Source organism: Finegoldia sp. P3-F-LR, from assembly GCF_052932165.1.
The window spans coordinates 173,014-216,459 of sequence record NZ_JBRFJE010000001.1 but is presented as its reverse complement, the minus strand read 5'-3'; the positions used below and the strand labels follow the sequence as shown (position 1 = coordinate 216,459).

At 30.7% G+C, this 43,446-nt stretch carries 39 protein-coding genes, 1 riboswitch and 1 other annotated feature (1 of these 41 only partly in view); of the genes, 37 read left to right on the top strand and 2 right to left on the bottom strand.

The window, feature by feature from the left end:
* The coding region (locus ACU68U_RS01040) for an IS110 family transposase (RefSeq protein WP_446762546.1) at positions 1-244 on the bottom strand (244 nt) is incomplete at its 3' end.
* 280 nt (positions 245-524) lie between these two features.
* Between ACU68U_RS01040 and ACU68U_RS01035 the strand changes: the two genes are divergently transcribed.
* The 5 genes from ACU68U_RS01035 (at position 525) to ACU68U_RS01015 (ending at position 8,753) form a co-directional block, all read left to right on the top strand.
* On the top strand, positions 525-1,775 hold the full coding sequence (locus tag ACU68U_RS01035) for a dicarboxylate/amino acid:cation symporter (RefSeq protein WP_094207252.1): 1,251 nt from the start codon (positions 525-527) through the stop codon (positions 1,773-1,775).
* A gap of 150 nt (positions 1,776-1,925) precedes the next feature.
* Positions 1,926-3,896, top strand: a complete 1,971-nt coding sequence (uvrB, locus tag ACU68U_RS01030; RefSeq protein WP_102163929.1) for an excinuclease ABC subunit UvrB — start codon at positions 1,926-1,928, stop codon at positions 3,894-3,896.
* Positions 3,897-3,905: 9 nt separating this feature from the next.
* The gene (gene uvrA, locus ACU68U_RS01025) at positions 3,906-6,725 is read left to right on the top strand and encodes an excinuclease ABC subunit UvrA (protein ID WP_227905157.1); all 2,820 of its coding nucleotides are present in this window, start codon (positions 3,906-3,908) and stop codon (positions 6,723-6,725) included.
* A gap of 61 nt (positions 6,726-6,786) precedes the next feature.
* A complete protein-coding gene (locus ACU68U_RS01020; protein ID WP_002836609.1) occupies positions 6,787-7,476 on the top strand; it encodes a response regulator transcription factor in 690 nt (229 codons plus the stop codon).
* Positions 7,476-8,753 carry a sensor histidine kinase gene (locus ACU68U_RS01015; RefSeq protein ID WP_440275598.1) on the top strand — a complete coding sequence of 426 codons (1,278 nt, stop codon included), beginning with the start codon at positions 7,476-7,478 and terminating at the stop codon, positions 8,751-8,753. Before ACU68U_RS01020 ends, ACU68U_RS01015 begins: the two co-directional genes overlap by 1 nt.
* A gap of 41 nt (positions 8,754-8,794) precedes the next feature.
* On the opposite strand, the gene ACU68U_RS01010 is transcribed toward ACU68U_RS01015, so the two are convergent.
* Positions 8,795-11,731 carry a penicillin-binding protein 1A gene (locus tag ACU68U_RS01010; RefSeq protein ID WP_446762545.1) on the bottom strand — a complete coding sequence of 979 codons (2,937 nt, stop codon included), beginning with the start codon at positions 11,729-11,731 and terminating at the stop codon, positions 8,795-8,797.
* 127 nt (positions 11,732-11,858) lie between these two features.
* Between ACU68U_RS01010 and hflX the strand changes: the two genes are divergently transcribed.
* The 32 genes from hflX to ACU68U_RS00850 all read left to right on the top strand — a co-directional run.
* The gene (gene hflX / locus ACU68U_RS01005; protein WP_446762544.1) at positions 11,859-13,115 is read left to right on the top strand and encodes a GTPase HflX; all 1,257 of its coding nucleotides are present in this window, start codon (positions 11,859-11,861) and stop codon (positions 13,113-13,115) included.
* Positions 13,102-13,746: a YigZ family protein gene (locus ACU68U_RS01000; RefSeq protein WP_446762543.1), complete on the top strand. Its 645-nt coding sequence runs from the start codon at positions 13,102-13,104 to the stop codon at positions 13,744-13,746. The genes hflX and ACU68U_RS01000 overlap by 14 nt, the downstream gene beginning before the upstream one ends.
* A 39-nt stretch (positions 13,747-13,785) precedes the next feature.
* A complete protein-coding gene (locus ACU68U_RS00995) occupies positions 13,786-14,511 on the top strand; it encodes an NAD+ synthase (RefSeq protein WP_227905164.1) in 726 nt (241 codons plus the stop codon).
* A gap of 12 nt (positions 14,512-14,523) precedes the next feature.
* Positions 14,524-15,249 carry a YebC/PmpR family DNA-binding transcriptional regulator gene (locus tag ACU68U_RS00990; protein WP_440275595.1) on the top strand — a complete coding sequence of 242 codons (726 nt, stop codon included), beginning with the start codon at positions 14,524-14,526 and terminating at the stop codon, positions 15,247-15,249.
* Positions 15,250-15,251: 2 nt separating this feature from the next.
* Positions 15,252-15,998 (top strand): prolipoprotein diacylglyceryl transferase, encoded by a 747-nt coding sequence (lgt, locus tag ACU68U_RS00985; protein WP_446762542.1) that lies wholly within the window; start codon positions 15,252-15,254, stop codon positions 15,996-15,998.
* A 30-nt stretch (positions 15,999-16,028) separates the two neighbouring features.
* Positions 16,029-16,622 (top strand): SOS response-associated peptidase, encoded by a 594-nt coding sequence (locus ACU68U_RS00980; RefSeq protein ID WP_446762541.1) that lies wholly within the window; start codon positions 16,029-16,031, stop codon positions 16,620-16,622.
* Positions 16,623-16,850: 228 nt separating this feature from the next.
* The gene (locus tag ACU68U_RS00975) at positions 16,851-18,248 is read left to right on the top strand and encodes a glycine--tRNA ligase (RefSeq protein ID WP_446762540.1); all 1,398 of its coding nucleotides are present in this window, start codon (positions 16,851-16,853) and stop codon (positions 18,246-18,248) included.
* A gap of 4 nt (positions 18,249-18,252) precedes the next feature.
* Positions 18,253-19,518: a Glu/Leu/Phe/Val family dehydrogenase gene (locus ACU68U_RS00970; protein WP_446762539.1), complete on the top strand. Its 1,266-nt coding sequence runs from the start codon at positions 18,253-18,255 to the stop codon at positions 19,516-19,518.
* Positions 19,518-20,402 carry a DNA-3-methyladenine glycosylase family protein gene (locus ACU68U_RS00965; protein ID WP_446762538.1) on the top strand — a complete coding sequence of 295 codons (885 nt, stop codon included), beginning with the start codon at positions 19,518-19,520 and terminating at the stop codon, positions 20,400-20,402. The genes ACU68U_RS00970 and ACU68U_RS00965 overlap by 1 nt, the downstream gene beginning before the upstream one ends.
* 178 nt (positions 20,403-20,580) lie before the next feature.
* The gene (locus tag ACU68U_RS00960; RefSeq protein ID WP_002836581.1) at positions 20,581-20,865 is read left to right on the top strand and encodes a co-chaperone GroES; all 285 of its coding nucleotides are present in this window, start codon (positions 20,581-20,583) and stop codon (positions 20,863-20,865) included.
* 13 nt (positions 20,866-20,878) lie between these two features.
* Positions 20,879-22,498, top strand: coding sequence for a chaperonin GroEL (gene groL, locus ACU68U_RS00955; protein WP_154271081.1), 1,620 nt, complete (start codon positions 20,879-20,881; stop codon positions 22,496-22,498).
* A 105-nt stretch (positions 22,499-22,603) separates the two neighbouring features.
* Entirely contained in the window at positions 22,604-23,722 is a 1,119-nt protein-coding gene (locus ACU68U_RS00950) for a YcjF family protein (protein ID WP_316450234.1), read from the top strand.
* The gene (locus ACU68U_RS00945; protein ID WP_094205784.1) at positions 23,715-23,930 is read left to right on the top strand and encodes a hypothetical protein; all 216 of its coding nucleotides are present in this window, start codon (positions 23,715-23,717) and stop codon (positions 23,928-23,930) included. The genes ACU68U_RS00950 and ACU68U_RS00945 overlap by 8 nt, the downstream gene beginning before the upstream one ends.
* Positions 23,931-23,959: 29 nt before the next feature.
* A riboswitch (THF riboswitch) is annotated at positions 23,960-24,048 on the top strand.
* A 102-nt stretch (positions 24,049-24,150) separates the two neighbouring features.
* Positions 24,151-24,705, top strand: coding sequence for a GTP cyclohydrolase I FolE (gene folE / locus ACU68U_RS00940; RefSeq protein WP_094223527.1), 555 nt, complete (start codon positions 24,151-24,153; stop codon positions 24,703-24,705).
* Complete coding sequence (locus ACU68U_RS00935; RefSeq protein WP_281683076.1) at positions 24,705-25,184, top strand: HD domain-containing protein; 480 nt, start codon at positions 24,705-24,707, stop codon at positions 25,182-25,184. The genes folE and ACU68U_RS00935 overlap by 1 nt, the downstream gene beginning before the upstream one ends.
* Positions 25,185-25,195: 11 nt before the next feature.
* Positions 25,196-26,011: a dihydropteroate synthase gene (folP, locus tag ACU68U_RS00930; protein WP_154271085.1), complete on the top strand. Its 816-nt coding sequence runs from the start codon at positions 25,196-25,198 to the stop codon at positions 26,009-26,011.
* Positions 26,011-26,829 (top strand): 2-amino-4-hydroxy-6-hydroxymethyldihydropteridine diphosphokinase, encoded by an 819-nt coding sequence (gene folK / locus ACU68U_RS00925; protein ID WP_154271086.1) that lies wholly within the window; start codon positions 26,011-26,013, stop codon positions 26,827-26,829. The genes folP and folK overlap by 1 nt, the downstream gene beginning before the upstream one ends.
* Before the next feature lie 144 nt (positions 26,830-26,973).
* Positions 26,974-27,621 carry a redox-sensing transcriptional repressor Rex gene (locus ACU68U_RS00920; protein WP_002836571.1) on the top strand — a complete coding sequence of 216 codons (648 nt, stop codon included), beginning with the start codon at positions 26,974-26,976 and terminating at the stop codon, positions 27,619-27,621.
* Between the two features lie 99 nt (positions 27,622-27,720).
* Complete coding sequence (locus ACU68U_RS00915; protein WP_094207228.1) at positions 27,721-28,266, top strand: hemerythrin domain-containing protein; 546 nt, start codon at positions 27,721-27,723, stop codon at positions 28,264-28,266.
* A gap of 111 nt (positions 28,267-28,377) precedes the next feature.
* Entirely contained in the window at positions 28,378-29,532 is a 1,155-nt protein-coding gene (locus ACU68U_RS00910; RefSeq protein WP_094207227.1) for a glycosyltransferase family 4 protein, read from the top strand.
* An 82-nt stretch (positions 29,533-29,614) separates the two neighbouring features.
* A complete protein-coding gene (locus tag ACU68U_RS00905) occupies positions 29,615-30,136 on the top strand; it encodes a TVP38/TMEM64 family protein (RefSeq protein WP_392435776.1) in 522 nt (173 codons plus the stop codon).
* Between the two features lie 6 nt (positions 30,137-30,142).
* Entirely contained in the window at positions 30,143-31,141 is a 999-nt protein-coding gene (locus tag ACU68U_RS00900; protein WP_446762537.1) for a glycosyltransferase, read from the top strand.
* A 127-nt stretch (positions 31,142-31,268) separates the two neighbouring features.
* A complete protein-coding gene (gene spoVG / locus ACU68U_RS00895) occupies positions 31,269-31,589 on the top strand; it encodes a septation regulator SpoVG (protein ID WP_094207224.1) in 321 nt (106 codons plus the stop codon).
* A 124-nt stretch (positions 31,590-31,713) separates the two neighbouring features.
* Complete coding sequence (gene asnA, locus ACU68U_RS00890) at positions 31,714-32,724, top strand: aspartate--ammonia ligase (RefSeq protein ID WP_446762536.1); 1,011 nt, start codon at positions 31,714-31,716, stop codon at positions 32,722-32,724.
* 41 nt (positions 32,725-32,765) lie between these two features.
* The gene (locus ACU68U_RS00885; protein WP_094207222.1) at positions 32,766-34,100 is read left to right on the top strand and encodes a TrkH family potassium uptake protein; all 1,335 of its coding nucleotides are present in this window, start codon (positions 32,766-32,768) and stop codon (positions 34,098-34,100) included.
* Between the two features lie 9 nt (positions 34,101-34,109).
* Positions 34,110-34,787 (top strand): potassium channel family protein, encoded by a 678-nt coding sequence (locus tag ACU68U_RS00880; RefSeq protein ID WP_446762535.1) that lies wholly within the window; start codon positions 34,110-34,112, stop codon positions 34,785-34,787.
* Complete coding sequence (locus ACU68U_RS00875; RefSeq protein ID WP_156849981.1) at positions 34,765-35,496, top strand: TrmH family RNA methyltransferase; 732 nt, start codon at positions 34,765-34,767, stop codon at positions 35,494-35,496. The genes ACU68U_RS00880 and ACU68U_RS00875 overlap by 23 nt, the downstream gene beginning before the upstream one ends.
* Positions 35,497-35,515: 19 nt before the next feature.
* Positions 35,516-35,703 (top strand) — a binding site (T-box leader).
* Positions 35,704-35,740: 37 nt separating this feature from the next.
* Positions 35,741-36,763, top strand: coding sequence for a phenylalanine--tRNA ligase subunit alpha (gene pheS, locus ACU68U_RS00870; protein ID WP_094207219.1), 1,023 nt, complete (start codon positions 35,741-35,743; stop codon positions 36,761-36,763).
* 8 nt (positions 36,764-36,771) lie between these two features.
* Complete coding sequence (pheT, locus tag ACU68U_RS00865) at positions 36,772-39,144, top strand: phenylalanine--tRNA ligase subunit beta (protein WP_274983372.1); 2,373 nt, start codon at positions 36,772-36,774, stop codon at positions 39,142-39,144.
* An 8-nt stretch (positions 39,145-39,152) separates the two neighbouring features.
* On the top strand, positions 39,153-39,785 hold the full coding sequence (locus tag ACU68U_RS00860; protein WP_227905174.1) for a cell division protein ZapA: 633 nt from the start codon (positions 39,153-39,155) through the stop codon (positions 39,783-39,785).
* The gene (locus ACU68U_RS00855; RefSeq protein ID WP_446762534.1) at positions 39,769-41,910 is read left to right on the top strand and encodes a DUF3656 domain-containing U32 family peptidase; all 2,142 of its coding nucleotides are present in this window, start codon (positions 39,769-39,771) and stop codon (positions 41,908-41,910) included. Before ACU68U_RS00860 ends, ACU68U_RS00855 begins: the two co-directional genes overlap by 17 nt.
* On the top strand, positions 41,911-43,446 hold the 5' portion of the coding sequence (locus tag ACU68U_RS00850) for an endonuclease MutS2 (RefSeq protein WP_446762533.1). Its footprint extends 816 nt past the window's final position; the window shows 1,536 of its 2,352 coding nt (coding positions 1-1,536); the start codon lies at positions 41,911-41,913; the stop codon falls past the right edge of the window.

The following is a 43,446-nucleotide window of genomic DNA, read 5'->3' as shown; positions in this document are numbered from 1 at the left end:
CAATACAAGAAAATCCTAAATCAATCAAGAAAGAATAAAGAGACAGCCAATAATGACCTGTAGCTTCCATACCAATAATACAATTGTTAAAATCAATCGAAAAAGAGGAAATAAATTTCTGAAACTTCTCTAATCCTCTAATAGAATTAGAAAAAGAAAAAGACTCAGAAACAAGTTTACCATTAGAATCAATTATTGAGGCTTCGTGGTTATTCTTTGCAATATCAACACCAATGTAAAACATAAAATCACCTAGCTTTAATATAAATTTAGATAGAGAAAGAACCCTCAAGAACTTTACGACAATCAAACCTCGTTAGACATACAGCAACGAAATGTGCTATCCAGCTCATACTGATAAGGACGTAAAGTAGAGGCGTAACCCTTAAATAGGAAGACTAGCTTCAAGGAGGGAGACTACGACCTCTATCTATACAATTATTATCCCATAAGAAAGTGGGATTGAGAATAAAATGTAGTAGTTATTACTACAACTATATTATACGAGGAGTGATTTAAAGAAAATGAGTAAAACTGAAAAGAAAAAACTAGGATTAATACCAAAATTATTAATCGCGATTGGATTAGGTACTTTAGCTGGTTTGTATATGCCTCAATGGTTCGTGAAGACTGCTGTAACATTCTCATCAATGTTCGGCGCATTTCTAAACTTTGTTATTCCACTTATGATTATTGCTTTTGTAACAAAGGGAATTGCTGATCTTGGAGAGGGAGCTGGACAATTATTATTAGTAACTGTTGTAATTGCTTATGCATCTACTCTTATTGGTGGGTCATTATCATATGTTATGAGTTCAAATGTATTCCCAGCATTTATAAGTCCAGACCAAGTTTCTAAGATTCAAGCCTCAACTAAGATAGGCATGGATCCGTTTTTTGAAATTCCAATCAAACCATTTTTTGATGTAACTTCATCAATTATTTTCGCATTTATGATGGGAATTTCAATATCATGGTTAAGAAAACACGGTGAAGGAGAATATTGCTACAATTTAATCTCAGAATTTAATGACATAATCACAAAAGTATTGTCAACTGCAATTGTACCATTGTTACCTTTCTTTATTTTTGGTAATTTCTCAAAAATGGCATTCACTGGATCTGTATTTGCAGTTCTTTCAATTTTCTGGAAGATATTCTTATGTGTAATTGCACTTCACTTAATATATGTTTCTGTATTATTTATAATAAGTGGTACTTACACGAAGAAAAATCCTGTAAAGTTAATCAGAAATCAAGTAAAAGGATATTTAACAGCAATAGGAACTCAATCATCTGTTGCGACAATTCCAGTAAACTTGGAATGTGCTAAGCAAAATTCAGTAAGTAAAAGTATTAGAGATTTTGTAATTCCATTGGGAGCTACCGTTCATATGCCAGGTTCAATGATTACAATTACAGCTTGTACTTTTACAATTTTAACAATGTATGGAATGGGACATTCTTATTTACTAATGTTAAAATATATGGCAATTCTTGGGATAGCTATGGTTGCTGCTCCAGGAGCTCCAGGTGGAGCAATAATGAGTGCATTGCCATTTTTGCCAGTAGTTGGAATTCCATCTGAAGGTGAACTTGCATCATTGTTGATGACACTTTATTTGACACAGGATTCATTTGGAACTGCTGCAAATATTTCTGGAGATACTGCTATTTCAGTGGCTATCGATAAAATATTTAACAGACATATTGTAAAAAATGATGAGTATAAAGACGGTTTCAATGAAAAAGTAATAAATGAAGAAGATTTATAATAAAAAAATTTGGCTAGGCTCTGTGAGCCTAGTTTTTGTTTAGAAAATTTTTTTGATTTTTTTGATAATGAATACGAATTATTATTTATTGAATTAAATACACAGATGATATATAATGTTAAAGTAAAACATATGTTCAAGGGGTGAGTTATGGAATTTAAATTACATTCAAAATTCAAGCCAACAGGTGATCAACCACAAGCGATTGATAAACTTGCAAATGGTTTGGAAAATGGAAAAAATCATCAGATTTTAAAAGGTGTTACTGGTTCAGGTAAAACTTTTACGATGGCAAATATTATTCAAAAAGTTCAAAGACCAACTCTGGTTATAGCTCACAACAAAACTTTGGCATATCAATTGGCTAGTGAGTTTAGAGAATTTTTTCCAGAAAATGCGGTTGAATTTTTCGTTTCTTATTACGATTATTATCAGCCAGAAGCATACGTGGTTCAATCAGATACTTATATTGAAAAAGATTCAAGTATCAATGAAGAATTGGACAAGCTTCGCCACAGTGCTACGATGAGTTTATTCGAAAGAAGAGATGTAATTATAGTTTCTTCTGTATCTTGTATTTACGGTTTGGGAGATCCTATTGATTACGAAAATTTGGTTATATCTTTGCGTCCAGGAATGGAAAAAGATAGAACTGAAGTTATGAAAAAATTAATCGACATTCAATACGTTAGAAATGACATTAATTTTACCAGAGGAACTTTCAGAGTAAGAGGAGATAGCTTGGATATTTTCCCAGCATCGAGTGGAGAAAAAAGCGTTAGGATAGAATTTTTCGGTGACGAAATAGATAGAATTACTGAAATTGATGCTTTGACTGGAGAAATTGTAGGTGAAAGAAATCACGTTGCGATTTATCCTGCTAGTCACTATGCAACGACTCAGAAAAAAGTCGAAAAAGCTATCGTAACTATTGAAGAAGAATTAGAAGATAGATTAAAATATTTTAAAGACCACAATAAACTATTGGAAGCTCAAAGATTAGAGCAAAGAACTAGATACGATATAGAAATGTTAAAAGAAATGGGATTTTGTACAGGAATAGAAAACTATTCAAGACATATGTCTCAGAGAAAGCCTGGTAGCAGACCTTACACTCTTATCGACTATTTTCCAAAAGATTTCGTGACAATGATTGACGAATCACACGTTACTGTGCCACAAATCGGAGGAATGTACGAAGGAGATAGGTCCAGAAAAACTAGCTTGGTTGATTATGGGTTCAGATTGCCATCTGCATTGGACAATCGTCCTTTGAGATTCAACGAATTTGAATCGATGATGAATCAAGTAATATATGTGTCGGCAACTCCAGGAAAGTATGAAAAAGCAAAAACTAATGAGGTGGTTGAACAAATTATCAGACCAACGGGTCTATTAGATCCCAAAATTGAGGTTCGTCCCACAAAAGGACAAATCGACGATTTGGTTAGTGAAATCAATAAAACTATTGAAAAAGGTGAACGTGTTCTTATCACAACTCTTACTAAAAAGATGAGTGAAGATTTGACGCGTTATCTTGAAGATTTGGATATAAAAGTAACTTATTTGCATTCAGATATTGATACGATTGAAAGAATGGAAATCATAAGAGATTTGAGAGAAGGAAAATACGATGTACTTGTAGGAATTAACCTTCTGAGAGAGGGATTGGATTTACCAGAAGTTTCTCTGATTGCGATTTTGGATGCTGATAAGGAAGGTTTCCTACGTTCAGAGACTTCTCTTATACAAACTATAGGTAGAGCTGCTAGAAATTCAAATGGTCACGTTATAATGTACGGTGATACGATTACTAGGTCGATGGATGTGGCTATCACAGAAACTAATAGGCGTAGAGAAATACAAGAAGAATACAACGAAGAACACAACATTATTCCAACTACTATTAATAAATCTGTTAGAAAAAGAATCCAAAATACTTTCGTGGCAGAAGAAAATGAAAGTTATGATGTTAATAAAGTTACGGAATTTTCAAAGGACGAAATAGAAGTTATTATTGAAAATTTGAACACAGAAATGTTAAAAGCTGCAGAAGAATTGGATTTCGAGAGAGCTGCTACACTTAGAGATCAAATCAGGAATTTGAAAAACACTTACTAAAGGAGCAAAATGAGCAAAGATAAAATTGTTATAAAAGGTGCTAAGGAGAATAATCTAAAAAATGTTGACCTTACCATTCCTAGGAATAAAATGGTCGTGTTCACTGGATTGAGTGGGTCAGGTAAATCTTCTTTGGCATTTGACACTATATATGCGGAAGGGCAACGAAGATATGTCGAATCTTTGAGTTCTTACGCACGCCAATTTTTAGGGCAAATGGATAAACCAGATGTAGAATACATTGAAGGATTGTCGCCTTCGATTTCTATAGACCAAAAAACAACTAACAACAACCCACGTTCAACAGTGGGAACTGTTACAGAAATATACGATTATTTTAGACTACTTTTCGCAAGAGTTGGAACTGCTTATTGTCCTGTTTGCGGGAAAGAAATTGTTAGCCAAACTGTCGACCAAATTGTAGACAGTGTGAAAGAATTAGAGGAACGTTCGAGAATTCAAATTTTAAGCCCTGTTGTTAAGGGTAAAAAAGGTGAATTCAAAAAACTTTTGCAAAATTTGAGAAAAGATGGTTTCATAAGAGCTATTGTTGATGGTGAGCAAGTTGAATTAGCAGAAGATATCGAACTTGATAAAAACAAAAAACACGATATTGATGTAATTGTCGACAGAATTATAATTAAAGATGGAATTGATTCAAGGCTTACAGATTCCATAGAAACAGCTCTTAGATTGTCTGAAAATAATGTAAAAGTTGATGTTATTGGCAAAGATGTAATTTCTTATAGTACATCAATGAGCTGTCCAGACGGACATATTTCTTACCAAGAATTAGAGCCAAGAGATTTTTCGTTCAATAATCCGTTTGGAATGTGCCCTCATTGTAATGGACTTGGTTTTCATAAAAAAGTTGATGAAGATTTGGTAATTCCAAATAAAGAGTTGTCGATTTTACAAGGCGCAATAGATCCTTATCAATCTTCGAAACCAGGTGGATATTATTTCGAAATAATAAAAGCAATCGCAGATTCTTATGACTTTCCATTGGACAAACCAATTAAGGATGCTCCAAAGAAAATGATAAATGAAATCTTGAATGGATCAAAGAAAAATCTTTCATTTATTTTCGATAGTCATTTTTCTGGAAGAAAAAAATTCAACGGTAAATTTGAAGGAGTTTTGAAAAACTTAGAAGAAAGATACAACAGAAGCGCGACAGATTCTATGCATCAAAAAATTGGTGAGTATATGACTGACGTTGAATGCGATTATTGTCATGGAGCTAGATTAAAAGATGAGTATTTGTCAGTTCGCATAAATGAAAAAAATATTTATGAAATTTGTCAAATGCCTGTAAAAGATTCTCTTCAATGGTTCAAAGATTTGGAATTGGAAGAGTCCAAGAAATTTATTGGAGATGAAATATTGAAGGAAATTATCAGCAGACTTCAATTTTTGAACGATGTTGGGCTTGATTATTTAACTTTGGATAGATCTGCTTCTACTTTATCAGGTGGAGAATCTCAGAGAATTAGATTGGCAACACAAATTGGATCTGCATTGGTAGGCGTTGTGTATGTATTAGATGAACCTTCAATCGGACTTCACCAAAGAGATAATGACAAATTGATTAAAGCGCTTAGAAATTTGACGGATATTGGAAATACTTTGGTTGTAGTTGAACACGATGAAGATACGATGAAAGAATGCGATTATCTTGTTGACATCGGACCGGGAGCTGGTGTTCATGGAGGCGAAATCGTAGCTTGTGGAACTATTGATGATATTATCAAAGAAAAAAGATCCATTACAGGTAAGTATTTGTCAGGGGAACTATCAATTCCCGTTCCTGAACAAAGACGAAAACCAAATGGATATTTGGAATTTAAAGGTTGCAAAGAAAATAACCTTAAAAACATAAATGCGAAATTTGCACTTTCATGCTTCAACTGTGTTACAGGTGTTTCAGGATCTGGAAAGTCTTCATTGGTTAACGAAATTGTCTACAAGAAATTAGCCAGAGATTTGAATAATGCTAAGATGAAAAATGGTAAATTCAAATCGGCTACTGGAATTGAAAATTTGGATAAAGTTGTACAAATAGATCAATCTCCGATTGGTAGAACGCCTAGAAGTAATCCAGCGACTTATACAAAAGTATTTGATTTGATAAGAGATTTGTTTGCGTCAACACCTGAAGCAAATATGAGAGGATATCAAAAAGGAAGATTCTCATTTAACGTAAAGGGTGGAAGGTGTGAAGCTTGTAAAGGCGACGGAACTTTAAAAGTAGAAATGCACTTTTTACCAGATGTTTATGTTCCATGTGATGTTTGTAAAGGAAAAAGATACAACAGAGAAACTTTGCAAGTAAAATACAAAGGCAAAAATATCGCCGACGTGTTAGATATGACGATTGATGAAGCGTTAGAATTTTTCAGAAACTTCCCTCCTATAAAAAATAAATTGCAAACTTTACAAGATGTAGGTTTGGGCTATATTAAATTAGGACAATCTTCAACGGAATTATCCGGTGGAGAAGCTCAAAGAGTAAAACTAGCCAGTGAATTATCTAAAAAAAGTACAGGAAAAACTGTGTATATTTTAGATGAGCCAACCACGGGTCTTCATTCAGCAGATATTGACAAATTAGTTGAAGTATTGCAAAGACTTGTTGATCAAGGAAATACCGTTATTGTTATAGAACACAATCTTGATGTTATTAAGGTTTCTGATTATATTATAGATTTAGGACCTGAAGGAGGAAATGGTGGAGGACAAGTGATCTTCCAAGGAACTCCTGAAAAATTAATTAGTAAGAAAAATTCTTATACTGGTCAATATTTGGCTCCAAAATTGAATCGTTAAATTTTTGTAATAATCACCTTCTGATTTTTAGTGTATAATAAAAGTTGAGAAGGTGATTTTTATGTACAATATTATGGTTGTCGACGACGAAAAAGACATAGTAAAAGCCATAGAAATATATTTAAAAACAGATAATTACAATGTGTTGAAAGCCTATAATGGTTACGATGCGTTAGAATTAATGGAAAAGAATAAAATAGATTTATTTTTGGTAGATATAATGATGGAAGGAATGGACGGCTTAGAACTAACACAAAAAATAAGAGAAGTATCAAATGCACCAATCATAATTTTGTCTGCAAAAAGCGAATTGAATGATAAGGTTATGGGATTGAATTTGGGTGCCGATGATTATATTACTAAACCTTTCGATGCTGTAGAATTATTGGCTAGGATAAAATCATGTTTGAGAAGATTGGAACTTAGCAAGGACAATTCTCTAAATGGAAATGTATTCTCAGCTGGAAGATTGACAATCAACGACGACAAAAAAGAAGTATTGATTGATGGTGAAGAAATAAAGTTAACTCCTTATGAGTATGGAATAATTTTACTCTTATTGAAAAACAAGGGAATAGTATTCACATCAGAAGAAATATATGAAAATGTGTGGGAAGCTCCACCTTATGATGTAAAAAAAATAGTTTCAGTCCATATATCAAGACTCAGAGAAAAAGTTGAAATCAATCCTAGAAGACCTGATTTGATTAAATCTGTATATGGTATGGGATATAAGATAGAGGACATTTAATGATAAATTGGATTAAAAAAAGTTTTCGTTCTATCGATGGTTATGTTGAAAAACAACTGGTAGATCTACTACTATATTTTAGTTTTGGCTTCATTCTTGTATTCACTGTATCATTTTTTATTGAAAATATAATTAATGTATATAATTTTTCGGTTGCCATAACGTTGATATATACTATGTTTGCTTTCATTTATTCAATGTTTAAGGTTGTAAGAACTATCTACAAAAAGAGAAAAAATGCTTTTTTAATATATCAATTCATAAGTAATTTCAAAGGAAAATACTACAACATTTATGTTGAGTCATTATTAACTTTGATATTTTTGATGTATACGATGGCGACTATTATGGTTGCAAACAGGAATTTGTTTGGTATTGTATTCATCGGTGCAATTTTAGCGAAAATTTACATATCAATTTTGATTAATAATCTGGGCAAAATACTGCTTAACAAAAAAGTGGAGGCTATGTATTCTGGAAAAGATATTGATGTGTTCATAGATGATGAAATTTACAAAGATTCTGTGTATCTTATAAACCATTTGCATGATTCGGTTATCAACACGATGCAAGATAAAATTAATTCAGAAAAAATGAAAACGGAACTAATCACAAATATTTCACATGATATCAAAACGCCTTTAACTTCCATTATAAATTACGTAGATTTGCTGAATCACGAAACTGATGAATCAGAAAAGAAAAGATATATAGAAATTCTAGAATATAACGCTAAAAGATTGAAAACAATGGTAATAGATTTGATTTACGCTTCCAAAACTGGAACGGGAAATATTGATATCGAAATGGAAGTTGTGGAACTAAATGAATTAGTATTACAAGTTTACGGTCAATTTGATTCTGATTTCAATAAGATGGGATTAGAATTCGAATATAATGATAAAAGAAAAACTGTAATGATGATGACAGATGGTGCAAAGTTATCTCGTGTAATCGAAAATATTTTTAGCAATATTGTGAAGTATTCCAAACCTAACACAAAAGTTTACGGAGAATGTGATGTAGTCAATGACAATATTATCCTTAAATTCTCTAATGTATCCAAGAATAAAATTGAGGTTAGTGCAGAAGAATTGATGGGTCAATTTGTAAGAGGGGAAAGGTCTCGCCATTCTGAAGGTAGTGGACTTGGTTTATATATTGCGAAAAATTTGATAGAGTTGCTCGGGGGAACAAGTAAAATATCAATTGATGAAGATAGATTTGTTTATGAGATTAATTTTAAAGTTACTAGAAAGAAAAAGATAGATAAATAAGAAAAAGGTTAATTTTGGAATTTTCCAAAATTAACCTTTTTTTAATTATTTCTATCATTTGACGAATCACGGTCACGATTATGTTTACGATCACGGTCTCTATTATTTCTATTGTTTTCTTTGTCGCCGTCTTTCTTATCGTTATCTTTTTCGTCCTTGTCGTCTTTGTCCTCGTCATCTTTGTCTTCATCTTTTTTATCATGAGGTTTTAAAATATTAAAGATTGTTCTATCAGAATAACCAGGCATACTGTATTTCCAGTCTTTAGGAATAATGTTGTTATGTTCTGAAGGTTTATAAGGAGGATCTCTTTTTATGAAAACGCCCCATCCTAATTCCCAAGGTGGAGTATTATCTGTAGCTAATTTTCCATCTACAACGTCAATTCTTCTTGATTCATACAAATCAGAAACTTCTGTAGGTTCTGTACCTGCTTTGTAGATTTCTTCTTTTACAATTCCGCGAGGATCTCTCCAACTGTATTTGCTTGGCAATTTATTTGCTAAAGTATCGACTTTAACTCTTACGATACCGTCTGGTTCTTCAAATTTTATTGGAATTTTATCTTCCAAAGTATATCTGTTGACTGCACTCCAGATTTGTACAACTTTTTTCTGACTAATTTGAGTCATTTTTAATTGTTGATTGTCAAAACCTAACCATGTACTAATTGTATAGTATGGGCTCATTCCGACAAACCATACGTCTTGGTAGTCGTTTGTAGTACCAGTTTTTCCACCGATATCAAAGCCATCTAACCTAGCGTATTTTGAATAGTTGTAATCTGTAGAAGTTCTGAGTATATCTCTCATAATGTATGCGATTTGAGGGCTCACAACTTCATTTTGTTTTTGAGGATTTTCGATTATAACTTTTCCTAAACTGTCAGTAACTTTTGTAAAGGAAATAGGTTCTCTGTACTGTCCGCTATTATTGATAGCGTTGTAAGCACCTGCCATTTCTACAGGTGTAAATCCTTTAGTTAGTGAACCTAGTGCCATTGCAGATGTGTTTTCATCGTTTTCTGAAGTGTTTTCAGCTGCACTTATATAGTTATCGGCTTTAGGATTTTTTGCATTAATCAATCCAAATTTTTCTAAATAAGTTTTTGATTTTTCAATTCCAATATCTTCCAAAACTTTTACGGCAGTAACGTTGATTGAATTTTCAACAGCATGTCTAAGTGAAACTAAACCTTCATAACCTTCGTACCAGTTTTGTGGCCACAATTCATGCTTTTCATTGTAGTGAGGTAAATCATCTAAGCCTGATGCAGGGGAGTACCCATTATCCAATGCAGGAGTATATACACCTAATGGTTTCATGCTTGAACCAACTTGTCTAGGAATATCAGATGCTCTGTTAGTAGTATCTTTATTATCTGAATATCTTCCACCGACCAAAGCTTTGATTTGTCCAGTTGTTTTATCAACAACAACACTTGATGATTGTGGTTGTTTAATTCCGTCTTCATTTATAGTGTAGAAATCCTTAGCAAAAATCAAATTGTCATTGTTGTCGTATTTGATTAAATTTGGATTTTCTTTTATATATTGGCTTGAGATTGTGATGTTACCTTCACCATCTGTATTCAAATTTTTGCTACCAATATTGATTGAAGATATTTTATGAGTTACCAAATTATTATTGTCATTTACTGAGTAATAATCTTTCAAATCCAAATAGTTTCCGTATTGTTTTACTTTAATTGATTTTGAATAATTAAAAGTAACAGAACCATCTGGGTTTTTATCATATTGTTCTGGTGAAATAAAGAACTCATCGTTGTCATTGATTATATTTTTCTTTCTAAAATAAATGACTTCATTTAATGCGTTCGTAATATTTCTACCGTCATCGCTTGACCATTTTAACAAATTTGCTGATGAACCATCTGCGATAATATCATCGACTTTTTTATCGTATAATTTTTCCAAATTACTTTGCATATTCATATCAACACATGAATATATCTTTAATCCACCATTGATAAGTTTACTTTTTGCTTCTTGTTGAGAGTATCCTTTTTCTATAAGTTTTGCGATAACTTGTTCGTAGATAATATCTGAATAGTAGTTAGACAAGTTATCTACGTTTTTAATTCCTGGTTTTATATTAGCTGCGATATCTTCTTGAAGAGCTTTGTCGTATTCTTCTTTGGTGATTTTGTTGTTATCTAGCATTTTTTTAAGAACGTAATCTCTTCTGTCGATAGTTTGTTGATTGTAGACAGCTTTGTATGTTTCACCGTTTAAAGTAACTTCACCGACGATTTTTGATTGGTCTTTTACTTGACCTGGTTCAATCGCCTTGTATAATGCTAAGTTAGTAGGACTCTTCACAATTCCTGCTAATGTAGCACATTCTGATAAAGTTAGTTCATCGATGTTTTTCTTGAAGTAAATTTCAGAAGCGGCTTGAACTCCGTAGGCATTTTGTCCCAAGAAAACAGTATTCATATAAGTTTCCAAAAGTTTTTCTCTGCCTAGATAGTTTGTCAATTCCATTGCTAAATAAGCTTCTTTGAATTTTCTGTCAAATGATCTTTCATTAGTTAAGTACAAATTACGAGCCAATTGTTGCGCTAGAGTACTTGCTCCACGTTTCATAGAACCAGATTTTAAATTATCAAAAATAGCTGATGTGATACCGATAGGATCCACACCGTTGTGTTTGTAAAATCTTTCATCTTCCACAGATGTGAAAGCATCCATCATGTATTTTGGTATCTTATCTAATTTAACAACCTCTCTATATTCAGTGGTTTTGATTTTCTCGATTAAATTTCCATCCTGATCCAAAATTTCTGATGTTTGATTCATCATATTATTGATTTCTTCGGGATTAACCTTTGGAGCTAATTGCATAGCGCGTACTCCGGCTACTCCAATTAATCCACCTACAAATGCAAATATACAAATCAAACATAATATTAAAATTTTTATGGATTTCAATATTATATTTTTATCTTTATTCATAAATTCCTCCATAAAATGTATATACACTATTATACCACAAAGTGTAGATTCAACATATATTCCTAGAAATACGATGAACATTTTACTTAAGGAGAGATTATTATATAATATAAATAAAGGAGCAACAATGAAAGAAAAAACAATTTTAGTTTATTTTGAATTTAAAAACAAAAAAATAAACGATGAAGATATAAAAGAAATGGAAAGTTTGATTGAATCTTCTGGTGGTGAAGTCTGCGCAATTTCAGAAGTTCGCAAAAACTTTATTGATTCAAAATATTACATAGGCAAAGGAAAATGTCTGGAGATAAAGGATGCTGCAGAAAAATTGGACGTAACAACTTTGATATTTAATGTAGAATTATCTGGTTCAAATATTAAAAACTTGGAAGATATAACTGGGCTTAAAATAGTCGACAAAACAAATTTGATTCTTGATATATTTGCAAGCAGAGCGAAAACAAAACAAAGTGTGCTTCAAGTCGAACTTGCAGAATACAAATACAGACTTCCAAGATTGATTGGATTTAGAGACCACTTATCCAGAACTGGTGGTGGAATTGGGACTAGAGGACCTGGGGAAACAAAACTTGAAGTAGACAGAAGAACTATCCAAAAGAAAATTGACAATATCAAGCGCGGATTAAAAAGTATCGATAAAAGCCAAGAAAACATGAGAAAACAAAGACTAAAATCAGATATAAAAATGGTGAGTATGGTTGGATACACAAATGCTGGTAAGTCTACTTTGTCCAACAAATTGGTGAATTTCTACAAAGATAAGTACACGGAAGAGTTTGAAACAGAGGATTTACTATTTAAAACACTTGATACTACTTTGAGAAAATGTACATTACCAAATAAAAAACAATGCCTTGTAATAGATACCGTTGGATTTATTAAAGATATTCCAACAGATTTAATCGAAGCATTTAAGTCAACGTTATTGGATTTGAAACATTCTGACTTGATTTTATTTATATTAGATTCTTCAAGTTCGGATTTGGATAATCAAATCACTACAACGATGGATATATTAAAAGAATTAAAAGTATTGGATAAACCAATGATTACGGTATTCAATAAATCTGATAAAAATCCTAACATTATTTTTCCGTATAATTTAGAAAATAAAGTTAAGATATCAGCTTTTAACGATGAAGACATCAAAATGTTATTGTACAAAATTCAAGAAGAATTATATGGAAATTACAAATGTGTTAAAATGAGATTTGACTACGATCATCAGGACGTTCTGAACACAATTTTACAAAATTTTAAATGTGAAGATGTAACATATAATAATGAAGATGTACATCTTAAGGTTGAGATTTCTGAATCAGAGATAGAAAAATACGAGGAATTTATATATGAAAAATTATAGAAGTATTCACAAAAGCGTACCTTTTTCTTTTGTAATAAACAAATCAGAATTTATCGGAAATTGTAAGTTTGTGGAATCAGAAGAAGAAGCCTTGGATTTTGTGGATAGTATAAAAACAAAATACAGTGACGCAACTCACAATTGTTCTGCATATATCATTGGAGAGGACAAATTAATTCAGAGATTTGACGATGATGGTGAGCCTTCCCAAACAGCAGGTATTCCAATCCTTGAAGTAATTAAAAAAGAAGATTTGACTAATGTTTGTGTAGTTGTTACAAGATACTACGGCGGAATTAAACTTGGAGCTGGTGGTCTTATAAGAGCATACACAAAAGCTTCTAGTGAGTGTTTGAATGAGTCGGTTATTGTAGATAAGAAAATATTTAGAAATTTTCAGATGGAATTTGATTACACCAATGTTGGAAGTATTGAAAATTTTTTGATGAATAATGATATTTACGTAGCTGACAAGCAATATTTAGAAAAAGTGGTTTTTGATATTTTATTAGATGAAGATAAATACGAAGAAATAGAAAATAAGTTAATTGATTTAACAAGCGATAACATAAAGTTTACAATGATTGAATTTACTTACCAATCATCATTAAATGGTAAGTTAATATTTTAAAATGATGTAAATTGTGATAAAATTTGAGGGTGGATTAAAATGAATTACGCAAAATTATGTGAAGATATAACAAAATGGATAAAAGAAGAAGTCGAATCAGCTAATTTAAAAGGAGCGGTTTTTGGAATTAGCGGCGGAATCGACAGCGCTGTATTAGCGTGTTTGTGCAAAAAAGCTTTTGGAGATAATGCATTAGGTTTGATTATGCCGATAAAAAGCAATCCAAAAGATGAAGAAGATGCTAGAATTTTAGCTGAAGCCATTGATTTGAATTGTAAAAAAGTCGATTTGAATGATGGTTTTGATGCATTGATACAAACTTTTGAAAAAAGTTCTGTAGAAATGGCAGTATCAAACATTAAGCCAAGACTTAGAATGCTGACGTTGTACTATTATGCACAAAATAACGGATATATGGTATTATCCGGATCAAATCGTTCCGAATTTATGACTGGATATTTTACAAAATACGGCGACAGTGGAGCTGATCTTATGCCACTTTTGAATTTATACAAAACAGAAATTTTTGAGATGGCAAAAGTTTTGGGCGTTCCAGATGTAATTATTAATAAAAAACCTAGCGCTGGTTTGTGGGAAGGTCAAACAGATGAAGATGAGTTTGGATTTACTTACGAAGAGCTAGATAATTATTTGATGAATAATTCTGAAACTAAGTCTAAAAATTTGATTGATAAAAAAATTAAACAAAGCGAACATAAAAGAAAATTTGCGAAATCATTTGAGTTCGATAGAAATAAATATTAAGGATGTGATTTTATGTCAGGACATAATAAATGGAGCAAAATAAAAAATAAAAAAGGTAGTGAAGATGCTAGAAGAGGTAAAGTGTTCACAAAAATGGCAAGAGCGATAACTGTTGCTGTTAGAGAAGGTGGAGCTGATCCTGAATACAATCCTAGCTTAAAATCTGTTATAGAAAAAGCTCGTGCGGAAAATATGCCTAACGATAACATCGACAGAGCAATCAAAAAAGCGAGTGGCGACGGAGATTCTGCAAACTACGAAAACATAGTATATGAAGGATATGGTCCAGAAGGAGTTGCAGTTATAGTTGAATGTTTGACTGATAACAGAAATAGAACTGCTTCAGATGTAAGACATTATTTCGATAAATTCGGTGGAAATCTTGGACAAAATGGATCTGTATCATTTATGTTCCAAAGAAAAGGTCTGTTATTAATCGATGCAGATTCTTTGGATGAAGAAGAAGTAATGATGGACAGTTTAGATGCTGGTGCAGAAGATTTTGAAGCTGATGATGGAATTTTTGTAATTAACACAGCAATGGAAGATTTCGCACAAGTAAGAGACACTTTATTGGATAAAGGATACAAATTTATAAAATCTGATTTGGTTTATGAACCATCAAATTACGTTAAAATTAACGACGAATCCAATGTTGATAAAATGGAAAAATTAATAGATAATCTTGAAGATAGTGATGACGTTCAACAAGTAAGTCATAACTGGGATAACGAATAAAAATGGACAGGGTAGCTTTTTCTATTTTTGGAATAGATATAATGTGGTATGGAATATTGATTACTTTAGGGGTAATTTTGGGTTATGTAGTAGCTGTAAAGTTAGCCAAATTAGAAAATATTTCAGAAAATACCATATTGGACATTTTAGTGTGGGCACTTCCTCTTGCAATTGTAGGAGCGAGGGCATATTATGTGATATTCGAATGGGATTATTATTCCAAAAGTTTAGGAGAAATCATCGATATTCGCGGTGGTGGATTAGCGATTTATGGAGGAATAATTGCCGCAGTTATTACTTGTTATGTTATTTGTAAGAAGAAAAATCTTAAATTTTTGAAGATGCTGGATATTTTTATGCCGGCGATTGCACTGGGACAAGCAATAGGTAGATGGGGTAATTTTATAAATAAGGAAGCTTATGGTACTCCAACTAATCTTCCTTGGGCAATTACAATAGATGGTGTAAAAGTTCATCCTACATTCTTGTACGAATCTCTTGGAGATTTTATAATATTCTTAATATTGGTGTATATATTTAAAAACAAGAAGAAATTTGATGGACAAATAACAAGTTTATACATGATTTTATACGGAATATTGAGATTTTTTGTAGAAGGACTCAGAACTGATAGCCTGTACATTGGAGCATTAAGAGTGAGTCAATTAGTGAGTATTGCAATTGTAATTGCAGGAATAATTTTACAAATTAAATACAAAAAGCAAATTATTAAGTCAGATGAAAAGTAACTCATCTGGCTTTTTACAAATATAAAAGAGGTGATATATTTGTGTTCTAGATTTGAACTGAATATAAGTAAACTTGATTTATTGAAAAGATACAATAAAAAACAAATCACAAAATTTAATCCGAAAACAGAAGTATTTCCTGGTCAACAAATTTTAACTTTATGTGACGAATTTGATCATATGAGGTGGGGAATAGATGTTGATTTTATCAAAAAATCTATAATAAATTCTAGGATTGAAAAGATTTATACTTCAAAGTTTTTCAAGGAAGATTTCGAACGCAGAAGATGCTTGATTCCTGCAACTGCTTTTTTTGAGTGGAATCAGAAAAACAAAGATAAGTATAGATTAACTGTTGCGAATCAACAAATATTTTCTATCGCAGGTATTTTCAGAGAATACAAAAGTCAAGAAACAAGTATAAGACATGTGAGTATGCTTACCACAGAAGCAAAAGGATTAATAGCTGAAATTCATACTAGAATGCCAATTATATTGCCGAAATCTTTTGAACAAACATATTTGCACGGAGAAAATTCCAAAGAAATACACGAGTTTTTGTTGGATAATTTTATTAACTTAGATATGGAAAATTTATCAGACAGTCAATTAACATTTTTGTAAATTTATGATATAATTTATATGAATATTGAAAAGCGAAGAAAGATAAATAATATAACAATTACAGAGAGTTAATGTGTGGTGAAAATTAACATGTTATAACGGCAGTCTGGAGCTAATAATTCTAAGAGTGATGTTTTATCATAATTAGGGTGGAACCGCGGAAATTACATTTCGTCCCTGAAGTTTTACTTCGGGGATTTTTTATTATTCAAAAAAATGGAGGGTTTTATGAAAAACGAAGAAAAAACTATGGAGAAAATAGTAAGCTTATGTAAATCAAGGGGAATAATATTTCCTGGTAGTGAAATCTATGGAGGATTATCAAATACTTGGGACTACGGTTCATTAGGTGTTGAAATCAAAAATAATATAAAAAGAGCATGGTGGAAAAAATTTATCCAACAAAGCCCTTACAATGTTGGTTTGGATGCAGCTATCCTTATGAATCCTCAAACTTGGGTAGTATCTGGTCATGTTGGTGGATTCTCAGACCCATTAATCGACTGTAAAGAATGTAAATCTAGATTTAGAGCTGATAAATTAATCGAAGACTATTTCATGGATGAAAAAAATGAAGAAATAACTGGATTAGACGGAAAATCAGAAGAAGAATTATTGGATATTATTGAAAAAGAAAACATCAAATGTCCTGAATGCGGTAAACACAATTTTACTGATATCAGAAAATTCAACTTGATGTTCAAAACTTTCCAAGGTGTTACTGAAGATAATAAATCTGAAATTTATTTGAGACCTGAAACAGCACAAGGTATTTTTGTGAACTTTAAGAATGTTCAAAGAACTTCAAGAAAGAAAATTCCTTTTGGAATTGGTCAAATAGGTAAATCATTCAGAAACGAAATCACTCCAGGTAACTTTATTTTCAGAACAAGAGAATTTGAACAAATGGAACTAGAATTCTTCTGTGAACCAGGAACTGATTTGGAATGGTTCGAATATTGGAGAAACTTCTGTAAAGAATTCTTATTGAATTTGGGAATTAGAGAAGAAAACTTGAGACTTAGAGACCATGAACAAGAAGAATTATCATTCTATTCAAAAGCGACAACAGACTTTGAATATCTATTCCCATTTGGATGGGGAGAATTGTGGGGTATTGCCGATAGAACTGATTACGATTTGTCAAAACACAGTGAAGGTTCTGGAGAAAAACTAGAATATATGGATCCAACAACAAACGAAAAATATATTCCATATTGCATAGAACCATCTGTAGGTGTAGACAGAATGTTTTTATCTTTCTTGTGTGATGCTTATGAAGAAGAACAATTAGAAGACAACTCTACAAGAACTGTTTTAAAGATTCATCCTGCATTAGCAGCATATAAAGTTGCAGTTCTTCCTTTAACTAAAAAATTAAATGATAAGGCAATGGAAGTTTATAATGAATTAGCTAAGAATTTCATGACTCATTTTGATGATGCTGGTTCAATTGGTAAGAGATACAGAAGAGAAGACGAAGCAGGAACTCCATATTGTGTAACGATAGATTTTGATACTTTAGAAGATAATACCGTTACTATCAGAGATAGAGATACTATGGAACAAAAAAGAATGACAGTTGAAGAAATTATAGAATTTGTTAATAAAGAAATGGAGTTTTAATTATATGACAGAAACATTGAATCCGTTGGAAAACGCAAGATATCAAATTAAAAAAGCTTGCGAAATTTTAAAATTAGACGATAGCGTTTATGAATTATTAAAAGATCCTTACAGAGTCATTGAAATAAATATTCCAGTGAAAATGGATGATGGATCAATGAAAGTATTTAAAGGATATAGATCACAACATAATAATGCAATGGGTCCTACAAAAGGTGGTTTGAGATTTAGAGAAGATGTTAACTTGGATGAAGTTAAAGCTTTGTCTATATGGATGACCTTTAAATGTCAAGTAACTAATCTACCTTATGGTGGAGGAAAAGGTGGAATAATTGTAGATCCATCAAAGCTTTCAGAAGGGGAATTGGAAAGATTGTCCAGAGGATTCGTTGATGGAATGTACAAATATTTAGGAGAAGATTTTGATATTCCAGCCCCAGATGTTAATACAAATGGGAAAATTATGAGTTGGATGGCTGATGAGTATAACAAATTAACTGGTACTAATCAAATGGGAACTTTCACTGGTAAACCAATTGAGTTTGGGGGATCATTGGGAAGAACAGAAGCTACAGGATTTTCAGTAGCTTTAAGCGCTAAAAAAGCTGTTCTAAATTTAAATAAAAAATTAGAAGAAACAACTGTTGCGTTACAAGGATTAGGTAATGTTGGGATTTATACTTTAAAATATGTGCTTGAACATGGCATGAAAGTCAAATACATTATGGAGTATAACAAGCAAAGGGGAGTATTTGCAATTTATAAAAAAGACGGATTTAATTTTGATGAATGTTTCAAAATTTCTAAGACAAAAGAAAAAGACTTTGCTAGTATTGAAGGATGTGAAGTGATTTCTGTGGAAGATTTTTTCTCAGCAGATGTAGATGTTATTATACCTGCAGCTTTGGAAAATGCAATTACAACTGAAAATGTTAATTCAATTAAAGCGAAAATCATCGTAGAAGGTGCAAATGGACCTATAACAAAGGATGCAGATGAAATCTTAAATGAAAAAAATGTAGTTATTGTTCCAGATATTTTAGCAAACTCTGGTGGAGTCACTGTATCTTATTTTGAATGGGTACAAAATAAAGCAGGATATTATTGGTCTGAGGAAGAGGTCAGAGACAAAGAATATCAATTGATTAATAAATCATTTGATGAAATTTGGGAATTATCTGAAAAGCTTAATATAACATTGAGACAAGCTGCTTATGTACACTCAATCAAAAAGATAAGCGAAACAATGAAAATACGCGGATGGTATTAATGCAAACACAAATAGAATTTAATGATGAATTAAAACTTACTAAAATTAAACAATCATCTTTTAACCCTACCCACATTTTTGAGTGTGGGCAGGCGTTTAGATGGTACAAAGAAGACGATATGTCCTATACAACTGTTGATGGTGACATGTACTGTAATGTAAGTTTGGTTGGAGATTACGTTTATATCAAAAACTGTACAGAAGATGATTACTATAAAAAATGGGAAAATTATTTTGATTTGAAAACAGATTATTCAGAAATCAAAGAAAAATTATCTTTCAATGAAACTTTAAAAAACGCATTAGAATATGGTGATGGAATCAGAATATTAAATCAAGATAAATTTTCTACAATAATTTCATTTATAATCTCAGCAAACAATCAAATACCTAGAATTATGAAATCCGTAAATATAATTTGTGAAAATTACGGAAAATTTTTGGGAGAATTTAACGGTAGAAAATTGTATTCTTTTCCTAAGCCTGAAGATTTAGCAAAAGTACCAGTGGAAGAAATGAGAGAAGTGTGCCGTGTTGGATTCAGAGATAAAAGAATTGTAGATGTGTCAAAAATGGTTGCGAATAATGAGTTTGATATTTTGGAAATAGATAACTTATCAAACGAAGAATTAAGAAAAGAATTAATTAAACTTCCAGGAGTAGGACCAAAAGTTGCTGATTGTATAATGCTTTTTTCATACAACAGACATAATACATTTCCAGTTGATGTGTGGATTAAACGAGTTATGGAATATTTGTTTATTAAAGAAGATACAAATAAAAATTTAATTGCAAAATACGCGGACGATTTATTCGGAGATTATGCTGGATATGCACAGCAATATTTATTCTACTATGGAAGAGAAAATACTATCGGAAAATAACTTTGAGAATTTCATCATAGAAAATAGAATTAAAGCGAGAAATATCAAAATAAATTGAGTTATTTGCTTTTAAATGCTAATAAATACGTTTGATTAAAACAAAAACGTGGTTTATTATATAAGAGGATTAACACTCAACAGGTTAGAGTGCTAACAAAAGATTCTGAAGGAGGATATCATGAATTTAAAACCTATTGGTGATAGATTAGTATTAAAAAAACAAGAAAAAGAAGAAGAAAAAACATTCTCTGGAATAGTTCTCCCATCTTCAGCTAAAGAAGCTCCTGTTTATGCAGAAGTTTTAGCTATTGGATCTGAAGTAGAAGAAGATGAAAAAATGAAAGGCAATATTAAAGTTGGAGATAAAGTTATATACTCAAAATACGCTGGAACAGAAATAAAACTAGAAGACACAGAATATATCTTAGTTAAATATGAAGATATTCTAGCAGTTGTAGAATAGGAGGATAAATTTTATGGCAAAACAAATCAAATTTTCAGACGATGCTCGTAAAAGCATGGTAGAAGGTATTAATAAATTATCAGATACAGTTAAAGTAACATTGGGACCTAAAGGTCGTAACGTAGTTTTGGATAAAGAATACGGCGCACCATTGATTACAAATGACGGTGTTTCAATTGCAAGAGAAATTGAACTTGAAGATGAATACGAAAACATGGGTGCACAATTAGTAAAAGAAGTTGCTACTAAAACTAATGATGTAGCAGGTGATGGTACCACTACTGCAACACTTTTAGCACAAGCAATTATTAGAGAAGGTTTGAAGAACTTAGCGGCTGGTGCTAATCCAATTGTTTTACAAAAAGGTATCAGAAAAGCTGTTGAAAAATCTGTGGAAGCTATTAAAGCAAGAAGTCACAGTGTTACTACAAAAGAAGAAATTGCAAATGTTGGTAGCGTATCAGCAGCTGATGAAACTATTGGTAAACTAATTGCAGAAGCTATGGAAAAAGTTGGAAATAATGGTGTAATTACTGTTGAAGAATCAAAATCTATGGGAACTACATTAAATGTTGTAGAAGGTATGGAATTCGATAGAGGATATGTATCTCCTTACATGGTTTCTGATTCAGATAAAATGGTAGCAGCAATGGAAGATCCATTCATTTTAGTTACTGACAGAAAAATTACAAATATTCAAGATATATTACCATTGTTAGAACAAGTTGTTCAACAAGGTAAGCCATTATTTATAATTGCAGAAGATGTTGAAGGTGAAGCATTAGCAACTTTAGTTTTAAATAAAATCAGAGGAACATTCAACTGTGTAGCAGTGAAGGCACCAGGCTTTGGGGATAGAAGAAAAGAAATGCTTGAAGATATATGTATTTTAACTGGAGCTCAATTGATCACAGAAGATTTGGGAATCGAATTGAAAGATGCATCTTTTGACATGCTAGGAAGAGCAAGAAAAGTTAATGTATCAAAAGACAAGACTACTATTGTTGACGGAAATGGTGAACAATCTAAGATTGAAGAAAGAATTAACCAAATTCAAAACAGAATTCCTGAAACTGATTCTGAATATGATAGAGAAAAACTTCAAGAAAGATTAGCGAAATTATCTGGTGGAGTTGCTGTGATTGAAGTTGGAGCAGCTACAGAAACAGAATTAAAAGAAAGAAAATTGAGAATAGAAGATGCACTTGCAGCTACCAGAGCGGCAGTTGAAGAAGGCATTGTAGCTGGTGGTGGAACAGTTCTATTGGATGTTCTTGAAGAAGTTGAAAAACTTGTCGATGAAGTTGAAGGCGATGAAAAAACAGGAGTTAAAATAATTCTAAAAGCGTTAGAAGAACCTGTAAAACAAATCGCAATTAATGCCGGAATCGACGGGTCTGTTATAGTTGAAAATGTTAAAAACAAAGACAAAGGAATTGGATTTGATGCATACAAAGGTGAATATGTAGATATGTTAAAAGCTGGTATTGTAGATCCAACAAAAGTAACATTATCTGCATTACAAAATGCAGCATCTGTTGCAAGTTTATTATTGACTACAGAAGCAGCAGTAGTTTCTATAAAAGAAGACGAACCAGCTATGCCTCAACCTGGTCCTGGCGCGTATATGTAGACAAATCAAAGGTGAGGATATATTCCTCATCTTTTTTAATGCAATGAATTAAAAATGTTAGTTGAAAATGAATATCGGGTATATATAAGATAAGTTGGTGAGATAATGAATAATTACGATTTAATAAATGAAGTGCTTGGCAAAACAAGTGAAGAAATACAAAAAATGAGTCCAATCAATATTTTATTGGTTGGGAAAACTGGAGTTGGTAAATCAACGTTAATTAATGGAATGTTTAGAGATAATTTGGTGGAGACAGGTGTAGGTAAGCCTGTCACTAAATATTTGCAAAAAATTACTAAGGAAAATATTCCTATTAATTTATACGATACTCAAGGACTCGAACTAAACTCACAAAATCAAAGAGAAGTTCTTACAGAAATAACAACTTTATTAAAAGATTTAAAACGTCAAGGTGAAAAAGATAGAATTCATTTGATATATTATTGTATTAACTCAAATGGATCTAGGATAGAAGATTCTGAAATAGCTCTTATTAATTCCTTAAAACAATTTGCGCCAGTAATCATAGTCTTAACGCAATCACTAGGAGAAAATTCTGAAAAATTAAAAGACTATATTCAGAATTTGAATTTAGATGTGGCAGATGTTATCGAAATACTTGCAAAACCATATCGCATTAACGATATGGTTATTGAAGAAAAAGGATTAAAAGAGCTGATGACTAAAAGTTTTGAACTTTTAGATGAGGAAATTAAAAATTCTTTTATTAATGCCCAACATGTCGATATTGATTTAAAAGCAAAAACGGCAAGACGTTGGGCAAAAAGATATATAAAAACAGCTTTTGGTATTGGATTTGTTCCTATACCTTTCTCAGATGCCTCCATTTTAGTGCCTATGCAAATTGGAATGATAGCTCACATTAATTCTATATTTGGAATATCAATGGATAAACAAAGAGTTGCTTCAATCATAGCGGCGATTGGAGGAACTGGAGGAGCTACTTTTGCAGGAAGATTTATAGTAACAAATGCGTTGAAGTTTATTCCAGGTGTAGGTAGCTTAGCTGGTGGTTTAATATCTGCAGCGACTGCATCTATAATGACCACGGCGTTAGCGATGAGTTATATAGAAGTTTTGAGTTATATTGCTAAAAGAGAAAAATTGGGAATTAATATGGATTTTTCTGAAATTGAAAAATTAATGCAAAAAACTTACACAGAATATTTGAAGAATAGGAAGAAGAAAGACGATGAATGATTTAACAAAAAAAGATTTTATTGAAAAATATAAAGATGGAAAATTTGATTTTGCAGTTCAAAATACTTGCAGAGCTGTTGAATATGCAAAGCTTGAAGACTGTTTCAATGTAGCTGAAAGAAATAGAGAACCATCTGATATCATTATCTATGAAGATGATGATATGATTGACTATTTTCACTTTGATGGGTTAAAATATCAAGATTAAAAAACACATAAGTGTGGTATAATAATAATTACAGAGTAGGGTTGATGCGTTTAGTGTAATGGGATAGGGAGTTGCCCATTAACGAAATTATTGCGATATCAATGCCGCTTCCGCTGATAATATGAATTAGTGGGAGCATTATCTTTGAAATATAGGATAATGCTTTTTTTGTGGAGCACTCTCGGGTGCTCTTATATTTTTATAAAAGAGAGGGATTTAAATGGATAAAGAAAAAATTGAACAAGCAGTGTCAATGATAATAGAAGCTATTGGTGAAAACCCAAACAGGGAAGGTTTATTGGAAACACCTCAAAGAGTAGCTAGAATGTACGAAGAAATTTTTAGTGGACTAAATCAAGATGCGAAAGTGCATTTGTCAAAATCTTTTGAAATAGTTGATGATAATATGGTTATAGAAAAGGATATTCCTTTCTATTCTATGTGTGAACATCATTTACTACCATTCTGGGGAAAAGTTAATATCGCTTATATTCCTGATAAAAGAGTTGCTGGTTTATCAAAATTAGCTAGAACTGTTGACGTTTATTCAAAAAAGCCACAATTACAAGAACGTTTAAATATTGAAATAGCTGATGCATTAATGAAATATTTAAATTGTAAAGGCTGTTTGGTTACTATTGAAGCTGAACACATGTGCATGAATATGAGAGGTGTTAAAAAACCAGGTACTTCAACAATGACTTCAGTTGCAAGAGGGGCTTTTGAAGAAGATTTGGATTTGAAAAACGAAGCATACAGATTAATGGGATTATAATGAAAAATACCAACATTGTCCTTAATCACAAATTATTTAATAAAAAAATAAATAAAATTGAAGATGATGAGAAAACTCGTGTATTTTGCAAACATGATTTCTCTCATCTTATGGATGTAGCTAGAATCTGCTATATTATAAACTTAGAAGAGAATCTGAACATTGATAAGGATTTAATATATGTTACAGCACTATTGCATGATTTGGGAAGAGCTGACGAAGTAGATACAGGGATCAATCACAGTATATTATCACAAGAAATTGCACAAGAAATTTTGAAAGATTTAGATTTTAATGATGAATCAAAGCAACGAATAATAAATGCGATTAAACATCATAGAACTAATGAAGAAAATGACGATAGATTTATAGAGATTTTTTACAAAGCAGACAAGCTATCGAGGATGTGTTTCAGATGTCCTGCTAGAAGTATTTGTAATTGGCCAGAAGAAAAGAAAAATAAAACAGTTATTTATTGAAAGGATACAATATGTTAATTAGAAACAAAGAATTTGATTTTAAAAACGATGCTTATATAATGGGAATTTTGAATGTCACACCAGATTCTTTTTCAGACGGAGGAAAATGGAATGAAGTTGACAGAGCTGTGAAACATGTCGAAGATATGATAGACGAAGGAGCTAGTATCATTGATATTGGTGCTGAATCCACAAGACCAGGACACACTCCTGTATCTTCTGAAGAAGAACTTGAAAGAGTAATTCCTATAATTAGAAAAATAAGAGAAAATTTTGATATTCCAATTTCTTTGGACACTTACAAATCTAATACTTTAAGAGAAGTTGTGAAAGAAGGGGCAGATATTTTAAATGATGTCTGGGGATTGAAATCAGATCCAGAAATGTCTAAAACTGCTAAGGAACTAGATATTCCTGTAATATTGATGCACAATAAAGATAATAATAATTACAATGATTTAATGAAGGACTTAAACAGAGAAACATTAGAATCTGTTGAATTAGCAAAAAAAGCGGGAATCAAAGATGAATTAATTATATTGGATCCGGGAGTTGGATTTGCACTTGATTACGAAAAAGATTTAACCGTTGTAAACAGAATCAAAGAATTTGTCGATTTGGGATATCCTGTTTTATTGGGAACAAGTAGAAAAAGATTTATTGGTAAAGCTATGGGAATAGATGTAGCTACTGAAAGAGATTTTGGAACAGCTATAACTACTGCTATTGGTGTAATGAATGGATGTTCAATTTTTAGAGTTCACAATGTAAAAGAAAGTTATGATGCTATGAGAATGGCTTTGGCTATAAAAAGAGAAGGAAAATAATGGACTACCTATTAGTAAAAGATTTGGAAATATACGCTAACCATGGAGTATTTCAATCTGAAAAAGAATTGGGACAAAAATTTTTGGTGACATTAAAAATGGGATACAACATGAAAAAAGGCGCAACTTCTAATAATTTAGAAGATTCAATACACTATGGGGTTTTGAGTAAAGAAATTTACGATTATTTTCGTTCAGAATCGATAGATTTAATAGAAACAGTAGCTTATAAATTGGTTGAGTTTATATTTGAAAAATACAAAATCGTACAAGAACTTACTGTAGAAATTAAAAAACCATGGGCTCCAATAAATTTGCCGCTTGATACTGTAAAAGTGACAATTAATAGAAAAAAAAGAAGATATTTTTTGGGAATAGGATCCAACATTGGAGATAAACAAGAATATGTTAATTCTGCTATTGATAGATTGAAAAACACAAATAGTATTGAATTAAAAAACGTGTCTGAAATGTACACTACAAAAGCTTGGGGAAAAACTGATCAGGAAGATTTTCTCAATTGTGCCGTTGAAATAGAATCATACGAAGAGCCTGAAGATTTGCTGAAAATAACTCAACAAATTGAGTTGGATCTTGGCAGAGAAAGACACGAAAAATGGGGACCTAGAACTATAGATATAGATATTTTATTTTGCGATGGAGAAATAATATATACTGATGATTTGAAAGTTCCTCATCCTTATGTTCAAGATAGAAAATTTGTGTTGGAACCTTTGAATGATTTTGCACAATTTTTTGTACATCCTGTTCTAAATAAAACATTAAAACAATTGCTAAGTGAATTAGAAAATAGTTAATTTTTAAAATATAAATATCATAATAAACAAAGTCAAGCATAAAAAAATGCTTGGCTTTTTCTTATTCAAATTAATTGCAGAATTATTGAAATTAAAATATTTTTTTGATATAATTATATTAATAACAATGAATGGAGTGATAATATGGCAAGGGCAAGAGTATCATTAGCTGTTGTTAAGAGACTTCCAAAATATTACAGATATTTAGGAATGATCGAGCAAAAGGGAATAATAAGAGTATCAAGTCAAGAATTGAGCAGCATTACAGGTTTAACTGCTTCTCAAATTAGGCAAGATTTAAATCATTTCGGTGGTTTTGGTCAACAAGGATACGGATACAACGTTGAAGAATTGAAATCAGAAATTGAAAAAATTATGGGAATAAACAAATCTTACAAAGCAATCATTTTGGGTTGTGGAAATATTGGAAAAGCCATAATGAACTATAAAGGTTTTAAATCTTCAGGTTTTAATATTGTTGATGTATTTGACCATGGTAAAAAGGTGGGTACAAAAATTTCAGATTATGAAATCAAAGATATTGATAAAATTGAAGAGTATCTAAAAGAAAAGAAACCAGAAATAGCTGTTATTGCCCTACCAACAGATGTAGCTCAAGATGTTTGTGATAAGCTAGTTGATGGTGGCATAAAAGGTATTTGGAATTTTGCTTCATTGGATTTGAAATTACCAAAAAATGTTGTATTGGAAAATGTACATCTTGATGAAAGTCTGTACACATTAACATACTACATGAATAATTTGGCAGATTATCCAGGAACTAAAAATTAATTATATTCGGCGTTTTATAACGCCGTTTTTTATTGTAACGAATGTTACAATATTTTTTACGCTTTTATAATATAATTGTTGTATAAAAGGAGTGATAATATGGATAGTATTTTAGTTTTAGAAAAAGAACACGAAAATATAAGTAAAATAATAGGTTTAATGAAAGAAAAGTCAATTGAATTTATAAATAATAAGGATATAAATGTTGAATTCGTAGAATTATTGATTTATATTTTAAAAGAATACGCAGATAAATTTCACCACAGAAAAGAAGAAGAAATTTTGTTTAAAAAGATGAAAGAAGATTTGGGTAGAATTGGTGAAGTTATGGTTTTGAATGGAATGTTAGTAGAACACGAAATAGCAAGAGGTATAATTTTTGACCTTGGTCAAAGTATTAAAGAATACGAAAAAGAAAGATCGGATGAGAATTTTGTTGAAGTAATAGGAAATCTAATGGGATACAGAAGACATTTACAAAAACACATTGAAAAAGAAAATACAGTGGTGTATCCTTATGGAAAGAACAATCTATCTGATGAGAGATTAAAAGAAGTTGAAGATGAAACTATAAAATTTTTAGAAGAAAATAAAGAAGTTCATAATAATTTGATGGAGAAAATTGACAAATTATTTAATATGTAATGTATGAGAGGAATTAGGTAATAATTCCTTTTTTATTTGCATAAAATGTAATATTATTGTAACAAATACACACCTTTCATTTATGTTATAATCTTATGTGGAAGGTGTTTTATGAAAATATTAATAACCACAGATACATACAGACCGACAATAAATGGAGTTGTAACATCGATTGAATCTTTAAAGAAAGCTTTAGATAGATTGGGACACGATGTTAGGATTTTAACTTTTTCAGATAGTTTTAATTCAAAACAAGAAGACGACATTTATTATATGGGCTCTTTAGGAGCTGGAAAATTTTATCCAGACGCTAGAATGAATAAGTTATTTTATAATAGATTTTATGAAGATATTATGGATTGGAAACCAGATATAGTTCATTCACAAACAGAATTCACTATGTTTATCCAAGCAAAAAAGATTGCGAAGGATTTGGATATTCCACTTTTGCATACTTACCACACTGTTTACGAGGATTACACTCATTATTTTTCTTTGAATAAAAAGATTGGCAAGGAACTTGCAAAACAATTTACGAAACAAATTATTAAAACTACTGACGGTGTAGTAGTTCCAACTAATAAAATATATAATTTGCTTACAGAATACAATATACACGAAGATATATATGTGGCACCAACTGGAATTAATGTTCATAAGTTATCTGAATGTGACGATTTTGATATACGAAGTGGCTATAAAATTCCTGAAGATAAGCATATATTATTATTTCTAGGAAGAATAGGTAAAGAAAAAAATATCACCGAAATTCTTCAGTATCTTGAAAACATTGATAGAGATGATATTGTGTTCATTATTGCAGGTGCAGGACCATTTCTTTCGGAATTAAAAGATATTTGTTCAAATTCAAAAATAAGAGATAGATTGATATTTACAGGAATGATTGATTCCTCAAAAGTAGGAAACTTTTACTCCAAAGCAGATGTATTCGTATCTGCATCGACATCCGAAACACAAGGATTAACATTTATTGAGTCAATGGCATGTTCTACACCAATAATTTGTAGGCACGATGACTGCTTGGACGGGGTGTTGATTGAAGGTAAAACAGGATTCGGTTACGATACAGAAGAAGAATTTATTTATTATCTAAATCAAATTTTGGACAATAAAAAACTTAGAGATAAAATGGGTAAAAATTGTAAACAATTAGTAGATGAAAACTATACAGAAGATTCATTTGCAAATAAAATTGAGCAGATATATACAAAGGTAATTGAAAATCATGCAAAATCTGTTCAATAAGATACTCGAGGCCGACAACAAAAAATTTCAGATTATTATCCATGTTCTAAATGCACTTGGAATATTACTAAGTATATGCGTTATGATTTACGCATGGAAAACAGGAATACTTAAAGATATCGATAAGTTTCAAGAATTTATGAATCAGTTTGGGAAATTAGCTGCTCTGATATTTATCTTATTTCAGATTATGCAAGTCATTATCCCAATAATTCCTGGTGGTATAACTTGTCTCGGGGGAGTAATCTTATTCGGATCATGGATGGGATTTGTATACAACTATGTAAGTATTTGTATAGGGTCAATAATTGTATTTTTTATTGGTAGAAAATATGGTACTCCATTGATTATAGCAATTTTTGGAGAAAGGGCATATAACAAATACATCAAAATTCTTACAAGAAAAAATAGGTTTGACAATGTATTTGCGGCTTTGATATTTTTCCCAATTGCGCCTGATGATATGCTATGCTACATAGCTGGAACAACAAAAATGAAATTCAAAAAATATTTCTGGATAATTATATTAGGAAAGCCTATGTCTATAGCTCTTTATTCATTAGGATTGGAAGTATTATTTAAGAAACTAGTATTAAGGATTTAAGAATAAATGAAAATTTTGATATATAAAGGAGATTATGATTTAGTAAAACAAAGCGGTGTTGGTCAAGCTATTGAACACCAGGAAAAAGCTTTGAAACTAAATAATATTGACTACACAACCGATGAAACTGAAGATTATGATATTGTTCATATAAATACTATAATGCCAAAATCAAAAAAATTCGGACGAAAAGCAAAGAAACAAGGTAAGAAAGTTATTTATTATGGGCATTCCACGATGGAAGATTTTAGAAATTCTTTTCGCGGAGCGAATTTATTGAGCAGACTTTTTAAAAAATGGATTATTAGTTGCTACAATATAGGAGATATTATTATAACTCCATCACAATATTCGAAAAACATACTTGAAGGATATGGAATCAATAAGAAAATATACAGCCTATCGAATGGTATTGACCTTGATAAATTTAAGGGCGACAAAGATAGCAGAAAGAGATTTCGAGATAAGTATAATTTGAAAGATGATGATAAAGTTATTATTTCTGTAGGTCATTTGATGAAGAGAAAGGGTCTGGATGATTTTATAGAAGTTGCAAGGAAGCTTCCGCAGTACAAATTTATTTGGTTTGGTCACACTAATCCTAAACTATTGACTACTAATATTAAAAAAGCAATAAAAAATAAACCGGATAATGTAATTATGGCTGGATATGTTGATCAAAAAGAACTGGTAGATTGTTATCGAGGGAGTGATTTGTTCCTATTTATGACCAGAGAAGAGACAGAAGGAATTGTACTATTAGAGGCTTTCGCTTCTAAAATAAAAGTTTTGGTAAGAGACATTAAGATTTACGAAAATATGTTTACTGATGGTAAAGAAGTTATCAAAGCAAAAACCAATGATGAGTTTAAAAACAAAATTGTTAATATAATAAATGGCAAATATTCTACTGTTGAAGAAGCGTATAGATATGTTAAAGAACGAAGTGTTAAGAAAATTGGAGAGAAATTGAAAAGCATTTATTTAAAATTAGAAGATGCTTAAGATTTAGTGACATCTTAATCTCACAAAAATATATTATATATAAATGTTTTGTTTAATATTTACATTTATTTACAAAAGAGTTTTTTAGCGTTATAATTATATATATAAAACACAAGGTGGTGAGGTTATGCAAATTACAGATGTTAGAGTTAAAATACTAAATATTGATAACAGATTAAAAGCAATTGCTTCTGTTACTTTTGATGACGAAATAGTAATTCATGACATCAAAGTTATAGAAGGCGAAGAGGGGTTATTCTTAGCTATGCCTAGTAGAAAAATCGGTAATAATAAATATCGTGACATAGCTCATCCAATTAGTTCTCCAGCCAGAGAAAAAATTGAAGTAGCAGTTATCAATAAATACAATGAAGAATTTGAAAAACAATCTTCTGAAGAAACTGAGCCAGTGACTGAAGAAAATATAGAAACTGCAGAAAATGAATAGTACAAAAAGCATCTATTAAGGTGCTTTTTTTAGTGCTTAAATTATCCTATTCAAATTATTTTACATATTTCGTATGTTTGATATAATAATAAAATATGGTTAATTTTGAATAAAGGAGATATTTATGGAATTAAAAGTACCGAAAGGATACAAATCCTCTTTGGATTTATTAGAAACACAGAAAGCTATTAAAATTATCAAAGATTTTTTTCAATATAGGTTGTCTGAGACTTTAAATTTGACTAGAGTTTCTGCACCGTTATTTGTTAGAGCTAATACCGGAATTAACGATAACTTAAATGGTATCGAAAAACCTGTAGGTTTTGAATTCTTGGAAGATGGTTCGATGAGTAGGTTGGAAATCGTACAATCACTTGCAAAATGGAAGCGAATTGCATTGAAAAATTATGAAATTCCAGTAGGAAAAGGGATTTATACGGATATGAATGCTATCAGACCTTCAGAAGTTTGTGACAACACACATTCATTGTATGTGGATCAGTGGGATTGGGAAAAAGTAATTTCAAAAGAAGACAGAAATGTCGGATTTTTAAAAGATACAGTAAGAAATATATATCAATGTTTCTTAGACACTCAAACAATGTTGATTAATTCTTATGATGATTACAAAAAAATACTTAGAGATGAAATTACTTTTGTAACTACTGAAGAGTTAGAAGAAATGTATCCTGATAATACTTCAGATGAAAGAGAAACTTTGATTACTAAAAAATACGGATCTGTGTTTTTGATTGGAATTGGTGATTCTTTAAAATCGGGGAAATCTCATTCTGACAGATCTCCCGATTACGACGACTGGAGCTTAAATGGAGATATATTAGTTTATAATCCTGTTTTAGACAATTGCCTTGAATTAAGCTCTATGGGAATTAGAGTCGATAAAGATAGATTGATTTATCAATTAGACAAAAAACAAAATAATGATAGGAAAAATTTAGAATATCATCAAATGTTGATTAATGATACACTTCCTCAATCCATAGGCGGAGGTATTGGTCAATCCAGAATTTGTATGTTTTTCTTACAAAAAGCACATATAGGAGAAGTTCAATCATCAATTTGGCCTAAAAAAATGCTTGAAGAATGTGATAAGTTGGGTATCAAATTATTATAATTTAGTTTTACTTTTAAATTCTTTTGTAGTATGATTTGTTTATGAAACGTTTAAAAAAATATTTAGAAGACAATCCGCCATTGGTGTTGATTCTAAGTTTCCTTTTTTTGATTGTAGTAGGCTCATTATTATTGTCATTACCTATTAGTCAAAATGCAACAAAAGTTCCATACATAGATTGTTTGTTTACAGCAACATCTTCTGTATGCGTAACAGGACTAGTTACTGTTGCAACTTACAGCACATGGAGTTTTTTTGGAAAATTAATTATAATCATTTTAATCCAAATGGGTGGACTTGGTTTTATGACATTTGCAACTTTAATTGCACTTGTCATGGGTAGAAGAATTACCTTAAAAGATAGATTAATTATTAAAGAGCAAACGAATAGTATTGATATGCAAGGAATGGTAAAACTCATAAGATATATACTAATATCTACTTTCACTATTGAAACAATTGGTGCTTTTTTGTTGATGACGAAATTTGTACCCATGTATGGATTTAAGGGTATTTTTTATAGTTTCTTCCATTCAATTTCAGCTTTTTGCAATGCGGGATTCGATATTTTGGGACCTAATTCTCTAATTGATATTAATACTAACTTTTTTATTTTGTTAGTAATTGGACTTTTAATTGTAATAGGTGGTATTGGTTTTAACGTAATACTTGATATATTACACAATGGTTTTGATTTTAAGAAATTTTCATTGCACTCAAAAATTGTACTTACAACAACTGTGTTGATGTTATCTATAACATCTGTTTTAATTTTTGCTATGGAATTTTTGAATCCAGAAACAATTGGTAATTTAAGCTTGACGGACAAGATATCTAATTCGGTTTTTCAAGCTGTGACATTGAGAACGGCTGGTTTTTCAGCAATTGATCAGTCAAAACTATTGGATAGCTCAAGTGTTTTATCTATATTGAATATGTTTATTGGGGGATCTCCAGCAGGTACTGCCGGAGGTATTAAAACGACAACTTTTGCATTATTAATTATTGTAGCTCTGAGTGAGATTAAAGGTCAAGAAGATGTAGAAGTGTTCAATCGTAGAATTAGATTTTCTCAAGTTAAAAAAGCTTTAGCTATAATTACTTTATCAATGGTTTGGGTAATTTTTGTTACATTTGCGATTTTAGTCATAGATAAAGCAAAATATTTAGATGTAGTTTACGAAGTAGTAAGCGCATTTGGTACAGTTGGTTTAACTCGAAGTTTAACTCCGACTTTAAATATTATTTCAAAGATTTTGATAATTTCCACTATGTATATAGGGAGAGTGGGATCATTAACTATTTTATTTGCGTTGTCTAATACAAAGAACAAAAAAGCTTACAAAGAAGCTCATGAAAATATTATAATAGGTTAGGTTTTAAATATGAAACAATTTGTAGTAGTTGGCTGTGGTAGATTTGGTAGAGCATGTGCTATTGAATTATCCAATACTGGCCACGAAGTATTACTAATAGATAATAATGAAGATACTGTAGATGAAATGAGTCGTATTGTTACTCATGCGGTGTATATTGAACATTTGACAGAAAATTCATTGAGTTCAGTTGGTGTTGGGAATTTCGATGTGGCGATAGTTGCAATATCTTCAAATTTTGAAGCATCAATTCTATCAACTGTAGTTTGTAAAAAATTAGGGGTGAAGAAAGTAATCACAAAGGCTAAAGATACTCTTCACGGTAATATTTTACTTAAGGTTGGAGCAGATAGAGCAATAATTCCAGAAAATGATTCAGCGGTAAGACTTGCTAAGAGTTTAATAAGTGATCAAATCTTCGACTATATTGAATTTACTGATGATTATTCAATTGCAGAGATTACTCCCAAAAAAGAATGGATAGGAAAGAACTTCATTGATATTGGTATGAGAAGTAAATACGGCATTAACGTTGTTGCTGTTAAGAATAATGGAGAAATGAATATCAACCCTTCACCGGAATATACAGTAAAGTTTGAAGATTACTTGATAGTAGTTGGATCAAATAAAGATTTGGACAAAATTACTGAAACAGGTGATAAAGATGATAACCTCTACTTCAAATAAAATATACAAACACGTAAAATCACTTTATAAGAAAAAATATAGGTACAAGTATAACGAATTTGTAATAGAAGGTTATAAGCTTTATGAAGAAGCGATTAAATCAAATTTAAATATCAAACAAATAATACTAAGAGAAGGCGAAGAAATTATTGATGGTTGTGTTTGTTTTGATTCAAAAACTTTCAACAGTCTCAGCGAAATGAACAATCCTGAAGGTATAATTTGTGTAGTTGATTTTATTGCGAACAAAGATAAGGATACAGATAAAATTCTATTTCTTGAATGTATAAACGATCCAGGAAATTTGGGGACAATAATAAGAAGTGCAGAAGCTTTTGATTATGATAAAATTATTTTATCTGACAATAGTTGCGATATTTATAATTTGAAAACTATTAGAAGTGCTATGGGTAGCTTATTCAGAATAAATATTTCTTATGAAAGTATTGATGTTTTAGAGAATTATAAATCAAATGGATTTAAAATTTATGAGACATCTTTGGAGAAAAATTCTAAAAGTATTCTTGAAATTAAGGACAAAGAAAAACATGTTCTAATAATTGGAAATGAAGCAAATGGAATTAGTAATGAAATAAAAAAATACGCTGATGAATTTTTGATAATTCCTATGGATAATGTAACAGAATCATTAAATGCTTCTATAGCTGCTAGTTTGAGTATGTTTTACCTATCAAAATTGACAAATTAGTAGTTATATTATAAAATAATTAAAAATGTTGAAGAAGAAAATACAAAACTAGATACAAAGAGAGATATGGGTTGGTGTGACATATTTATCGAATTTTGTTGGTTCGCTTTGAAGTTGCTAATATAGCCGTGTAGAGTGCGTTAAACTTGCGAGTGATGTTATCATAATTTGGGTGGTACCGCGGAAATACAATCTTTCGTCCCATATGGGATGAGGGATTTTTTTATTGTTTAAGGAGAAAATAATGAAAGAAGAAATTTTGAAAATTAAAGAAGAAACTGTTGGTTTAATCGATAATGCCAGTGATTTAAAATCTTTAGAAGATATTAGAGTAAAAGTTCTTGGCAAAAAAGGTGATTTGACACTTGTTCTAAGAAATATGGGTAAACTTTCTAAAGAAGAAAGACCGGTTATGGGACAATTAGCAAATGAGGTTAGATCTGAAATTGAAGAATTATTGTCCAATAAATTTGAACAATTAAAACAAGAGCAAAAAAAGATTAAATTAAAAGAAGAAGAATTAGATGTAACTGCAAATAGAGGTGTCAGAGAGATTTCTCACAGACATCCACTTAATGAAACGATAATCCAATTGGAAAATTTGTTCCAAACAATGGGATTTGATATTGTAGATGGTCCTGAAATTGATACGGTTGAAAATACATTCGATTTATTAAATTCGCCAAAATATCATCCTTCAAGATCTTTATCTGATACTTTTTATTTGGATGATAAAACTGTACTTAGACCTCACACATCAAGTGTACAAATCAGAACAATGAAAGCTCAAAAACCACCTATTAGAATGGTTTCTGCGGGAAGAACTTTTAGATTTGATGATGTAGATGATACACATTCACCAATGTTCCATCAAATCGAAGGATTGGTTGTTGACAAAGGCGTTACTATGGCTAACTTAATGGATACAATCAATATTTTCATCAAAAACTTATTTGGAGAAGAAATAGAAACTAGATTTAGACCGCATTATTTTCCATTTACAGAACCTTCAATGGAAGTAGATGTCACTTGCTTCGATTGTAAAGGCGAAGGATGCCCAAGTTGCAACGATACAGGTTGGAGTATGGAACTTTTAGGATGTGGAATGGTTCATCCAAATGTTTTAAGAAATTGTGGAATAGATCCTGAAGTTTATACTGGATTTGCATTTGGTATGGGAGTTGATAGGATTACAATGGTAAAACACAAAATCGACAATATAAGATTGTTGTACGATAACGATAAGAGATTTTTGGAACAATTCTAGGAGGAAATATGTTATTACCTATTAATTGGCTTAAAGATTACGTCGATGTAGACGAATCGATAAAAACTATTACAGACAGACTTTCTGAAACAGGAAGTCACGTTGAATCGGTTATAGATAAAAGTAAATATTTAAACGATAAATTAATTGTAGCTCAAATAAAGAAAATTGATAAGCATCCAAATGCAGATAGATTATCGATAGTTACGTTAGATACTGGCAATTCAGAAATAGAAGTAGTAACGGGTGCAAAAAACATCAAAGAAGATATGTTTGTTTGTTATGCACAGGTAGGGGCAACTCTTCCGGGAGGTATTGTTTTAAAAGAAGCTGATCTTAAAGGAATTATGAGCCCTGGAATGTTGACAAGTTTTGAAGAAATGGGATTTGAAACTTCAGTTGTAGATAAAAATTCAAAAGATGGAATTGCTGTTTTATCTGAAAACAAAATTGGTGAAACTGTTACTGAAGCACTCGAAATTAATGAACCTATAATTGAGTTTGAAATCACACCAAACAGACCAGATTGTTTGTCTGTATTAGGAATGGCAAGAGAATATGCTGCATCTTTTGGCAAAAAAATCAAATATCCTTCTATTGAAATCATAAACTTTGATGAAGATATCAATGATTACGTAAATTCTGTTGATATTCAAACTAACAAGTGTACTCGTTATGTGGCTAGAGTTGTAAAAAATGTAAAAATAGGAGATAGTCCACAATGGCTAAAAAATAGACTTATTCAATCTGGAATTAGACCTATTAACAATATAGTTGATATTACAAATTTTGTAATGCTGGAAACTGGTCAACCAATTCACGCATATGATTTGGATAAAATCGCAGATAAGAAAATTATAGTAAAAGAATCTGGTTCACAAAAATTTACAACATTAGACGATGTTGAACGTGAATTATCAGATGATATAATAATTTGTGATGGTGAAAACACATTAGGTATCGCTGGAATTATGGGCGGTTTTGATTCAGAAATAACATCAGATACTACAAATGTGCTTATTGAAGCTGCAAGTTTTGATAGCGATACAATTAGACTTTCATCAAGAAGATTATCTTTAAGAACTGATGCCTCCACAAGATTTGAAAAGGGTGTAAGCCAACAATTATGTGATTTAGCATCATTGAGAGTTTGTAAATTAATTGAAGATATTACAAATGCCACTGTGATTAATAATTCTATAGATGTGATTACATGTGAAGAAAAATTAGAAGATGTAGAGCTATCTTACAAAAAATGCAATGATTTATTAGGATCAGATATTTCAAATGAAGAAATTAAAAATATATTACAGTTATTGGAATTTAAAATTGTGTCAGAAGACGACGAAAAAATCAAAGTTAAAGTTCCATTCCATAGACAAGACGTTTCAATTTATCAAGATTTAATTGAAGAAGTTGGAAGAATTTACACATTTGAGAAAATTGGCGCTAAACCTCTTATCGGAAAACTAAAGAGAGGTGTTAAGAGCGAAGAAAGAATTGCCATAGATAATACGAAAAAAGCTTTGTATTCTATGAATACTTTTGAAGTGTTGTCTTATTCATTCATCAGCCCAAAATCCTATTCTAAAGCAATGGTTGAAATGGATGATGATAAATTGATCAAACTAATCAATCCACTAGGAGAAGATTTCTCTGTGATGAGATCCACAATTATACCAAATATTTTGGATATACTATCTAAGAATTATAAAAATAAAATCAAAGATATTTGCGTATATGAATTGGGCAATACTTTCCACTTGGTCGGAAACGAAAGAATCGAAACTAAAAAATTAGCTTTGGGAATGTATGGAGATTATGATTTCTACGATGTTAGATCTATGATTTTGGCATTATTTAACGAATTGGGAATTGATAATTATGAAATTGTAAAAAACAAAGATAATAAAACTTATCACAGCGGTAGGTGCGCTGATATATTGGTAAATGGTGAATTGATCGCAACATTTGGTGAAATAAGTTATGAAGTAAGAGACAACTATGACTTTGATAATAGAGTTTATATTGGAGAAATTCATTTTACAGAATTAATTAAACATATGGATTTCAAAAAGCTTTACTCACCAATTAGTAAATATCCTTCAATTGAAAGAGATATAGCTCTTGTGGTGGATAGAGAATTGGAAAGTATTGAAATTGAAAAAGAAATTCTAAACCACTCTAATGGTATCATCAAGGATGTTTACTTATTTGATGAATATAAAGGTGAACATGTTGATAATGATAAGAAGAGCTTAGCATACAGAATTATATATCAATCAAAAGATGAAACATTAAAAGACAAAACTATTGAAAAAATACAAGAAGAAATATTAAATTCATTAGAACAAAAATTCAACGCAACATTGAGAAAGTAGGAATGTATATGAACAAATTACAAGTTGTAATTCAAGGTTCAACTTACAATATTGTTACTGAAAAATCTAAAGAAGAAACAGATAAGATAGTTGAGAAAATTAACAAGGATATTGCAGATTGTAAAAACAGAAATTCAAAATTAACGACTTTGAATGCAACTATCTTAGCTCTTATGAATTTGGCAGAAACTCACGATAATTTAACAACTGAATTAAATGAATACAAAAAAGAGAATGATCCAATTATCAAGGATTATTCTAACTTAAAATCTGATTGCGAAAAATTATATCAAAATTTGGTTATTAAAGAAACAAACTTAAAACAAATGACTAAACAATACAATGAAATTAAAGAAAATTCTGAAAAGGAAAAAGAAGATATAAAGAAAAAAGCTGAAGAATACGCTAACGAAATCAAAGCGCAATATGAACAAAAAGCATCAGATTTAAATACAAAACTCAAAAAAGAGAATAAAACTACGGAAGATTTGAAAAAACAAATTGAATTTTACGAAACAGAAAATGATGATATATCTCAAAAATACAAAGATTTAAAAGATGAATATAATAAATTAGCTTTTGAAAAAAATAAGCTAGAAAATATTTTAATGGATTATCAAAGGGATGAAATCATTGATTAGTGAAATATTAGCTCCTTGCGGAAATTGGGACATGGTAAAAGCAAGTGTCCGTGCGGGAACTGATGCCGTTTATCTTGGAACAAAAGAATTTTCCGCAAGGGCTTATGCTGAAAATTTTACTGTAGAAGATGTTAAGGAAGTTGTAAAATACTGCCATTTAAGAAACGTAAAAGTTTATGTAACATTAAACACTCTTATAAAACAATCAGAAATTCACAAGGCGATTGATTATGTAAACAGATTATATAACATCGATATTGATGCACTAATTGTGCAAGATATTGGGCTGGCATATCTTGTAAACAAGTTATTTCCTGATTTGGATTTACATGCATCTACTCAGATGAACATTAATAATTTGAATGGGGCATTAATTGCCAAAGAACTTGGTTTCAAAAGAATTGTATTGGCTAGGGAAACTGATTTAGAAGAATTAAAAAATATTAGGAAAAACTGTGACATTGAAATAGAAGTTTTCATTCATGGATCATTATGTGTGTGCCAATCAGGGCAATGCTTGATGAGTTCATTAAATGGTGATAGAAGTGCAAATAGAGGAAGATGTGCTCAATCTTGTAGGAAGGATTACAAGATTATTTTAGCCAACGAAACTATTAATTCAAAGCTGTCTTACCTCAGTCCAAAAGATTTGTGTACTATTGATAATGTTGACGAAATCGCAAAATATTGTGATAGTTTAAAAATCGAAGGAAGAATGAAATCCAAGGAATACGTGTACTCTATTGTAAAATCTTACAGAGAAAAATTAGACAATGGTAAATACGATTATTATTTAGACGAAGTTAAAAATCGTGGATTTACAAAAGGATTAATCAATAATACAAATGGATACAATTACGTTGAACTTGGTAGGAAAAATCAAATTAAAGGTAACACAGTAGGAAAAGTATTAGGAAAAGGGAAAATAAAATTTACAAAAGATGTATTAAAGAAAGATATTCTAATACTTTCTAATGGGAAAAATACTTTCCCGTTGACATTAACTGAAAATTATACGAAAAATAGCATAGCTTCATTTAAAAACATAGGTGATGCTCTTGAAAATTCTGATGTAAAAAGAGTTAGTCACATTAAAATAGTTGATGAGTCAAATGAAGAAAAAAATGTGAAATTTAATTTACAAGTCAAGTTTATTTGTAAAAAATTTCAACCTATTCAAATATCTGTTAATGGACTAAAATATAACACTAATATAATTTGCGATGACGCAAAAAATAAGCCAATAGATGACGATTTTATTCGTAATCAAGTACTAAAAACAGGAAACTATCCAGTAAACATTAATAAATTGGAGATTATTCTAGATGATGGATTATTTTTATCGAAAAGTCAGATAAATCAGATAAGAAGAGATTTCATAGAATTCTATTTGAACGAAAAAGCTGATTTTAATCATAGAAAACAAAAAAATGTTGATCTGAAAAATTTAGATAAACTAATAGAAAAAAATAGAATTAATAATTCAAGTTATAAAACAGTTTATGTAGATGAAGTGGATGGTTACAGCGATAAAATTTCATCAGAATACATCGTGAGAGTTCCAAGATTTTTGAATCAAGAAAAAACGGATAAGTTTATAAAAAAGTGCAGAGAAAATAATGTATCCAAACTTTTAATCAATAATATTGGAGATATTATTATAGCTAGGGATATTAGAGCTGATTTTGTTGTTAGTGACTATCAGATGAATGTATTTAATACTTTATCAGCAAAAGTTTTAAATGATTTGGGAGTAGATGTAATAACTTTATCAGTTGAATTAAACAAATCTGAAATTAAAGAAATTGTAGAAAATTCAAATTACAATTATGAATTGGTTGTTGAAGAAAACTTAGTTAATATGGTTACTGTTTATTGTCCTTTTTCGAGCATAATAAAATGTAATGGGAAAAATTGTGAGTTCTGTAAGTTTAATGATTGTTATATTGAAGGAGATTTTTCTAAATATAAGGTTGTAAGAATGGACGATTACTCTTTAATTTATTCTTGTGATAGAATTAAGATAGATGAGAATGATATAGATTTCAACTTATATTCAATTAGAAAGAACAAATATGCAACTGGAAAATCTAATGAATTTCATTTTAAAAAAGGAATTTTATAAATGGATAAAAAGACATTAAACACACTTGAATACAACGAAATAAAAAATAAAATTGAAAAATTTTGCAAATCTAAATTGGGGAAAAGTATAGCCAATAAATTGGAACCTATGATTGATGAGGATGAAATCAGACAAAGCTTGGATGAAACTTATGAAGCTATGAGTATGATTTACAAATTTTCTAATCCTCCTATATATGAGATTATAAATGTTAAAGCAAGTATAATGCATGTATCAAAAGGTGGATACATAGTTCCAGAAGTTTTGTTGAAAATCGGTCAAATATTGAGTAGCGTTCACGATATAAAAAGATATGCTGGAGAATCTGACGAAAATCACGAAAATTACCCTATGATTATGGCAATGATGGATTCTTTGGTAGAAGAGCCTGATTTAGTTGCAACTATTAATAATGCAATAATTTCAGAAGATGAGATTAGCGATAATGCTAGTAGGAATCTTGCTAGAATTAGACAAACTAAAAGGCAGAAGACAGAAAATATTAGAGATAAAATAAATAGTATTTTATCTTCTAATGATCAAGCATTACAAGACAACATCGTAACTATGAGAGATGATAGATATGTAATTCCTGTAAAAGTTTCACATAAATCATCTTTTAAAGGAATCGTACACGACCATTCATCTTCGGGTCAAACAGTCTACATCGAACCGATGGAGGTTGTAGAATTAAATAACGAATTGAGAATGCTTGAAGCAGAAGAAAGAGAAGAAATAATAAGAATTTTGAAAGAAATTTCTGATAGAGTTTATGATGCCAAGGATTCGATTTTTGTGGATCAGGATGTTTTATCAAGATTAGATTTCATATTCGCTAAAGCAAAATATGCGATAGAAATTGATGCGACAAATCCCAAACTAAACACTAATGGATATTTTAATTTCAAAAATGCAAGACATCCTTTATTGGACAAGAAAAAAGTTGTGCCTATAAGTATTTATCTTGGTGATGATTACAATACATTGGTAATAACTGGACCTAATACTGGTGGTAAAACTGTAACACTTAAAACAGTAGGTCTGATAACTTTAATGGCACAATCTGGAATTTTAATTCCTGTAGATGAAAATTCGGAAGTAGCAATTTTCGACAATATCTTCACAGATATTGGTGATGAACAAAGTATAGAACAATCTTTGTCTACTTTTTCAGCTCATATGAAAAATATTGTACACATTGTAAATAATATTACATTTAATTCTCTTGTGTTATTCGACGAACTTGGTGCAGGAACCGATCCAACAGAAGGAGCAGCACTAGCAATTGCAATTTTGAGAATTTTCTTAGACAAATCTATAAGAACAATTGCTACAACTCACTATTCTCAACTTAAAATATTTGCATTGACAGAAAAATACGTAAAAAATGGTTCAGTAGAATTTGATGTAAATACTTTATCACCAACTTATAAATTGAGAATTGGGATTCCTGGTAAATCAAATGCTTTTGAAATTTCTAGAAGACTTGGTCTTGATGATGATATAATTAATAATGCAAAGGAAATTTTATCTCAA

Excerpts from the sequence above, each read along its gene's own strand:
- ACU68U_RS01035 (WP_094207252.1), top strand. The coding sequence starts at position 525 with ATGAGTAAAACTGAAAAGAAAAAACTAGGATTAATACCAAAATTATTA.
- uvrB (WP_102163929.1), top strand. The coding sequence starts at position 1,926 with ATGGAATTTAAATTACATTCAAAATTCAAGCCAACAGGTGATCAACCA.
- uvrA (WP_227905157.1), top strand. The coding sequence starts at position 3,906 with ATGAGCAAAGATAAAATTGTTATAAAAGGTGCTAAGGAGAATAATCTA.
- ACU68U_RS01020 (WP_002836609.1), top strand. The coding sequence starts at position 6,787 with ATGTACAATATTATGGTTGTCGACGACGAAAAAGACATAGTAAAAGCC.
- ACU68U_RS01015 (WP_440275598.1), top strand. The coding sequence starts at position 7,476 with ATGATAAATTGGATTAAAAAAAGTTTTCGTTCTATCGATGGTTATGTT.
- ACU68U_RS01010 (WP_446762545.1), bottom strand. The coding sequence starts at position 11,731 with ATGAATAAAGATAAAAATATAATATTGAAATCCATAAAAATTTTAATA.
- hflX (WP_446762544.1), top strand. The coding sequence starts at position 11,859 with ATGAAAGAAAAAACAATTTTAGTTTATTTTGAATTTAAAAACAAAAAA.
- ACU68U_RS01000 (WP_446762543.1), top strand. The coding sequence starts at position 13,102 with ATGAAAAATTATAGAAGTATTCACAAAAGCGTACCTTTTTCTTTTGTA.
- ACU68U_RS00995 (WP_227905164.1), top strand. The coding sequence starts at position 13,786 with ATGAATTACGCAAAATTATGTGAAGATATAACAAAATGGATAAAAGAA.
- ACU68U_RS00990 (WP_440275595.1), top strand. The coding sequence starts at position 14,524 with ATGTCAGGACATAATAAATGGAGCAAAATAAAAAATAAAAAAGGTAGT.
- lgt (WP_446762542.1), top strand. The coding sequence starts at position 15,252 with ATGGACAGGGTAGCTTTTTCTATTTTTGGAATAGATATAATGTGGTAT.
- ACU68U_RS00975 (WP_446762540.1), top strand. The coding sequence starts at position 16,851 with ATGAAAAACGAAGAAAAAACTATGGAGAAAATAGTAAGCTTATGTAAA.
- ACU68U_RS00970 (WP_446762539.1), top strand. The coding sequence starts at position 18,253 with ATGACAGAAACATTGAATCCGTTGGAAAACGCAAGATATCAAATTAAA.
- ACU68U_RS00965 (WP_446762538.1), top strand. The coding sequence starts at position 19,518 with ATGCAAACACAAATAGAATTTAATGATGAATTAAAACTTACTAAAATT.
- ACU68U_RS00960 (WP_002836581.1), top strand. The coding sequence starts at position 20,581 with ATGAATTTAAAACCTATTGGTGATAGATTAGTATTAAAAAAACAAGAA.
- groL (WP_154271081.1), top strand. The coding sequence starts at position 20,879 with ATGGCAAAACAAATCAAATTTTCAGACGATGCTCGTAAAAGCATGGTA.
- ACU68U_RS00950 (WP_316450234.1), top strand. The coding sequence starts at position 22,604 with ATGAATAATTACGATTTAATAAATGAAGTGCTTGGCAAAACAAGTGAA.
- ACU68U_RS00945 (WP_094205784.1), top strand. The coding sequence starts at position 23,715 with ATGAATGATTTAACAAAAAAAGATTTTATTGAAAAATATAAAGATGGA.
- folE (WP_094223527.1), top strand. The coding sequence starts at position 24,151 with ATGGATAAAGAAAAAATTGAACAAGCAGTGTCAATGATAATAGAAGCT.
- ACU68U_RS00935 (WP_281683076.1), top strand. The coding sequence starts at position 24,705 with ATGAAAAATACCAACATTGTCCTTAATCACAAATTATTTAATAAAAAA.
- folP (WP_154271085.1), top strand. The coding sequence starts at position 25,196 with ATGTTAATTAGAAACAAAGAATTTGATTTTAAAAACGATGCTTATATA.
- folK (WP_154271086.1), top strand. The coding sequence starts at position 26,011 with ATGGACTACCTATTAGTAAAAGATTTGGAAATATACGCTAACCATGGA.
- ACU68U_RS00920 (WP_002836571.1), top strand. The coding sequence starts at position 26,974 with ATGGCAAGGGCAAGAGTATCATTAGCTGTTGTTAAGAGACTTCCAAAA.
- ACU68U_RS00915 (WP_094207228.1), top strand. The coding sequence starts at position 27,721 with ATGGATAGTATTTTAGTTTTAGAAAAAGAACACGAAAATATAAGTAAA.
- ACU68U_RS00910 (WP_094207227.1), top strand. The coding sequence starts at position 28,378 with ATGAAAATATTAATAACCACAGATACATACAGACCGACAATAAATGGA.
- ACU68U_RS00905 (WP_392435776.1), top strand. The coding sequence starts at position 29,615 with ATGATTTACGCATGGAAAACAGGAATACTTAAAGATATCGATAAGTTT.
- ACU68U_RS00900 (WP_446762537.1), top strand. The coding sequence starts at position 30,143 with ATGAAAATTTTGATATATAAAGGAGATTATGATTTAGTAAAACAAAGC.
- spoVG (WP_094207224.1), top strand. The coding sequence starts at position 31,269 with ATGCAAATTACAGATGTTAGAGTTAAAATACTAAATATTGATAACAGA.
- asnA (WP_446762536.1), top strand. The coding sequence starts at position 31,714 with ATGGAATTAAAAGTACCGAAAGGATACAAATCCTCTTTGGATTTATTA.
- ACU68U_RS00885 (WP_094207222.1), top strand. The coding sequence starts at position 32,766 with ATGAAACGTTTAAAAAAATATTTAGAAGACAATCCGCCATTGGTGTTG.
- ACU68U_RS00880 (WP_446762535.1), top strand. The coding sequence starts at position 34,110 with ATGAAACAATTTGTAGTAGTTGGCTGTGGTAGATTTGGTAGAGCATGT.
- ACU68U_RS00875 (WP_156849981.1), top strand. The coding sequence starts at position 34,765 with ATGATAACCTCTACTTCAAATAAAATATACAAACACGTAAAATCACTT.
- pheS (WP_094207219.1), top strand. The coding sequence starts at position 35,741 with ATGAAAGAAGAAATTTTGAAAATTAAAGAAGAAACTGTTGGTTTAATC.
- pheT (WP_274983372.1), top strand. The coding sequence starts at position 36,772 with ATGTTATTACCTATTAATTGGCTTAAAGATTACGTCGATGTAGACGAA.
- ACU68U_RS00860 (WP_227905174.1), top strand. The coding sequence starts at position 39,153 with ATGAACAAATTACAAGTTGTAATTCAAGGTTCAACTTACAATATTGTT.
- ACU68U_RS00855 (WP_446762534.1), top strand. The coding sequence starts at position 39,769 with ATGAAATCATTGATTAGTGAAATATTAGCTCCTTGCGGAAATTGGGAC.